Raw genomic sequence first — 57,671 nt, forward strand, 5'->3', positions numbered from 1 at the left:
CCACCCTGGGTCACGTGTCGAACTTCTTCGCCACGCCTGCGCAGGTCGCGTTGGCCGAGCGCCTCACCGCCATGGTCGCGGATCCGGGTGAGGCGCGGGTCTTCTTCACCAACTCCGGCACCGAGGCCAACGAGGCCGCCTTCAAGATCACCCGGGCCACCGGGCGGACCAAGATCATCTCCACCGAGGGCGCCTTCCACGGCCGGTCCCTGGGTGCGCTGGCCATCACCCACAACCCGAAGTACCGCGACCCGTTCGCCCCGCTGCCCGGCGAGGTGGAGTTCGTCCCGTACGGCGACGCCGATGCGCTGGCCGCAGCCGTGGACGCCGAGACCGCGGCCGTGGTGCTGGAGCCGATCCAAGGTGAGAACGGTGTCGTGGTCCCGCCGGCGGGCTACCTCGCCCGGGCCCGGCAGATCTGCGACCAGCACGGGGCCCTGCTCTGGATGGACGAGGTGCAGACCGGCATGGGCCGCACCGGCAGCTGGCTGGTCCACGTCGACGAGGGCGTCCGCGCCGATGTGGTCACCCTGGCCAAGGGTCTGGGCAACGGCTTCCCGATCGGGGCCTGCCTGGCCGTGGGTCGGGCCGCGCAGCTGCTCGGCCCGGGCAGTCACGGCAGCACCTTCGGCGGCAACCCGGTGGCGGCGATCGCCGGCCTGGCCGTCATCGCGGTGATCGAGCGGGACGGGCTGCTGGACCGGGCGACCGAGCTCGGCGAGCACCTGGTCGGTGCCGTCACCGCGCTCGGGCACCCGATGATCACCGGAGTCCGGGGCCGGGGCCTGCTGCGTGGGGTGACGCTCGCGGCACCGGTGGCCGCGCAGGTCGCCGACGCCGCGCTGGACGCCGGCTTCATCATCAACGCCCCCCGGCCGGACGTGCTGCGGCTGGCCCCGCCGTTGATCATCACCACCGAGCAGCTGGACGGCTTCGTCGCTCGGCTCCCCGAGCTGGTGGACGGCGCGACGAAAGCGACCCGAGGATGAGGCACTTCCTGGCGGACGACGACTTCAGCCCGGCGGAGCAGGACACCGTGCTGGCGCTGGCGGCCCGGCTGAAGAAGGATCCGTACAGCCACCAGCCGTACGCCGGTCCCCGTTCGGTGGCGGTCCTGTTCGACAAGCCGACCCTGCGCACGCAGAGCTCGTTCGCCGCCGGGATCGCCGAGCTGGGCGGCTATCCGATGATCGTCGACGGTCGTCTGGCCGGGATCGGTGATCGCGAGTCGGTGGCCGACACGGCCCGGGTGCTCGGTCGGCAGGCGGCGGCGATCGTGTGGCGCACCTTCGCCCAGTCCGCGCTGACCGAGATGGCGGACAACTCCGGTGTGCCGACGGTGAACGCCTTGACCGACAGCTACCACCCGTGTCAGATCCTGGCCGACCTGCTCACGGTGCGGGAGCGGTTCGGTCGGCTGGCCGGGCTGCGCTTCGCCTACGTCGGCGACGGGGCGAACAACATGGCCCACTCCTACCTGCTCGGTGGGGCGACAGCCGGTCTGCACGTGCGGATCGGCGCTCCCGACGGTTTCCAGCCCGATCCGGCCGTCGTCGAGCGGGCGGCCGCGATCGCGGCACGGACCGGCGGCAGCGTGGCGGTCACCTCGTCGGCCCACGACGCGGTGGCCGGCTGCGAGGTGGTGGCCACCGACACCTGGGTGTCGATGGGTCAGCAGAGCACTGGTCGCGAGGCGGTCTTCGTGCCGTACGCCGTCACCGCTGACCTGGTTGCGCGGGCCGGCCGCGACGCGATCGTGCTGCACTGCCTACCGGCGTACCGGGGCAAGGAGATCGCCGCCGACGTGATCGACGGGCCGCGATCAGCGGTCTGGGACGAGGCGGAGAACCGGCGCCACGTCCAGAAGGCGGTGCTGGTGTTCCTCGACGCCGCCGCCCGGGGTGAGGTGGTCACCGGCGTCGACGCACGCCAGGGCGACGGCTCCCAGAAACAGGGGTGATGACGATGACCGCGGCCGAGCGCGCCCCGCTGGACAAGACCGTCCCGACGGCCAAGAACGGGCCGATCACCAAGACCGCCCGGCAGGCCCGCATCATCGCGATCCTCGAGCAGCACCCCGTCCGCTCACAGTCCGAGCTGGCGGAGCTGCTGATCACCGAGCAGGTGCAGGTCACCCAGGGCACCCTGTCGCGCGACCTGGTCGAGATCGGAGCGCTGCGGGTGCGGGGCCAGGACGGGCACCTCGTGTACGCGGTGCCCGCCGACGGCGGTGACCGGACGCCCCAGGTGGGGGAGTTCGCCACCTTCGAGAGCCGTCTCACCCGCCTCTGCAGCGAGGTGCTGGTGTCGGCCGAGGCGTCCGCCAACCTGGTGGTGCTGCGGACGCCACCGGGCGCGGCCCAGTACTTCGCCTCCGCCATCGACCGGGTCGCCTGGGACAGCATCCTGGGCACGATCGCCGGCGATGACACGATCCTGCTGATCACCCGTGACCCGGCCGGAGGCGACGCCATCGCCGACCGCTTCCTGCAGATGAGCCGCGGCAGCCGGCGCACCGACGCCTGACCAGCTGCCAACCGGCCCGGCTCCTGCGCCGCTCTCCACACCCCTAGTGTGGTTCGGCGCACGAGCGCGGTACAGAACCCACCCACAGCAAGGACGAGGACCGTGACGGAGACCACGCTGCCCGACGGCGAGCACGAGGGACGGCTGTGGGGTGGCCGGTTCGCGGGTGGACCGGCCGACGCCATGTTCGCCCTCAGCCAGTCGACCCAGTTCGACTGGCGGCTGGCCCGCTTCGACCTCGCCGGATCCCGCGCCCACGCCCGGGCGCTGCACCGGGCCGGGCTGCTGACCGAGGACGAGCTGACCGGCATGCTCGCGGGTCTCGACCGGTTGGAAGCCGATGTCGTCTCGGGCGCGTTCGGGCCCGCGCCGACAGACGAGGACGTGCACGGAGCCCTCGAGCGCGGACTGGTCGAGCGGGTCGGGGCTGAGCTCGGCGGTCGGCTGCGCGCCGGTCGGTCCCGCAACGACCAGATCGCCACGCTGATCCGGCTCTACCTGCGCCGGGCGGTCCGTGACGTGGCGGCGGAGGTGCAGATGGTCGTCGCGGCTCTCCACGAGCAGGCGAGGACGCACCTCGGGGTGCCCATGCCCGGCCGGACCCATCTGCAGCACGCTCAGCCGGTGCTGCTCAGCCACCACCTGCTGGCGCACGCCTGGGCGCTGCTCCGGGACACGGATCGGTTGCGCGACCTGGATCGACGGCTCGCCGTGAGCCCGTACGGTTCCGCGGCCCTGGCCGGCACCTCGCTCGGTCTGGACCCGACCTACGTGGCCCGGCTGCTGGGCTTCGACTCAGCGGTGGCCAACTCGATCGACGGCACAGCCGCACGGGATCTGGTGGCCGAGGCCTGCTTCGTGCTCGCCCAGATCGGCGTCGACCTGTCCCGCATCGGTGAGGAGGTGATCCTCTGGTCGACCCACGAGTTCGGATTCGTCCGGTTGGCCGACGCCTGGTCCACCGGGTCGTCGATCATGCCGCAGAAGAAGAACCCGGACGTGGCGGAGCTGGCGCGGGGCAAGGCCGGTCGGCTGATCGGCAACCTCACGGGTCTGCTCGCCACCCTGAAGGGCCTGCCGCTGGCGTACAACCGGGATCTCCAGGAGGACAAGGAGCCGGTGTTCGACTCCGTCGACCAGCTGCTCGTCCTCACGCCGGCAGTAGCCGGGTTGGTCGCCACGCTCACCTTCGACACCGAGCGGCTGGCGAGCCTGGCACCGCGGGGCTTCTCCCTGGCCACCGACGTGGCCGACTGGCTGGTCCGGCAGCGGGTGCCGTTCGCCGAGGCCCACCACATCGCGGGCGCCGCGGTGCAGTTCTGCGAGCAGCGGGGGCTGGAGCTGTCGGACCTGACCCCCGAGCAGCTGGGGGAGGTCTCGCCACGCCTGGGACCTGCGGTGCTCGAGGTGCTCTCGGTCGCCGGATCGATCGACAGCCGGGACGGCCGGGGCGGGACCGCGACCCCACGCGTGGGGGAGCAGCTGGCCGAGGTGCTCGACGAGATCGACGACCTGAGCGCGTGGCTGTCGATGCCGGTGGGGCCGGCAGCGGACCTCCCGGCCGGGGGCGGCTCCGGATCCTGACAGGGCCCGCAATCCGGTGGGTGTCGGACGAGACGGCCAGTAGGGTCGTCCGGGAACCCACACGATCACAAGGACGGCAGGACAGCGTGAGCGCAGTCTTCGACGAGCTGACATGGCGAGGCCTGGTGGCGAACTCCACCGACGGGGCCGCGTTGGCCCAACATCTCGAGGCGGGCCCCGTCACCTTCTACGTCGGGTTCGACCCCACGGCTCCCAGCCTGCACATGGGGAACCTGGTCCAGTTGATGGTCGCCCGTGCCCTCCAGCGGGCAGGGCATCGACCACTGCTGCTGGTCGGCGGTTCGACCGGGCTGATCGGTGATCCCAAGGCGGCCGGCGAGCGGGTGCTGAACAGCAAGGAGACGGTCGCCGGGTGGGTGGGCACCATCCAGCGCCAGGTGGAACGGTTCCTCGACTTCGACGGGCCGAGCGCCGCGCGCCTGGTCAACAACCTCGACTGGACCTCGGGGATGTCGGTGCTGGACTTCCTGCGTGACATCGGCAAGCACTTCCCGGTCAACCGGATGCTGGCACGCGAGGTGGTCAAGGCGCGGTTGGAGGAGGGAATCTCCTACACCGAGTTCTCCTACGTCCTGCTGCAGTCCATGGACTACCTCCAGCTGCACCGCACCTACGGCTGCACGTTGCAGTTCGGTGGCAGCGACCAGTGGGGCAACATCACCGCCGGAGTCGAGCTGCTGCGACGCTCCGACGGCCAGCACGTGCATGCGTTGGCCACCCCGCTCCTGACCAAGGCCGACGGAACCAAGTTCGGCAAGACGGAGTCCGGCACGGTGTGGCTCGATCCGGCCATGACCTCGCCCTATGCGTTCCACCAGTTCTTCCTGCACGCCGAGGACACGAAGGTGATCGAGTACCTCAAGGTGTTCAGCGAGCGGTCGCGCGCCGACATCGACGAGCTGGAGCACCAGGTCGTCGAGGCCCCGCACCTGCGGGCCGCGCAACGGGCCCTGGCCGATGACATCACTGCGCTGGTCCACTCTCCCGCCGAGCGCGATGCCGCGGTCGCGGCGGCGGCCGCGCTCTTCGGACGCTCGGACCTCGATCAGCTTCCCGAGTCGACGCTGGCCAGCGTGGTGGCTGAGCTCGCTGCCCCGGTGCTCCCGGTCGGCGGGGAGCTGCCCGGAGTGGTGGAGGTGCTGGAAGCGAGCGGTGTGGTGCCGAGTCGCTCTGCGGCCCGGCGCTCGATCGCCGAGGGCGGCGCCTACCTGAACAACAACCGGGTGGTCGACCCCGACGCACGGCTGGTTCAGGGGGACCTGCTCCATGGGCGCTTCGTCATCACTCGGCGGGGCAAGCGGACTGTGGGCGCAGTGTCGTTCGAGCGCGGATGAGTCGTGACCACGGTCACACCGGCCCCGGTTTGACTCTTCTGACAACCGCGCGTAACGTTCTCTGAGCCTTGAGGGGTGCGGGACGCGGCAAGGGAAAGACTCCTGGCAGCGGCCGAGACCGAGGGGCAAACCAACCACACCAAGTAAGCCTTGGTCCTGCGCGCTCTGAGACACGACGACAGGAAAACGAGGCCGGGCACGGCGTGCGCGGGCCGGGACTGAATCGGGAGCTTGACACCGAGACTGAGCCTGGTAAGGTAGGGCAGGTTGCCTCGAAGCGAAGTTCCAAGGAATTGGAATCAGTTTCAGCGGTAATCAGAGTGCGAAAGCGGATTTGACTCCGGTGAAGCGCTCAAATAAAGTCAGGCGGGTTGTGAGAATCAAGATCCGGGTCACCGGAAATGGTTCAAAACAATTCACCAGGTCCGAAACCGGGATTTGACTCGGCAGAAAGACTGGAATAAAGTAAGTCGGGTTGTGAGAATCAGTCTCGGGTCACCGAGAATGGTTCAAAACAACTCACAAGGTCTGGAACCGGGATTTGACTCCGGTGAGAGACTAGAATAAAGTAAGACGAGTTGCCCCAAGCGAGAGTCTGCAAGACGAACGCGCGGTGTGCACCCGAAACTTGAGAACTCAACAGCGTGCTTAAAAGTCAATGCCAAATAATGCACTAACCCCGTGCTCAGGCATCAACGACTGCGATCCTGCCGGCGCCTCACGGTGCCGGGTGGTGACAGTTGGTCTGGGTTCGGTTTTCCTTTGATTGATTGATACAGACCCAGCTTGGGTCTGCGTCAGCGATCGAACTAGTTGAGACGGTTAACCGGCTGTTCGCAGCCGATACCAATAGATTTCAACGGAGAGTTTGATCCTGGCTCAGGACGAACGCTGGCGGCGTGCTTAACACATGCAAGTCGAACGGTGACGAGCAGCTTGCTGCTCTGATCAGTGGCGAACGGGTGAGTAACACGTGAGCAACCTACCCTTGACTCCGGGATAACAGCTGGAAACAGCTGCTAATACCGGATACGACCTCGACCGACATCTGTTGAGGTGGAAAGTTCTGGCGGTCAAGGATGGGCTCGCGGCCTATCAGCTAGTTGGTGAGGTAACGGCTCACCAAGGCTTCGACGGGTAGCCGGCCTGAGAGGGCGACCGGCCACACTGGGACTGAGATACGGCCCAGACTCCTACGGGAGGCAGCAGTGGGGAATATTGCACAATGGGCGAAAGCCTGATGCAGCAACGCCGCGTGCGGGATGACGGCCTTCGGGTTGTAAACCGCTTTCAGCTCCGACGAAGCGCAAGTGACGGTAGGAGCAGAAGAAGGACCGGCCAACTACGTGCCAGCAGCCGCGGTGATACGTAGGGTCCGAGCGTTGTCCGGAATTATTGGGCGTAAAGGGCTTGTAGGCGGTTTGTCGCGTCGGAAGTGAAAACTCAGGGCTTAACCCTGAGCCTGCTTCCGATACGGGCAAACTAGAGGAATGCAGGGGAGAATGGAATTCCTGGTGGAGCGGTGGAATGCGCAGATATCAGGAGGAACACCAGTGGCGAAGGCGGTTCTCTGGGCATTTCCGGACGCTGAGAAGCGAAAGCGTGGGGAGCAAACAGGCTTAGATACCCTGGTAGTCCACGCCGTAAACGGTGGGCACTAGGTGTGGGACTCATTCCACGAGTTCCGTGCCGTAGCTAACGCATTAAGTGCCCCGCCTGGGGAGTACGGCCGCAAGGCTAAAACTCAAAGGAATTGACGGGGGCCCGCACAAGCGGCGGAGCATGCGGATTAATTCGATGCAACGCGAAGAACCTTACCTAGGTTTGACATATACCGGAAAGCTGCAGAGATGTAGCCCCCGCAAGGTCGGTATACAGGTGGTGCATGGCTGTCGTCAGCTCGTGTCGTGAGATGTTGGGTTAAGTCCCGCAACGAGCGCAACCCTCGTCCTATGTTGCCAGCGGATAATGCCGGGGACTCATAGGAGACTGCCGGGGTCAACTCGGAGGAAGGTGGGGATGACGTCAAGTCATCATGCCCCTTAAGTCTAGGGCTTCACGCATGCTACAATGGCTGGTACAAAGGGCTGCAATACCGCAAGGTGGAGCGAATCCCAAAAAGCCAGTCTCAGTTCGGATTGGGGTCTGCAACTCGACCCCATGAAGTCGGAGTCGCTAGTAATCGCAGATCAGCAACGCTGCGGTGAATACGTTCCCGGGCCTTGTACACACCGCCCGTCAAGTCATGAAAGTCGGTAACACCCGAAGCCGGTGGCCCAACTCGCAAGAGAGGGAGCCGTCGAAGGTGGGACTGGCGATTAGGACTAAGTCGTAACAAGGTAGCCGTACCGGAAGGTGCGGCTGGATCACCTCCTTTCTAAGGAGCAGCAACGACAGGTTCGCCTGTCCAGCTCGGTTTGTCAGGCACACGTCCTGGCGCTGAGTAGCTCTGGAATGTGGAACATTGACCATTAAGCCGTAGACCTGCCGATCTCGTCAGTACAACCCGCAAGGGAGTGGAAACTCGAGAACGGTGGAGATGCGGCCCAAGCACGCTGTTGGGTCCTGAAGCTTCGGTGGCAACACTGGGGTCTTCACGCGGACCGATGCTGGCTCTTCATCACGAAGAGCTGGCTCGAGATACCGCCCGTATGTTGAGAACTTCACAGTGGACGCGAGCATCTTTGTAGTAATAACAAGCTACTAAGGGCAATCGGTGGATGCCTAGGCACCAAGAGCCGATGAAGGACGTTGTAACCTGCGATAAGCCCCGGGGAGCTGGTAAACGAGCTTCGATCCGGGGATCTCCGAATAGGGAAACCTCGAAAGAAACCGGAGTAATGTCCGGCGACCTCTGCCTGAACACATAGGGCAGTTGGAGGGAACGTGGGGAAGTGAAACATCTCAGTACCCACAGGAACAGAAAACAACCGTGATTCCGTAAGTAGTGGCGAGCGAACGCGGAAGAGGCCAAACCGTACTTGTGTGATAGCTGACAGGCGTTGCAAGTGCGGTGTTGAGGGGCCGATCTGATCGAACTGTCAATCGATCAAACAGTAAGAAATGATTGATGAAGTCGAAGCACTTTGGGAAAGTGCGGCATAGAAGGTAATACCCCTGTAGACGTAAGTCAATCACTGTTGATCGTCACCCCAAGTAGCACCCAACCCCTGAAATTGGGTGTGAATCTGGCGGGACCACCCGCTAAGCCTAAATACTCCTTGGTGACCGATAGCGGACAAGTACCGTGAGGGAAAGGTGAAAAGTACCCCGGGAGGGGAGTGAAATAGTACCTGAAACCGATTGCCTACAATCCGTCGGAGCTGAGCACACTTGTGTGCGAGGTGACGGCGTGCCTTTTGAAGAATGAGCCTGCGAGTTAGTGGTATGTGGCGAGGTTAACCCGTGTGGGGAAGCCGTAGCGAAAGCAAGTCCGAATAGGGCGATCCAGTCGCATGCTCTAGACCCGAAGCGGAGTGATCTATCCATGGCCAGGGTGAAGCGACGGTAAGACGTCGTGGAGGCCCGAACCCACCAGGGTTGAAAACCTGGGGGATGAGCTGTGGATAGGGGTGAAAGGCCAATCAAACTCCGTTATAGCTGGTTCTCCCCGAAATGCATATAGGTGCAGCGTCGCGTGTTTCTTGCCGGAGGTAGAGCACTGGATAGTCTAGGGGGCCCACAAGCTTACCGAAATTAGCCAAACTCCGAATGCCGGTAAGTGAGAGCGCGGCAGTGAGACTGCGGGCGATAAGGTTCGTAGTCGAGAGGGAAACAGCCCAGAACACCAGCTAAGGCCCCTAAGCGATTGCTAAGTGGAAAAGGATGTGAAGTTGCGGAGACAACCAGGAGGTTGGCTTGGAAGCAGCCACCCTTGAAAGAGTGCGTAATAGCTCACTGGTCAAGTGATTTTGCGCCGACAATTTAGCGGGGCTCAAGCGATCCGCCGAAGCTGTGTCATTCACGTGTTTACCAGGTTTCGACCCAGGTGCGTGGATGGGTAGGGGAGCGTCGTGTGCGCGATGAAGCGGCGGGGTGACCCAGTCGTGGAGAGCACACGAGTGAGAATGCAGGCATGAGTAGCGAATGAGGAGTGAGAAACTCCTCCACCGAAAGACCAAGGGTTCCAGGGTCAAGCTAATCTGCCCTGGGTAAGTCGGGACCTAAGGCGAGGCCGACAGGCGTAGTCGATGGACAACGGGTTGATATTCCCGTACCGGCGCTAGCACGTCCATGCCGAGGCGAGCGATGCTAAGCACGCAAGCTTGTCTGCGACCTTCGGGTCAACGACGAGTGAGTCTGCGATCCAGACTTGTATTAGGCAAGCTGCGGAGTGACGCAGGAAGGTAGCCCATCCCGGGCGATGGTAGTCCCGGGCTAAATGCGTAGGGAGAGTCGTAGGCAAATCCGCGACTCACATATCCTGAGACATGACGGCTGGTTCGAATACGTTCGAACGAGTGGGTGATCCTATGCTGCCTAGAAAACCTTCGTGAGCGAGTTCTAGAGCCGCCCGTACCCTAAACCGACACAGGTGGTCAGGTAGAGAATACCAAGGTGATCGAGATAATCGTGGTTAAGGAACTCGGCAAAATGCCCCCGTAACTTCGGGAGAAGGGGGGCCGAACCTGTCTAGAGATTTACTCTCGACGGCGGGTGAGGCCGCAGAGACCAGGCCCAAGCGACTGTTTACTAAAAACACAGGTCCGTGCTAAGTCGTAAGACGCTGTATACGGACTGACGCCTGCCCGGTGCTGGAACGTTAAGGGGAAGTGTTAGGGCAACCGAAGCACTGAACTTAAGCGCCAGTAAACGGCGGTGGTAACTATAACCATCCTAAGGTAGCGAAATTCCTTGTCGGGTAAGTTCCGACCTGCACGAATGGCGTAACGACTTGGGCGCTGTCTCGACCACGAACTCGGCGAAATTGCATTACGAGTAAAGATGCTCGTTACGCGCAGCAGGACGGAAAGACCCCGGGACCTTTACTATAGTTTGGTATTGGTGTTCGGTACAGCTTGTGTAGGATAGGTGGGAGACTTTGAAGCGGCCACGCCAGTGGTTGTGGAGTCAACGTTGAAATACCACTCTGGCTGTTCTGGATATCTAACCTAGATCCGTTATCCGGATCAGGGACAGTGCCTGATGGGTAGTTTGACTGGGGCGGTCGCCTCCCAAAAGGTAACGGAGGCGCCCAAAGGTTCCCTCAGCCTGGTTGGCAATCAGGTTTCGAGTGTAAGTGCACAAGGGAGCTTGACTGTGAGAGGGACACCTCAAGCAGGGACGAAAGTCGGGACTAGTGATCTGACGGTGGCACGTGGAAGCGCCGTCACTCAACGGATAAAAGGTACCCCGGGGATAACAGGCTGATCTTGCCCGAGCGTCCATAGCGACGGCATGGTTTGGCACCTCGATGTCGGCTCGTCGCATCCTGGGGCTGGAGTCGGTCCCAAGGGTTGGGCTGTTCGCCCATTAAAGCGGCACGCGAGCTGGGTTTAGAACGTCGTGAGACAGTTCGGTCCCTATCCGCTGCGCGCGTAGGAGTCTTGAGGAGGGCTGTCCTTAGTACGAGAGGACCGGGACGGACGAACCTCTGGTGTGCCAGTTGTCCTGCCAAGGGCACGGCTGGTTGGCTACGTTCGGAAGTGATAACCGCTGAAAGCATCTAAGCGGGAAGCACGCTCCAAGATGATGGCTCCCACAGGATAACCTGGTAAGGCCCCCAGCAGATCACTGGGTGATAGGTCGGATGTGGAAGTGCAGTAATGCACGGAGCTGACCGATACTAATAGGCCGAGGGCTTGTTCCTACAAAGATGCTACGCGTCCACTGTGCAGTTCCCGAGATACGGTCGGGAACTCAAGATTCGATTGATCGAATCGCTCTGCGATCTACATCTCCATAGATGTTTCGGTGATCATGGCGAGAGGGAAACACCCGGCTCCATTCCGAACCCGGAAGTTAAGCTTCTCAGCGCCGATGGTACTGCACGGGGGACCGTGTGGGAGACTAGGACGTCGCCGGACAACACACTTCAAGGTCGACCACTTCGGTGGTCGGCCTTGAAGTACGTTCAGGGCCCTTTTCGCCGGCCTCGGTGTTCTCGGCCAGCTGGTCGAGAATGGTGTCACGCAGCTGGTTGTCGAGACCTTGTGGCAATGTCGAATCTTCAGCCCAGGACCAACGGTCCTGGGCTTTTCTGCGTTCACGTGCCGCTCGTTGGCGCAGAGGCTCGGCGGCTGTGGTCACAGCAGCACGCTGGAGACCTTCGCCTGCGGTCGAATCTGCAGCTTGCGTCCCGATCCGGCGCGGAAGGTGTCGAGAGCGTCGCCGTAGTCGTCGAGCGTGAAGGCGTGACTGACCATGCGATCCGCACGCAGGGCACCGGCAGCGAACATCTCGACGGCGCGTCCGTAGCTGTGGAGGACCGCCATCGAGCCCACCACGCTGATCTCGTCGTTGTAGATCGCGAACGGGGAGAAGCGGGCGCTCGCGTCGGCAGGCGCGACCCCGAACTGCTGGAAGACCCCACCGCGGCGGACGCGGCGGAGTCCGTCTTCGATCGCAGCCACAGCGCCGGTGCAGTCGATCACCACGTCCCAGCCGCCGATCTGATCGGCGTCGTCCGCGCTGGTCAGCACGCGCTCGATCCCGACCTCGCGGGCCGCGGCGAGTCTCGTCGGGTTGCGATCCACCACGGTGACGCTGGCGGCCCCCGCCCGGGGAGCGAGCTGAGCCATCATCAACCCCATCGTCCCGGCGCCGTACACCAGAACGTGCTCACCCATACGACGAGGAAGCAGGTCGTAGCCGTGGATGGCACACGACAGCGGTTCGATGAGGGCAGCCAGCGGAAGGTCGACCTCGTCGGGCAACCGGTGGACGTTGCGGACCGGGGCAACGGTCAGCTCGGCGGTCGAGCCGTTCGTCCGAGCGACCCCAGAGCCGTCCCACTCCTCACACAGATTGGAACGTCCGACCGCACAGAAGCGGCACTCGCCGCAGGTGAGAGTCGGATCGACGGAGACCCGGTCGCCGGGAGCGATGTCACCGACCTGGTCGCCGACGGCCTCGACGACACCCGACGTCTCATGACCGGGGATGATCGGATAGCGGGTGGGCGCGAACTCACCGTCGAGCACGTGCACGTCGGTGCCGCACAGTCCGACCGCCTCGACCCGAACGAGAACCTCGCGTGGGCCTGGGGCAGGGTCGGGCACCTCTTCCAGCGACCAGGATCCCGGACCGGCGAAGACGATGGCGCGCACTACGCCACCACCAGATCGCGGGGGCGCGTTGTGTGATCGGTCATGAGTCGCCTTTCGGGTTCGCGGGCCGATCTCCGTCGGTCCGAGGGGATCACCTCGAGAAACGGTAACTCCGGCTCCGGCCGGGCTCCCGGGTGGTCGGGCTCTCGGCCACCGGCGCTCTGCCCATGCGGGCAACGAGCGCCCTGCTTTGCGCGTGGGAACGTGTGCGGCGAAGATGAGGCGGTGACGGACAGCAGGGAACAGCGACCGGGTGGCGGACAGTCGGGCGGAGCCGGCCGATCCGGCGGTTCGGGAGGATCCCGGGGTGGCGGCGGACGGACCGGGGGTTCCGGAGGCGCGGGAGGGGCTGGCCGATCCGGAGGGGCTGGCCGATCCGGAGGTGGAGGCCGATCCGGAGGTGGAGGCCGATCCGGAGGCGGTGGCCGATCGGGTGGCTATGGCAGCCGGAGTGGCGCCGGCGGCCCTGGTGGTGGGAGCTCAGGACGGTCCGGTGGTGCTGGTGGTCGTGGGGGTGACGGCTATCGCGGAGGCGATGCCGGCGATCGGGGCGACCGCGGCGCCGACCGAGGAGGAGACAGGCGCAGCCGGGACGAGCAGGCCGGTGGCTACCGCGGGAGAGACGACCGGGGTGGTGACAACCGAGGCGGTGGCTACCGCGGGAGAGACGACCGGGGTGGGGACGACCGGGGTGGTGACAACCGAGGCGGTGGCTACCGCGGGAGAGACGACCGGGGTGGGGACAACCGAGGTGACGGTTACCGGGGTGGCGACACCCGAGGGGGCGGGCGAGGCGCCGGTGGCTATGGCGGCGGCGACAACCGCAGGGCCGACTCGCGCGGTGAGGACGGGCGCGGTGCGGACGACCGACGCACCGGCGGAGCCGAGCGTCGCCCCCCGGCCGGTGGACGTGGTGGGTCGGGCAGCCGCGGCGGCGGTCCGGGTGCGTCGGGTCAGTCCCGCAGCTCAGCGGCTCGCCGGCCGCAGAACCGGACGCCTGGTCGCCCGGCCGGCCAGCAGCGTTCCGGTGACCGCTCCCGGAGCGGGTACGAGCGTGAATCCGAGAACGCCGACGGGCGCCTGCCCGATGGGCGGCTCCCGGACAGGCGAATCCCCGACTCGCGCAGGGACCCGCGCGGCGACAGCTCTCGCGGCGGCAGCCCTCGAGGTGGCGACCGAAGCGGCGATGACCGAAGCGGTGACAACCGGCGCGCCGACGACCGCCGTTCGTTCGACCGGGGGGACCGGCCACCCCCTCCGCCCGGCCTGCAGAAGCGGGCCGACGAGCCGCGGCTCCCGGATGTCGTCGACACCCGGGGACTGCCGCGCGGCGTGAAGGCCGAGCTCCGAGGCCTGCCGAAGGACCTCGCCGAGGTCGTGGCCGGACACCTGGTGACCGCCGGGATGCTGATCGACGACGATCCCGAGCTGGCCTACCGGCATGCCGAGGCCGCCCGTCGGCGCGCGGCGCGGCTCCCCGTGGTGCGCGAGGCGGCGGCCGAGACGGCGTACGCCGCCGGTCACTGGGACATCGCGCTGTCGGAGTTCCGCGCCCTGCGGCGGATGACCGGAACCGATGACTTCCTGCCGGTGATGGCCGACTGCGAGCGGGCGCTCGGACGGCCGCAGGCGGCCATCAAGATCGCCAAGGAGGCCCGGCACAAGCAGCTGGAACCGGCCCTGGCGATCGAGATGCTCATCGTCGAGGCCGGCGCTCGCGCCGATCTCGGTCAGCAGCCGGAGGCGCGTCGCCTCCTGCACCAGGCCATCCTCGACCTCGACGATCGTCGCGCGGCGCAGCTCGGGCTGCCGGCGGCTCGGCTCTACTACGCGTACGCCGACGTGCTCGAGCAGACGGACAGGCCGGCGGACGCGCGGCAGTGGTTCGACCGAGCCGCGCGGCTCGACGCCGAGGGCGACACCGACGCCGACGAGCGCCGTGACCTGCTCGACGGGATGTCGATCACCTTCGACGACTCCGACGAGGACGGCTCTGATGAGGACGGCTCTGACGGGAGTGACTCCGTCGAGGGTGAGTCCGGCGAGGACGAGTCCGACGAGGGTGAGTCCGACGAGGCCGACGAGGACGAGGCCGACGAGGGTGAGTCCGACGAGAGCGGATCGGGGCAGACGCGCGGATGAGTGTGCTGGCTGACGCGTACGACGCCGCGCTGTTCGATCTCGATGGCGTGGTCTACATGGGACCGGTGGCCGTCGACGGAGCCCCGGAGGGCCTGCGGGCGCTGCGGGACCGCGGGACCCGGGTCGGTTTCGTGACCAACAACGCCGCCCGGCCACCGGCCGCCGTGGCCGACCACCTCACCGAGCTCGGCATCGAGGCGAGCGCCGATGACGTCGTGACCTCGGCGCAGGCGGGCGCGCAGCTGGTGGCCGATCGGTTCGGTGCCGGGGCGCGGGTGCTGGCCGTGGGCGGCGCCGGTGTCTGGGACGCCCTGGCCGAGGTCGGCCTCGTCGGTGTCCGCTCGGCCGACGACGACCCGGTGGCGGTCCTGCAGGGCTTCGGGTTCGACCTGACCTGGGACCAGCTGAACGAGGCCGCCATCGCCATCCACCGCGGCGCGCACTGGGTGGCCACCAACATCGACCCCACCCGCCCGACCGACCGCGGGCTGGTCCCCGGGAACGGGGCCGCGGTGGACGCCGTACGTCAGGCGGTGGACGTCGAGCCGGAGGTGGCGGGGAAGCCGTTCCGACCGCTGGTCGACGCCACCGTCGCCCGGCTCGGTGCGGGCAACCCGATCTTCGTCGGAGACCGCCTGGACACCGACATCGCCGGCGCGGTGGCCGCCGGGTTGGACAGCATGCTGGTGCTGACGGGGTCCCACGGCCCCGGCGACCTGGTGGCCGCCGGAGCCGACAGCCGTCCCACCCACCTGGGCTACGACCTGCGGGACCTGCTCCAGCCGGCCCGGGTGTGCCAGGAGCGACCCGGGGAGGTCAGCTGCGGCGAGCAGACCGCGGTCGTCGACGCGGGCCGGATCGAGCTCGTCGGTAGTCCCGACGACCGCTCGTCGGCCGTCGACGCGTTGTGGGCGACGGCCACGCTGGCCTGGCGGGTGGCCGACCTGGGCCGAGCGGTCGATGCCGCCCCCGCCCTCTCGGTCATCAGCTCGCTGCTGGCTCGTCGCTGACCACCCAGGCGGTCGCGTCGCGGGGCAGCAGCCCGTCGACGAGCGCGACGCTGCTGACCACCACCGTGCCGTCCGGCAGCGGGATCGGGTCAACGCCGAAGTTGGTCACGCAGTGCCAGCTCCCACCCCGCCGGAAGCGGAGGTCGTCGGGGGCCGGCTCCGCGAGCGTGAGGGCCGGCTCGCTGGTCGCCAGCCCGCGCAGCAGGTCGCGCCGGGCGGCGATCGCCCGGCGGTAGAGGCTGAGGGTCGAGTCGGCCGCCGAGGCCTGCACGTCGGCCGCGACGTCGGCGAACCAGGCGGGCTGTGGCAGCTCGGTGGGCTCGCCGCCGAAGCCGTACGAGGTCCCGGTCGCGGTCCACGGCAGTGGCACCCGGCAGCCGTCGCGGCCCTTCTCCCTGCCGTGGGAGCGGAACGCCATCGGGTCGAGCAGGGCGTCACGGGGGAGGTCGGCGACCTCGGCCAGGCCGAGCTCGTCGCCCTGGTAGACGTAGACCGAGCCGGGTAGGGCGAGCAGGACCAAGATCGCCGCGCGCGCCCGCCGCAGGCCCAGATCGCTGTCACAGCGAGGATCCGTGCCATCGGTGAGCAGCCACCGACGGGCGATCTCGATCGGGGTCTCGTCCGCCGGCACAGGCAGCCCGTAGCGGGACGCGACCCGTACGGTGTCGTGGCAGCCCAGCAGCCAGGTGGTGGTGGAACCGGACTCGACCATGTCCGCGATCCCCGCCTCGATCACGGCCCGGTAGCTGTCGGGTCTCCAAGCGGCCTCCTGCATCGCGAAGTTGAAGGCCTGGCCGAGGCTGGTCGTCGCGGCGTAGCGAGCCCGCCGGCTGGGATGCACGGAGGCCTCCGCGACCGCGAACCGGGGCGGGTCGTAGGAGTCGAAGACCGTGCGCCAGTCCTGGTAGACCAGCTGCAGGTCGTCGCGGTCCCACAGCGGGTGGCTGCCGTCGTCCCGCTGCATCATCTCGATCTCGGGCCATGGCACGTACGGGGTCGTGAGGTCCTTCACCAGCCCGTGGGCCACGTCGACCCGGAAGCCGTCCACGCCCCGATCGGCCCAGAAGCGCAGCGTCGTACGGAAGTCCTCGCGCACCTCCTCGTCGTCCCAGTTGAGATCGGGCTGCTCGGGGGCGAACAGGTGGAAGTACCACTGACCGTCGCCGACGGGCTCCCAGACCGAACCGCCGAACAGCGACTGCCAGTCGTTCGGCGGCTGGCTGCCGTCGGGCCCCTCGCCGTCCCGGAAGATGTAGCGCTGGCGGGCCGGTGAGCCCGGCGGCGAGGCCAGTGCCTCGACGAACCAGGCGTGCCGGTTCGAGCTGTGGTTGGGCACGATGTCGACCAGCACCTTGATGTCGACCCCGTGCAGCGCGGTGATCATGGCGTCGAAGTCGGCCAGCGTGCCGATGCGGGGATCCACGTCGCGGTAGTCGTCGACGTCGTAGCCCCCGTCGGCCAGAGCCGAGGGATAGAAGGGTGAGAGCCAGACCGCGTCGACACCCAGGGCGGCCAGGTAGTCGACCCGGGACACGACGCCCAGCAGATCGCCCATCCCGTCGCCGTTCGCGTCGGCGAACGCGCGCGGGTAGATCTGGTAGATGACGGCCGTCTGCCACCAGTCGGCGTCGTGCGCGGGCTGGGACGGCGAGGTCGGTTCGGTCACGGCGCGATTGTCCCAGCCCACCGTCGTTCTCGGTGAGAGGTTCCGCGGGCTACGGTTGCCGGGACGACCCGCGTCACGAGGAGGACCACGAGATGGTGCGAGAGCAGATCCAGAACTACGTGAACCTGATGACCGGTCTGCGCCGGGCCACCAAGGCGAAGGCGGTCGAGGCCGCCCAGGGGTTGCTGTCGGCCACGGGCCTCGACGACGTGGCCGCCGACGCGGGTGACCGGGTCTCCAGCCTGGCCGAGGAGATCCTCGCCGCGAGCCGCGCGAACCGCGAGCTGTTGGTGACGATGATCAACACGGAGATCGACAAGGCCGCGGCGCGAACGGGGTTCGCGCGGTCCGAGGACGTCGACTCCCTGCGCGCCGAGCTCGCCGAGCTGCGCGCCGCGGTCGCCGACCAGGTGACCCGGGCCGCCACGGCCCAGGCCGCCGCCACCGAGGCGACCGTGGTGGCCGCCGCTGCCGCAGCGGCGGCCGAGGAGGCGGCCAGCTCGGCGGAGGAGGCGGCGGTGTCGGCCGAGGAGGCGGCCGCAGCTCCCGCACCGGAGCCCGTCGTGACGCCCGCGACGAAGAGGGCGCCGGCACGCACGACGCCCGCCGCGAAGAAGTCCCCCGCCGCGAGGAAGTCCCCCGCCGCGAAGAGCGCGCCCGCCGCGAAGAGCGCGCCCGCCGCGAAGAAGGCGCCCACGCCGAGGACGTCGGCGGCCGCCGCGAAGAAGAGCCTGGCGGCGCCCACGACGTCGGCCGACGACGCGCCGGCCCGGAGGAGCGCCGCTCGGAAGACCAGCGCTCAGAAGACCAGCGCTCAGAAGACCGCCTCGAAGGCGCCCGCCAAGCGGGCCGCGGCCACGAAGGCACCGGTGACGCGGGCGGCGACCGAGTGAGCGCGCCCGCCGCTGACGACGGTCTGGAGGCCCCCAGGCCGACCGTCGACGACCGACCCACCACCGGGTTACCGGCGGTCGACGATGCCCTGGGTCGGCTGGCCGATCTCGGGCAGCGGCCGGTGAGCGAGCACCATGGCGAGCTCGCCGCCGCGCACGAGACCCTGCACGCCGAGCTCGAGTCGCCGTCCGGGTCCCCCGAAGGCCACTGAGTGCCGGCTGACGCCGGTCGCCGACCTCCTGGAAGCGCCGGCGTCTCCGGGGTGCGTGGCCAGACCCGGCTCGACCGGGCGGTCGCCGACCGCGGCCTGGCCCGGTCGCGGGCCGCCGCCGTGGCCTTGATCCGCGCCGGCCGGGTGCGGGTCGGCGACCGGGTGGTGGATCGCCCGTCCGCCCCCGTGACGGCCGACGACGCGATCGACGTCGAGCCGGACCCGTACGTGTCCCGGGCCGCCCACAAGCTCGTCGGCGCCCTCGACGAGCTGGCGCTCGACGTCTCGGGACTGCGGGCCCTGGACGCTGGTGCGTCCACCGGAGGCTTCACCCAGGTGCTGCTGCGGGCCGGCTGCCGGCAGGTGGTGGCCGTCGACGTCGGCCACGACCAGCTCGCCGAGGAGGTCCGGGTGGACCCGCGGGTCCGCAGCCACGAGCACCTCAACGTCCGTGATCTCGGGCTGGAGCACGTCGACCACCAGCTGGTCGACCTGGTCGTGGGCGACCTGTCGTTCATCTCGCTCACCGTCGTGCTGCCCGCCCTGACGGGGGTGGTCGATCCCGCGGGATCACTGCTGCTGATGGTGAAACCGCAGTTCGAGGTGGGGCGGGAGCGCCTCGGTGACGGTGGCGTGGTCCGTTCCCCGGCCTTGCACGTCGACGCCGTGTCGGGGGTGCTCTCGGCCGCGGCCGCGCTCGGGTGGTCGTGCCGAGCCGTCGTGCCGAGCCGGCTGCCGGGACCGGCCGGCAACCGCGAGTTCTTCGTCCACCTGTCCCGACAGCCGCCGGACGAGCCCGTCGACGTCGCCGCGTCCGTCGGCTCCGGCTGACCCGCGCCTATGCTGAGCCGGGTGACGCTCCCGCCCGACCCACCCACCGATCCGGAGCGCCGGGTCGCGGTGCTGACGCACCTGGGGCGCCGTGAGGCGGTCGAGACAGCGGCCGTGCTGATCGAGCGCCTGGCCGCCGCCGGCATCACCGCCGTGGTGCCCGAGGCCGACGTCGCCACCCTGAACGCCGAGCTGCGGACGGCGACCGTCGTGGGCGCCAGCCCCGAGCAGCTCGCCGCGCCGACCAGTGACGTCGAGCTGATGCTCGTGCTCGGCGGCGACGGCACGATCCTGCGCGGCGCGGAGAAGGTGATCACCTCCGACACTCCGCTGCTGGGAGTCAACCTCGGGCACGTCGGCTTCCTGGCCGAGGCGGAAGCGGCCGACATCGACAGCATCGTGGACCACGTCGCCCACCGCACGTACACCGTCGAGGAGCGCTTCACCATCGACGTCACGCTGCGCGACCGGGGCGAGGTCATCTGGAGCTCCTTCGCGGTCAACGAGGTGTCGATCGAGAAGGCCGCCCGCGAGCGGATGCTGGAGGTCGCCGTCGAGATCGACGACCGACCGCTGTCCCGCTGGGCCTGCGACGGCGTGCTCGTGGCCACCCCGACCGGTTCGACGGCGTACGCGTTCTCGGCCGGTGGACCGGTGCTGTGGCCCGAGCTGGACGCGCTGCTGCTGGTCCCGCTCAGTGCGCACGCGCTGTTCGCCCGGCCGCTGGTCCTCGGTCCGAACTCGGTGATCACCGTCGAGCTCATCCACGCGTCCCCGGTGCACGGGGTGGTGTGGTGCGACGGGAGCCGTTCGGCGGAGCTGCTGACGGGAATGGAGATCGAGATCGGCCGCGGACGTCACCGGCTGCGGCTGGCCCGGCTGTCCCAGTCGCCGTTCACCAACCGGCTGGTCAACAAGTTCCAGCTGCCGGTGGACGGCTGGCGGGGCAGCGCCGAGCGCGAGCGTCGCCGTACGCTGACCGACGCCTCCCCCGAGCCGGAGACGAACGGGCCGTGATCACCGAGCTGCGGATCACCGATCTCGGGGTGATCAACGACGCCGTCCTGGCGCTGCACCCGGGTCTCACGGTGGTCACCGGCGAGACCGGGGCCGGCAAGACGATGATCGTCACCAGCATCGACCTGCTGCTGGGCGGGCGGGGCGATCCCAAGGCGGTGCGCTCCGGGGCGCGACGCGCCGTCGTCGAGGGCCGCTTCGCCCAGATCTCGGCGGACACGGTCCGACGGGTGCAGGAGGCCGGCGGCGAGCTCGACGACGACGGACCCGACGAGCACGGTCCGGAGCTGCTGGTGGGCCGACAGGTCACCCCGAGCGGCCGGACCCGTGCCTTCGTCGGCGGGGCGCAGGTGCCGGTCGGTCGGATCGACGAGCTGATCGGCGACCTGGTCACCGTGCACGGCCAGTCCGAGCAGATCCGGTTGGCCGGACGCGATCGGCAGCGGGAGCTCCTCGACCGGTTCGCCGGGGACGAGCAGCACCAGCGGCTGGTCCGCTACCGACACTGCTACGACGAGCACCGGGCCGCCCGGTCCGAGCGGGAGCGGCTGCAGGCCGAGGCCCAGGAGCGGGCCCGGGAGATCGACGTCCTCCGCTTCGGCCGGGACGAGATCGCCCGGGTGCAACCACAGCCCGGCGAGGACGTGGCCCTGGCCGCCGAGGCCCTGAGGCTGCAGACCAGCGGCGACCTGCGCGCCGACGCGAACACCGCGATCGAGGCGATCGCCGGCTCCGACGACGAGGCCGGGGGAGCGCTGGCGGCCCTCGCGGTGGCCCGGCACGCCGCCGACCGGCTGGCCGAGGCCGATCCCGGGGCGGCCGGGCTGTCCGAACGCGTCCGCGAGGTGGGCTACCTGCTGAACGACCTGACCGGTGACCTGTCCCGTTACCTCGACGGCCTGGAGGCCCAGCCCGGGCGGCTGGAGCAGATCGCCGAGCGGCGGTTCGAGCTGGCCGGTCTGCTCCGCAAGTACGGCTCGAGCTGCGACGAGGTGCTCGCCTGGGCCGACCATGCCGGGGAGCGGCTCGAGGTGCTGGAGCTGGCCGACGACCGGATCGGGGAGCTGTCGACCCGGATCGAGGACCTGGAGGACGAGCTCGGCTGGTTGGCCACCGAGCTGCACGATGCCCGGGTGGCGGCGGCGATGGTGTTCGTGGACCGGGTGCGGGGTGAGCTGGCCGCGTTGGCCATGCCGCACGCGCGGATGGAGTTCGAGGTGACCTCCGTCGAGCTCGGTCCCAGCGGTGCCGACCAGGTCGATCTGCTGTTCTCGGCCAACCCCGGCAGCGCGCCCCGCAGCCTCGGCAAGGTCGCCTCCGGCGGTGAGATGTCTCGGGTCCGGCTGGCCATCGAGGTGGTGCTGGCCGCCGGCGGGGGGTCGGTCACGTTCGTGTTCGACGAGGTGGACGCCGGTGTCGGTGGAGCCGTGGCGGTGGAGATCGGGCGGCGGCTGGCGCTGCTGGCCCGACACCGTCAGGTCATCGTGGTCACTCACCTGGCCCAGGTCGCCGCCTTCGCCGACCGTCACTTCGCGGTGGTCAAGTCCGACGACGGTCAGGTGACCACCAGCGGCGTACGGGAGGTCGCCGAGCGGGACCGGGCGGTCGAGCTGGCCCGGATGATGGCGGGCATCGAGACCACCGACTCGGCGCTGGCCCACGCCGGCGAGCTGCTCGACCTCGCGTCCCGCTGACCCTCGCCAAGGCCGTTCCCGGCGCGGCGGGACACCGGCGGAGCCGGGGACCGTGTCCGACGCGCCGGGGGATGCAGGCGGCGGGGCGGACACCGGGTAGCCTGGAGTTCCGTGGGAGCCCGTGATCGACAGACCAAGCACCTCTTCGTCACCGGCGGGGTCGCATCCTCGCTCGGGAAGGGCCTGACGGCCTCGAGTCTGGGCAGCCTGCTGGTCGCCCGGGGACTCCGGGTGACGATGCAGAAGCTGGACCCGTACCTGAACGTGGATCCCGGCACCATGAACCCGTTCCAGCACGGCGAGGTCTTCGTCACCGAGGACGGCGCGGAGACCGACCTCGACATCGGCCACTACGAGCGCTTCCTGAACGTCAACCTGGCGGCGCACGCCAACGTGACCACGGGCAAGGTCTACTCGACGGTGATCGCCAAGGAACGCCGCGGCGACTACCTGGGCGATACGGTCCAGGTGATCCCGCACATCACCAACGAGATCAAGGACCTGATGCTCGGCATGGGCGGTCCGGACATCGACGTGGTGATCCACGAGATCGGCGGCACCGTCGGTGACATCGAGTCGCTGCCCTTCCTGGAGGCCGCCCGCCAGGTGCGGCACGACGTCGGCCGGGACAACTGCTTCTTCCTGCACGTCTCGCTGGTGCCCTACATCGGGCCGAGCGGCGAGCTGAAGACCAAGCCGACGCAGCACTCGGTGGCGGCCCTGCGTCAGGTCGGCATCCAGCCCGACGCCATCGTCTGCCGCTGCGACCGGGAGATCCCGGAGTCGGTGAAGCGCAAGATCTCCCTGATGTGCGACGTCGACGTCGAGGCCGTGGTGGAGAACACCGACGTGCCGAGCATCTACGACCTGCCGAAGGTGCTGCACGCCGAGGGCCTGGACGCGTACGTCATCCGGCGGTTGGACCTGCGCTTCCGCGACGTCGACTGGACCCTGTGGAACGACCTCCTCGACCGGGTGCACAACCCGAAGGAGGAGGTGGTGATCGCCCTCGTCGGCAAGTACGTCGACCTGCCCGACGCGTACCTGTCGGTGTGCGAGGCGCTGCGTGCCGGCGGCTTCGCCAACCGCGCCAAGGTCGTGGTGCGTTGGGTCGCCTCGGACACGTGCGAGACGGCGGAGGGGGCTGCCCGAGCGCTCCAGGACGTCGACGGCGTCTGCGTGCCGGGCGGCTTCGGCATCCGCGGTGTGGAGGGCAAGGTCGGCGCCATCCGCTACGCGCGCGAGCACCAGGTGCCGATCCTCGGTCTCTGCCTCGGTCTGCAGTGCATGGTGATCGAGGTCGCCCGGCACCTGGCCGGCTTGGAGGGAGCCGACTCCTCCGAGTTCAGCCCGGAGGCCCCGCACCACGTGATCGCCACCATGGCCGAGCAGATCGCCATCGTCGACGGTCACGGCGACCTCGGCGGGTCGATGCGACTGGGGTCCTACCCCGCCGAGCTGCAGCCCGGTTCCGTGGTGGCCAAGCAGTACGGCCAGACCGAGGTGGAGGAGCGCCACCGGCACCGCTACGAGGTGAACAACGCCTACCGTGGCCAGCTCGAGGAGGCCGGCCTGGTGATCAGCGGCACCTCACCGGACTCGCTGCTGGTGGAGTTCGTGGAGCTGCCGACCCGGGTGCACCCGTACTTCGTGGCCACCCAGGCGCATCCGGAGCTCAAGTCGCGCCCGACGGTGCCGCACCCGCTCTTCGTCGGGCTGGTCGAAGCCGCCCTGGAACGACGGCTGGCCACCCGGCTGCCCGTCGACGCCACCTCGTGAACGCTCGGGTCGACGACGGTCTGGGCGGACACACCCTGAGTCGGGTGGACCTGGTCGACCAGCCGGTCAGCTGGCCGGTCACGGCCGAGCGGGTGATCGGCGCCGGGAGCTTCACCGCCCTGCTCCAGGACGACATCACCGCCCCGGACGGGACTACGCTGAAGCGCGAGTACCTCCGGCACCCGGGGGCTGTCGGCATCATCGCCCTGGACGCGAGGGGCCGGGTGGCCCTGGTCCGTCAGTACCGGCACGCCGTCCGCCACCGGCTGATCGAGCCGCCCGCCGGTCTGCTGGACGTGGCGGGCGAGGAGTACGTGCTCGCCGCTCAGCGCGAGCTGGCCGAGGAGGTCGGGCTGGCCGCCGACACCTGGCACGTCCTGGTCGACCTCTTCACCACCCCGGGGATCATCGCCGAGGGGCTGCGGGTCTACCTGGCCCGCGACCTGCACCCGGCGGCCGCCCCCGACGGTTTCGTCAAGGAGGGGGAGGAGGCGGAGATGGAGCTGTCCTGGGCCCCGCTGAGCGACCTGGTCGACGCCGTCCTGACCGGCGCCCTGCACAACCCGACCCTGGTCAGCGGCGTCCTGGCCGCGGCGCTGGCCGAGGCCAGGAACGACGACTTCGCGTCGCTGCGCCCCGCCGATGCTCCCTGGCCTGCCCGGGACGGACTCCGTACGTCCTGAGCCGTGTGTCGGGGACCCTACGCGATCCGGCGGACCGCTGAGTCGTGTCGCCCCGGTCTGGATCAGCCGACCAGCGCGACCTCGAGCTCGGTGAGCACCCGGCGGGCGGCGGCCGGGCCGGCGTTCAGGAACCAGGTGTCGTAGTCCACCGCGATGGCTCGTCCGGCGGCCACGGCCGGCAGCGAGGTCCAGACCGACGAGCCGACCACGTCCGAGCTCGTCCCCTGGACACCGTAGAAGATCCACTCGGCCCCAGCACGGTCGAGCGTCTCCAGGGAGACGTCGATGGAGGTGTCGTCGAACGTCTGCCCGTCCGGACGTCGCAGGCCGGTGTCCGCCAGGATGCTGCCCCCGAACGAGGCGACGCCGAAGACCCGCACCCGGTCCGGCGCCGCGCTGGTCAACGAGACGGTCGGGTCGTCGGGCACCCGGTCGCCGAGGGCTGCCGCGTCGGTCGCGAACGAGCTCAACCAGGTCTGGGCCGCCTGACGCCTGCCGACTGCGTCGGCCAGCAGCAGGAAGTCCTGCTTCCAGTTGACACCGGTGCCCTCGGTGACCACCACCGGCGCGATCTGGGCGAACTGGGTCCGGACCGCCCCGTCGACGGTGCTGTTGGCCACGATGAGATCCGGGTCCGCGGCCGCGACGGCCTCGACGTCGGGCTCGGTCCGGGTGCCGAGTCTGGTCATCGCCGCCAGCGCGGCGCGATGCTGGGGGAAGGCAGCGGTCAGGTAGGCGGGGACCGTGCCGGCACCGCGAGCCGCGGTCGCGCCGACCGGGACCACGTCCACCGACAACAGGCCGTCGAGCTGCCCGGTGCTGATGGCCGCCACTCGAACCGGGGCGGCCACGATCGTGGTCGACCCGCCGAAGTGCGTCACCGTCCGAGGGAACACGCCGTCGTCGGCTCCCGAGCCCATGCCCTCGGGAAGCGTGCTCGGAGCGCCAGCTGCTGGTGCAGACGGCTCCGGGGAGTTGCCGGCCCCGCCGACGCAGGAGCACAGCAGCACGAGGAGGAGCACGGTGGCCAGACCGAGAGAAGCACGCACCGCATCATCTTAGGGTTCCCTAAGTTGGATGATCGGGCCTGCCCGCGGTTCGGGATGACCATCACCCCCCCCGACGTCCGGTCGGCGGTGTGCGAGCGATGATGCGTCGGTGAACGAGGAGACCAGGGACTTCCTCCAGGGCCCCCGCCCGACGTCGGAGGGCGCTGGGGTGCGGCCGCGAGCGGTGGAACTGCCCGAGGTGCGGGACGCCGTCACCCCGACGGTGATCGACGCGCACCAGCACCTCTGGGACCCCTCGACCGGCTGGTACGGCTGGCTGAGCCGGGAGCCTCGGGTGCTGCAGCGCGCCTTCGTCTTCGACGACGCGCTCCAGGCCCTGAACGCCCTCGGGGTGACAGGCACCGTCCTGGTGCAGGCCGCCGACCACGACGGGGACACCGACGCGATGCTGGCCGAGGCCGCCGGGAACCCCCGGGTGCTCGGTGTGGTCGGCTACGTCCCCCTCGAGCAACCGGAACGGGCCGCTCGCCGGCTCGCCGAGCTGCGCCGGAACCCCGCCTTCGTCGGGGTGCGCAACCTCATCCACGACCAGCCCGATCCGGACTGGCTGCTGCGGTCGGACGTGGCCGAGGGCCTGGCCCTGCTCGAGGCCGCCGGACTGCCCTTCGACCTCGTCGCGGTGCTCCCGCGGCACCTGGAGCACGTGGGCTACCTGTCCGAGCGGTTTCCCGCGCTCAGCATCGTGATCGACCACCTCGCCAAACCCCCGGTCGGGACCGACCGCCGGCAGCCTTGGTTCGGGCTGATGTCCGCCGCGGCGAGCAATCCCCGGGTGTCGGCCAAGGTGTCCGGGCTCTACCGCACCGGCGGGGATCCGCGCGCCACCGACGACGACCTGCGACCGTGGATCGCCGACGCCCTCGAGCTGTTCGGTCCGGAGCGGCTGCTGCTGGGCAGTGACTGGCCGGTCGCCGAGGCAGCTGGTGGCTACCTCCCGGTCGCCGGCTCGGTGATCCGGGTGGTCCGCGACCTCCTCGACGAGTCGGACGCGGCCCGGGTGCTGGGCGGCACTGCTTCGGCTGTCTACGGTCTCCGGTCACCCGGCGGCGTCGAAACCCCGGGCGGCCTCCGATGATCATCTCTAGGATCTGCTCCATGATCACCGCACCGACCGTCCCGCCAGCACCCGCGACGCGCGGGACGTGGGCGTGGCAGCCGCGACCTGGGAAAGGCGTCTCCGGGCCGGTGTCATGATCACGGCCGTCCTGGCCGGGCTGGTCGCCGGCTACGGGATCGCCATCCCGGTCGGTGCGGTGGCCGCCTACCTGATCACCCTCGGCGCCGCGCACGGCTTCCCGACCGCTGCGGCCGGCGGTCTGGGAGCGGCGACGGTGGATGCCCTGTACGCCCTGGTGGCCGTCGTCCTCGGGGCCGCGCTGGCCCCGTTGATCATGACCGTCGCGACACCGCTGCGCTGGCTGTCGGCGCTGGTCCTCGTCGGCGTGGCCGTATGGATGATCATGGCCGGTCTGAGACCCGACGTCGACGGGGGGCAGCCTCCCGATGCGCCGTCCCCCCGTCGGGCCTTCACCACCGTCTTCCTGATCACGCTGGTGAACCCGGCGACGGTGGTCTACTTCGCTGCCCTGGTGGGAGGTTCCACCGTCGGTTTCGACCGGGTGCCGGAGGCGACGGCCTTCGTCGTCGCCGCGGGAGCTGCTTCGGCGAGCTGGCAGCTGGTGCTCGCCGGGGCCGGGGCGGGTCTGTCGCGCGTCCTGACCGGCCAGGTCGCGCGGCGCTGGACGGGGGTCGTCGGTGCGCTGGCGGTGCTGACGCTCGCGGGGTGGACGCTGCTGGCCGCCTGAGCCGTTCGGGCCGGCCTCGGGTCTACGGTGTGGGGATGGACGCGTTGCTGGTGCTGACGAACGCCGCAGCCGGATCAGCCGACCGCGACCACCTCGACCGAGCGCTGGCGGTGCTCCGGGGGTCCGCCGAGGTCGAGGTCGTCCGCACCGGCGAGGACGGTGCCCTCGACGCCGCACTGGACGGTCGGGACGGTCGCACGCTGGTCGTGGCCGGCGGCGACGGGAGCCTGCACCTGACCGTCGCCCGGCTGCACGAGCGCCGGGAGCTCGACGACACCGTCCTCGGTCTGCTGCCGATGGGCACCGGCAACGACTTCGCCCGGAGCAACCGGATCCCGCTCGACGTCGAGGACGCCGCCCGGGTGGTCGCGGCTCGGCACGTGCGCGACGTCGACCTGATCTGCGACGACGGGGACCGGGTGGTGGTGAACAACGTGCACCTCGGTATCGGTGCCGACGCGTCCCGCTACGGCGCCCGCTGGAAGAAGCGGGTCGGCCGGGTCGGCTACCCGATCGGTCTCCTGCAGGCCGCCTTCTCCGACCCGTACCGGCTCCGGGTGACCGTGGACGACGAGGTCGTGGCGGACGGGGAGCACGGGTTGCTGGAGGTGTCGATCGGCAACGGCGCCACTGTCGGCGGTGGGCTGGCGCTCAACCCGGACGCCGACCCGGACGACGGTCGGCTCGACGTGCTGGTCGCGCGCGCCACCGGGGCCTGGCGTCGGGTCACCTACGGCGTCGACCTGGCCCGGGCACGCCACCCCCGGCACCGGGACGTGGAGCACCGGTTGGCCTCCCGGGTGGAGGTCAGTGGGCAGCCGGTGCACCTCAGCGCCGACGGGGAGATCGAGGGACCGATCACCAGGCGGGAGTGGCGGTTGCTGCGCAACGCCATGAACGTGATCCTGCCGTCCTGACCGCGGGAGAGACCAGGGGACGCCCCGGGTCCTCGCCGGACGCGTCCCGGATGCCGCGCACGGTCGGTGGGACGAGCATCCGCTGCATGAGCATCATCGCCACCCCCGCCGCCCGGCCCGAGCCGACCCGACCCCACGCGAAGGCCCGCCGGGTCGGCTGGGTGATCATGACCCTGTTCGCCGTGGCTGTCGGCGGCTACGCCGTCGCCCTGGTGGCCAGCGGCTTCCGTCTGGTCCCGGTGGAGATCGCCGCCAACCGCTTCCCGACCCCGCTCGGGCTACGGGTGCACATCGTCGCCTCCGGTCTCGCCCTGCTGATCGGTCCGTGGCAGTTCGCCCGGGAGCTGCGTCTCCGAGCCCCACGCGTGCATCGCTGGTCCGGTCGGCTCTACCTGGTCGCCTGCGCGGTCGGCGGCCTGTCCGGCGGGGCGCTCGCGCTGTTCACCACCAGCAGCCCGGTCGCCGGGGCCGGTTTCCTCGGTCTGGCCCTCGGCTGGCTCCTCACCGGGTTCCTCGGCTACCGGGCCGTCCGAGCCGGTGACATCACCCGGCACCGCCGCTGGATGACGAGATCGTTCGCCCTCACGTACGCCGCGGTGATGCTACGGATCTACCTACCGGTCTCGATGGTCCTCGGGCTCGAGCTCGACCGCGTCTACCCGGCCGTCGCCTGGCTGTGCTGGGTGCCCAACCTCGTGGTCGCCCAGCTGCTGATCGATCGGGCCGCCGCCCGGCCCTCCCCGGAGGTGCCGGCGCAGCACTAGGATCCGGCCATGAGGGTTGGCGTGCCGTCGGAGGTCAAGAACCACGAGTACCGGGTGGCCATCACCCCGGCCGGTGTGCACGAGCTGGTCCGGCACGGTCACCACGTGACGGTGGAGGCGGGCGCCGGTCTGGGGTCCTCGATCCCCGATGCCGAGTTCGGGGCCGCCGGAGCGACCATCGTCACCGGACCGGACGCCGTGTGGTCGTCGGCGGAGATGATCTTGAAGGTGAAGGAGCCGATCGCCGTCGAGTACGACCGGATGCAACCCGGTCAGGTGCTCTTCACCTACCTGCACCTGGCCGCCGGCCGGGACTGCACCCACGCCCTGCTCGACCGCCGGGTGACCGGCATCGCGTACGAGACGGTCCAGCTGCCGTCCGGACAGCTGCCGCTGCTCGCGCCGATGAGCGAGGTCGCCGGCCGGCTCGCACCGCAGGTCGGCGCCTACCACCTGATGCGCCAGGGCGGCGGTCGCGGCACCTTGATGGGTGGCGTCTCGGGCGTCTACGCGGCCAAGGTGGTGGTGATCGGGGCGGGGGTCTCCGGCATGAACGCCGCGGCCATCGCCCTGGGCATGCAGGCCGAGGTCCTCCTGCTCGACAACAACATCGACCGGCTGCGCGAGGTCGACCGGATCTACCAGGGCCACCTGCAGACGGTCGCGTCCAGTTCGTACGAGATCGAGCGGGCCGTGGTCGACGCGGACCTGGTGATCGGGGCCGTGCTGGTGCCGGGCGCCAAGGCGCCGACCTTGATCAGCAACGAGCTGGTGGCCCGGATGCGCTCGGGCAGCGTGCTCGTCGACATCGCCATCGACCAGGGCGGCTGCTTCGCCGACAGCCGGCCCACCACCCACGCGGAGCCGACCTACATGGTCCACGGCTCGGTCTTCTACTGCGTGGCCAACATGCCCGGCGCCGTCCCGCACACCTCGACGTACGCGCTGACCAACGTGACGCTGCCGTACGTGGTGAGTCTGGCCGACCGTGGCTGGCAGGCCGCGTGCCGGGCCGATCAGGCGCTGGCCCTGGGTGTCAACACCCACGACGGCGACCTGGTGAACGGCCCCGTCGCCCAGGCTCACGGGATGCCCCACCGCCCGCTCGCCGACGTGCTCGGCTGACCGGCGGCGGCGGGGCGGTGTCCGCCGAGCTGACCGCGGCGCAGGCGGTCGAGGGCTATCTGGACCACCTCAGGGTCGAGCGAGGAGTGTCGCCGCACACCTCGTCGGCGTACCGTCGTGATCTTCGCCGCTACGTGGAGTTCCTGACCAGCAAGGGAATCCGCGACCTCGAGCAGGTGAGCGCCCCCGTGGTGGCGGAGTTCGCCGGCGACCTCCGGGAGAGCACGCTGGCGCCGGCGAGCACGGCGCGGATCGTGGTCGCCGTCCGCAGCCTGCACCGGTTCGCCGCCGACGACGGACTCACCACCACCGACCCGGCCCGTGAGGTCGCGCCGCCCCGGGCGGGCCGCCGGCTGCCCAAGGGACTGAGCCTGGCCGAGGTGCAGGCGCTGCTGGAGACACCGCTGGTGGAGACCCCGCTCGGGCTGCGGGACGTCACCCTGCTGGAGCTGCTCTACGGCACCGGTGCGCGCATCTCGGAGGTGGTCGGTCTGGACGTCGACGACGTGGCCCGGCTCGCCGATGCGCCCGCGGAGGAACCTGTCGGGCTCCGGCTGTTCGGGAAGGGCAGCAAGGAGCGCTGGGTGCCGGTCGGCTCGTACGCCCGCGAAGCGGTCCGGGCCTACCTGACCCGTGCCCGCCCGGGTCTGGTGGCGGGCGGGCGGGGGACCCCGGCGCTGCTGGTCAACCGCCGAGGTGGTCGGCTGTCACGGCAGAGCGCCTGGACGATCCTGAAGACCGCCGCCGAACGCGCCGGCATCACCGCCGACGTGTCGCCGCACACGCTGCGGCACAGCTACGCCACCCACTTGCTCGAGGGCGGCGCCGACGTCCGCGTCGTGCAGGAGCTGCTGGGGCACGCGTCGGTGACCACCACCCAGATCTACACCCAGGTCACCGTCGACCACCTGCGCGAGGTGTACCGCTCGTCGCACCCGCGGGCCATGGGCTGAGGGGCGAGCCGGGACGGCCGTGGGGGTCAAGGCGGTGGCGGACCTCGTGGTCGGCGTGTCGGCCCGTTGAGCCCCGAGTTTGTCCCGCCGGGCGGCACGCTCCGCAGTCCAAGTCGACAAAGCGCCACGGCCAGGCACTAGGCTGCCCGAGGCAACGGAGGGAGATCCGCGAGTGGAGCACGACGGCGAGATCCGGCACGAGGATCAGCAGCACGAACCGGCCGGCGTGGCGGTGCCGGCGGCGGAGGAACCGACGGACGGCCTGTTCGCGGCCCCGGAGACCGACCCCGGACCCGCGCTCGGTCCGACCGGGCGTCCCTGGCCCGAGCTCCCCGAGCCGGAGCCGCTGTCCGGTCACGGCCCGGCCGTGGTGATCGCGATGTGCAACCAGAAGGGCGGGGTCGGCAAGACGACCACCACCATCAACTTGGGGGCCTCGCTGGCCGAGCTGGGGCGCAAGGTGCTCCTGGTCGACTTCGACCCGCAGGGCTCGCTGTCGGTCGGGCTGGGGATCAACCCGCACACGCTGGACCTGAGCATCTACAACCTGCTGCTCGGCCGGGACGCGACCGCCGACGAGGTGATCCGACCCAGCGTGGTCGACGGGATGGACATCCTGCCGGCCAACATCGACCTGTCCGCCGCCGAGATCCAGCTGGTCTCGGAGGTGGCCCGGGAGCAGACCCTGCAGCGTCTGCTGCGGCCGCTCCGCGCGGTCTACGACGTCATCCTGATCGACTGCGCCCCGTCGCTGGGTCTGCTCACGATCAACGCGCTGACCGCGGCGGACAAGGTGATCATGCCGATGGAGTGCGAGTTCTTCGCCCTCCGGGGCATCGCCCTGCTGACCGACACCATCACCAAGGTCCAGGACCGGTTGAACCCGGACCTGGAGGTGCTCGGCATCCTCGGCACGATGTACGACCCCCGCACGCTGCACACCCGCGAGGTGATGGAGCGGGTCGTGGACGCCTTCGGCGAGGTCGTCTTCCACTCCGTCATCCGGCGGACCATCAAGTTCCCCGAGACCACGGTGGCGGGCGAGCCGATCACCACGTACGCGTCCTCGTCCGCGGGGGCGGCGTCCTACCGGAGCCTGGCACGAGAGGTCCTGCAGCGGTGTCGCGTCGCGTGAAGCTGCCCGGTGCGTCGGAGCTCTTCCGATCCACCGGTCCCGAGACGGCGGCCGACCGCCGCTCGGGCGAGCCCCCGACCGGTCCGCGCGCCGTCGACGACCCCGACCGGACGCTCCGGGCGGCGTCGCCCCCGACGCCCACCCGTCCCGAGGTGGCTCCGCCGGCTGACGGGCCTGGCGCGGTCACCGGCGGCTCCGGTCGGGTCCGGCACGAGGAGAAGATCACCGTCTACGTCAGCCGTGAGGAGCTGCTCGCCATCGAGCAGGCCCGGCTGCGGCTGCGCGGTGAGCTGGGGCTGGCCGTCGACCGGGGCCGCCTGGTCCGGGCAGCGATGGCGCTGGCGCTGGCCGACCTGGACTCCGCCGGCGGCGACGGCGAGCTGGTCCGCCGGTTGACGGCGTCTTGATCACGGTGCCGACCGATCGGGCGAGCACGGCCGGGGTGCCGGACGGACTCCCGGCGTCCGCCGCGGACGAGGGGGTCTTCTCGGTCCACCTGACCAACTTCACCGGTCCGTTCGACCTGCTGCTGCAGCTGATCTCCAAGCACAAGCTCGACGTCACCGAGGTCGCCCTCTCCAAGGTGACCGACGAGTTCATCGGCTTCATCAAGGCCAGCGGGGACGCGTGGGACCTGGAGCAGACCAGCCAGTTCATCGTCGTGGCGGCGACCCTGCTCGACCTCAAGGCCGCCCGGTTGCTGCCGTCGGGGGAGATGACCGACACCGAGGACCTGGCGCTGCTGGAAGCGCGGGACCTGCTCTTCGCGCGGTTGCTGCAGTACAAGGCGTACAAGCAGATCGCCGCCCTGCTCGTCCAGCGTCTGTCGGTGGAGGACCGCCGGCATCCGCGGCAGGTGGGACCGGACCCCCGGTTCGCCAGCCTGCTCCCGGAGGTGCGACTGACCATCACCCCGGTCGAGCTGGCCGCCCTGGCGGCCAAGGCGATGGCGCCGAAACAGGCCGACGTGATCTCGCTGGCCCACCTGCACCTGTCCACGGTCAGCGTCCGCGAGCAGGCCGCCCTGGTGGTCGACCGGCTGCGTCGGACCGGCACCATGACGTTCCGGGCGCTGTCGGCCGACGCACCCGACCGGGTGACCACGGTGGCCCGCTTCCTGGCCCTGCTCGAGCTGTTCCGGGAGCAGGCGGTGGCCTTCGAGCAGCTCACCCCGCTCGGTGAGCTGACCATCCGCTGGACCGGCAGCGAGTCCGGCGACCTGGACATCTCCGACGAGTTCGACGGGGACGCTCCGACCGTCCCGTCCGAGTCGAGCACCACCGAGGTGTCAGACGGAGTGGTCGCCCGGCCGACCGCCGGCGCTGACGACTCCGCAGACAACCCAGCCGAGAGGGGGCCGGCATGACCGACCTGAGCGGAAGAGGTCCCGAGCCGTCGGAGTCGATGGCCGACGGCCTTCCCGAGACCGGGACCACCGAGACCGGGACCACCGAGACCGGGACCACCGAGACCGGGACCACCGAGACCGGCACCGGCGAGCAGGCGGCGGCGACGACGGCCGAGGAGATCAGCGGTGCGCTGGAGGCGCTGCTGCTGATCGCCGACGAGCCGATGCCGGAGACCGAGCTGGCGGCGGCCCTCGGGGCGCCGACGGGTCTGGTCGCCGAGGCGCTGGCCGAGCTCGTCGCCTTCTACGAGGAGACCGGGCGCGGCTTCGAGCTGCGGCAGATCGGTGGCGGCTGGCGCTACTACACCCGCGACGAGCACGCCGACCTGGTCTCGGCCTACCTGCTCGACGGGCAGCAGGCCAAGCTCTCGCAGGCCGCGCTCGAGACGCTGGCCGTGGTCGCCTACCAGCAGCCGATCTCCCGGGCCAGGATCTCCGCCGTCCGCGGGGTCAGCGTCGACGGGGTGATGCGGACGCTGCTGACCCGGGGGCTGGTCGCGGAGTCCGGGCACGACCCGGAGTCCGGGGCGATCCTGTTCCGCACCACGGGCTACTTCCTGGAGCGGATGGGGCTGCGTAGCCTGGACGACCTGCCGGCCCTGGCGCCGCACCTGCCCGAGGTCGACGAGCTGGAGGCCGAGCTGAGCCAGCTGGCCCGACCACAGGCCGTACCCGATGAACCCACCGCCGAGCTGTCAGATGCCGTGGTCGCCCCGGCGACCACCGACGCTGACGGCTCCGACGATCGTTACCACGAGAGAGAAGACAGCCATGGCTGAGGAGTCGACCGAAGGCGTACGCCTGCAGAAGGTGCTGGCCGCGGCCGGTGTCGCGTCGCGACGGGTCGCCGAGAACATGATCAACGAGGGCCGGGTCGAGGTGAACGGACGGCTGGTCACCGAGCAGGGCATGCGGGTGGATCCCGAGCGCGACACCGTACGGGTCGACGGCTCCCGCATCCCACCGCCCCGTCGACACCTCTATCTCGTGCTGAACAAGCCCCGCGGCGTGGTGTCGACCATGGACGACCCCGAGGGTCGGCGCACGCTCGCCGACCTGCTGGTCGGCAAGGTGCCGGGGCGCCGCTCGGCCAACGACCGCCTGTTCCACGTCGGACGCCTGGACACCGAGACCGAGGGCCTGTTGATCTTGACCAACGACGGCGACTTCGGCCACCGGCTGGCGCACCCCTCGTTCGAGGTCCCGAAGACGTACCTGGCGGAGGTCGAGGGGGTGCTCAGCCCGCACACCATCAAGCGCCTCCGGCAGGGCGTCACCCTCGAGGACGGTCCGGTCCGGCCGACGTCGGTGAAGGTGGTGTCGTCGGCGCCCGACAAGACACTGGTCCGGATCACCCTGACCGAAGGTCGGAACCGGATCGTGCGCCGTACGATGGACTCGGTCGGTCATCCCGTGCGCCGGCTGTCGCGGACCGGCATCGGCCCGGTCCGGCTGGGCAACCTGAAGGTCGGGGAGTTCCGCGAGCTGACCCGCGACGAGCTCGGCGAGCTGCTGGATCTCACCGGCGGCTGACCGGACCCCGAGCGGGACGAGGAGGATCAGTGGACCGGCGCATCTACGGGCTGGAGACCGAGTACGGGGTCGCCTGCACCTCCGGTGGAACGCGTCGGCTGACCCCCGACGAGGTGGCCCGCTACCTGTTCCGGCGCGTCGTCACCTGGGGTCGGTCGTCGAACGTCTTCCTGCGCAACGGATCCCGGATCTACCTCGACGTCGGCTCGCACCCCGAGTACGCCACCGCGGAGTGCGACGACCTGGTCCAGCTGATCAACCACGACCGGGCCGGCGAGCGGATCCTCGAGGACCTCATCGTCGACGCGGAGCAGCGGCTGGCCAGCGAGGGGATCAGCGGCGACATCTACCTGTTCAAGAACAACACCGACAGCCACGGCAACTCCTACGGCTGCCACGAGAACTACCTGATCTCCCGGGTCGGTGACTTCGCCAAGATCACCGACGTGCTCGTCCCCTTCCTGGTGTCGCGGCAGCTGATCTGCGGCTCCGGCAAGGTGCTGCACACGGCCCGGGGTGCGGAGTTCAGCGTCAGCCAGCGGGCCGAGCACATCTGGGAGTCGGTCTCGTCGGCCACCACCAGGAGCCGGCCGATCATCAACACCCGCGACGAGCCGCACGCCGACCCGGAGCGCTACCGGCGGCTGCACGTGATCGTCGGGGACTCCAACATGAGCGAGACGACCACCCTGCTCAAGGTCGGGAGCGCCGAGCTGGTGCTGCGGCTGATCGAGGCCGGGGTGCCGATGCGCGACCTCACCCTGGAGAACCCGATCCGGGCCATCCGCGACCTCAGCCGCGACCCCACCGGGCGCACCACGGTGGCCCTGTCCAACGGCCGCCGCGCCTCGGCGCTGGACCTGCAGACGGAGTACTACGAGAAGGTGAGCGAGTTCGTCCGCCGCGAGGGCCTGGGCACCCAGACCGTCGACCGGGTGCTGGACCTGTGGGAGCGGACGCTGCGCGCCGTCGCGGAGGACAAGCTCGGGCTGGTCGACACCGAGATCGACTGGGTGATCAAGCAGAAGCTGCTGGACCGGTACGCGGCGAAGCACGAGCTGGGTCTGGCCGACCCCCGGATCGCCCAGCTCGACCTGGCCTACCACGACATCCGTCGCGGTCGGGGGCTGTTCGACCTGCTGCAGTCGCGCGGGATGGCCGCCCGGGTCACCGGTGAGCTGGACATCTTCCGGGCCAAGTCCGTGCCCCCGCAGACCACCAGGGCCAAGCTCCGTGGTGACTTCATCCGGGCCGCCCAGGAGGGACGCAACGACTACACGGTCGACTGGGTGCACCTGAAGCTGAACGACCAGGCCCAGCGCACCGTCCTCTGCAAGGACCCGTTCCTGGCCACCGACGACCGGGTCGACCGGCTGATCGCGTCGATGCGGCGACCGTCGTTGGCCTGAACCCGGCGCCTGCACACCACCGGCCGGCGGTCCCAGATCCGCGGTGAGTTGGTTCGGTCCGGGTAGGGTGCACCGGTGCCTGCTGACCGACCTGTACGTTCCCGACGTACGAGCCGTGCCCTGAAGACCCTGCTGGTGACCGTCGTGGCGGGGTCCCTGATGGGACTCGCCGCCTGCGGTGACGAGGGCGATCCCGCGTCCAGCGCCTCCCCGAGCGCGCCGACCTCCGGCTCCCCGTCGGCGAGCGCGAGCCCGTCGGCGTCCAAGGCTGCGGTGCCGGTGTCGAAGAACACCGACGCCGTCAAGGTCACCGGCGCCTTCGGCAAGGAGCCGAAGGTCAGCGTCAAGGCCCCGTTCGCCGTCGACAAGACCCAGACCCGGGTGCTCAGCGAAGGCAACGGCCCGAAGCTGGCCGAGGGGACCACCGTCACCGTCGACTACTACGGCGTGAACGGACGGACCGGCAAGAAGTTCGACGACTCCTTCAGCCGGGGCGAGCCGGCCACCTTCAACCTGGCGCAGGTGGTCCCCGGCTTCAGCAAGGGTCTGACCGGTCAGCAGCAGGGCAGCAGGGTGCTCATCGCCATGCCCGGCGCCGACGGCTACGACGCCAGCGGCGGCAGCCCGCAGGCGGGCATCGAGGTCGGCGACACCCTGCTCTTCGTGGTGGACATCGTGGCCGCTCCGTTGACCGGGCCGGAGGGCGAGAAGGTCGATCCCAAGGCCGGTCTGCCTACGGTGACCGACAAGAACGGCGTGCCCGAGGTCACCATGCCGAAGACCGAGCCGCCGACCGCGCTGACGGTGCAGCCGATCATCAAGGGCGCCGGGGCGAAGGTCACCCAGGCCGACACGATCACCTTCAACTACCGCTGGTACACGTGGGACGGTCAGCTGCTCGAGGACTCGTACAAGTCCGGGGCCCAGCAGTACCAGCTGTCCGGTCTGCTCCCCGGCATGGCCAAGGGACTGGTCGGTCAGACCGTCGGCAGCCGGGTGCTGCTGATCGTGCCGCCGGCCGACGGCTATCCCGACGGCAACGCCACCCCCAAGATCGAGAAGAACACCACGCTGGTGCTGGTGGTCGACCTGCTGTTCGCCGCTCCCAGCCAGTAGCACCAGCCGGGTCGCCGGACCAGCACCGGCCGTATCAGTCGGCCGCTGCTGGGGCTCCTCTGTGCCATGAGCCACGGATCTGCCGACAACGGCGTCACCACCCCCAGTTCCACGTTCTACGACCGCGGCCGCTTCGGGCGGCTGTTCCCGACGCTGCCGCCCTTCTCGGCCGACACCCCGACCATCCGCGCCGCGCTGACCGAGATCGGGCGGCCCGGCGGGGTGATGGACGCCGCGGACGATCTCACCGACCCGATCGCCCTGATCGCCGATCCGACGAAGAGCGCGCACAACCCGAACAACCCGGACCTCACCGCCGGGTTCACGTTCCTCGGCCAGTTCCTCGACCACGACATGACGTTCGACCCGACGTCGAGCCTGGCCCGCCGACAGGACCCGGAGTCCATCCGCAACTTCCGGATCCCGGCGCTCGACCTGGACAGCCTGTACGGCGGCGGTCCCGGCGTCAGCCCCGCCCTCTACGACCAGCACGTCGACCATGGTCAGACCACGCTGCTCATCGAGGAGATCCCGGGCTCGGCGGCGGTCACGGTGGACGGCCAGCCGCGCTACGACCTGCCGCGCAACAGCCAGAACGTCGCCATCCTCGGCGACCCGCGCAACGACGAGAACCTGATCGTGGCCCAGCTGCACCTCGCCATGCTGCGCTTCCACAACGCCGTGGTCGCCGACGTGAAGGACGGGCTGGGGACCGTGCTGACGGTCGAGGAGGTGTTCGCCGAGGCCCAGCGCATCGTGCGGTGGCACTACCAGTGGATGATCGTGCACGAGTTCCTGCCGAAGACGGTCGGAGCCGCCACCATGACCGACATCGTCACCCACGGCCGGAAGTTCTACGCCTGGCGGCACGACCCGTACATCCCGGTCGAGTTCTCGGTGGCGGCCTACCGCTTCGGGCACTCGCAGGTGCGACCCAGCTACCGGGCCAACTTCGGCACCAGCGCCAGCGACGTCGGCCAGCAGTTCTTCGCCATGATCTTCGACCACACCCACGCCGTCGCCGACGACCCGGCCGACCTGCGAGGCGGTTGCCGCGCACCGCGACGGTTCGTGGACTGGCAGACGTTCTTCGACTTCGGTGACGGTCGGGTCCGGCCCAACAAGCTGATCGACACCACGCTGTCGAGCGCGCTGTTCCACCTCCTCGGGCAGGCGAGCGGCACGCCCGACTCGCTGGCCATCCGCAACCTGGTGCGCAGCCTGACCATGCGGGTCCCGTCGGGTCAGTCGGTGGCCAGGGCCATGCAGCTGCCGGTGCTCAAGCCGACCGACCTGGCCGACCTGTCCTCCAGCCACCTCGACGAGCGGACCCCGCTGTGGTTCTACATCCTGCGCGAGGCCGAGGTGGAGGCCGGCGGGCGCCATCTCGGTCCGGTCGGCGGCCGGATCGTGGGCGAGGTGCTCTACGGCCTGATCGAGGGGGACAGCCAGAGCTACCTGGCCCAGGACCCGGAGTGGACGCCCACCTACGGGGTGGGACACACCTTCGAGATGACCCACCTGCTGACCAAGGCCGGGGTGGTCGGCGCGCTGTAGGGGCGGACCGTCGCATCAGGCTCGGCAGGTGACGGAAACCTGCGACGCGTGGGCGACACGCCGCGCGACACGCCGGCGGCCGGACCGTGAGAGGCAGATCTCCGTCGCTTTTCTCGTCACTCTGCGGTGGTGAGCCGATCGGGTCGCACGACCCAGGGCTCCCGCGGCAGCCGGGACGGGTCGAAGCGGGCCAGCAGGTCCGTCGCGCTGACCTGCTCGCCGGGCTCTGTCAGCCCCAGGGAGGCGGCCAGCAGGCCGAGCACCCGTTCCGGTGTCCAGCCGAGGGGGGCGAGGTCGGCGAGGGTGACCGCGCCGTCCCGCTTGGCCAGTCGGCGTCCGCCCGCGTTCAGGGCCAGCGGCACGTGCGCGTAGGTCGGCACCGGCAACCCCAGGCGGGTGGCCAGCCAGGCCTGGGTGGGGGCCGAGGCGAGCAGATCGTCGCCGCGCACGACCTGGTCGACCCCGCTGGCGCCGTCGTCCACCACCACCGCGAGCTGGTAGGCCGCCACCTGGTCACCGTGCTGCGGGGTCAGCGGCCGGCGGACGACCACGTCGTCGACCACGCCGGTCACCGGGCCGTGCAGGAGGTCGGTGATGGTGACCACGGCACCGTTCCCGCGCAGGCGCAGCGCCGGCGATCGTCCCGACCGGCGGCGCTCGGTCCGCTCGGCCCCGGTCAGGTCCCGGCAGGTGCCGGGGTAGCGGCCGGGATCACCGTGCGGGGCGGAAGCGGCGTCGGCGATCTCCCGGCGGGTGCAGAAGCACTCGTAGGTCTGCCCGGACAGCGCCGCCAGCGCCTCGCCGTAGACCGTTGACCGGTCCGACTGCACCAGGAGCGGCGGGTCGAAGGAGAGCCCGAGCGCCTCCAGGTCGGCGCGTTGTCGCTCCGCGACCCCGGGACGGACCCGTCCGGCGTCGAGATCCTCGAACCGGAGCAGGAACCGGCGACCGCTCGACCGCGCGAACAGCCAGGCCAGCAGGGCCGTGCGCAGGTTGCCCAGGTGCAGATCGCCGGTGGGACTCGGGGCGTAGCGACCGGAGGGCCCGGACGCGGTTCCGGCGCCGGCCGTCTCGACCCCGGAGGAGTGACCGCGACCGGCGGCACCCGGGGGTCGACCCGCGCCGGAGCTCATCGGAAACCCTTTCGAATGCTGGTAGCGTGACGCGTCGGCACGGAGCCCTCGGAGTGACGACCTGCGGTCGTACGGGAGTTGAGCATGACATCACGTAAGACCGAGAGAATCCTCAACCTCACGATCTGTCTGTTGGTGTCAGGTCGGTACCTACCCAAGAGCCAGATCCGCGAGGCGGTCGAGGGCTACCACGATCTCTCCGACAGCGCCTTCGAGCGCACCTTCGAACGGGACAAGGACGAGCTGCGGGCGCTGGGCGTCCCCATCGAGGTCGGCTCGTTCGACGCCTTCTTCGACGACGAGCCCGGCTACCGGATCAAGGCCTCGGAGTTCGAGCTGCCGCCGGTGGAGCTGGATGCCGACGAGGCGGCCGTGGTCGGCGTCGCGGCCCGGGTGTGGCAGCACGCGAGCGTGGCGGAGTCGACCCAGAGCGCCCTGGCCAAGCTCCGGGCGGCCGGGGTCGAGCCGGACACCTCCCAGCTGGCCACGCTGGAGCCGTCGGTGCAGGCGCGCGAAGAGGCGTTCGAGCCGCTCTGGACGGCGGTGCTCGACCGCGTCCGGGTCTCCTTCACCTACCGCGGCACCGAGAAGCGCACCCTCGAGCCCTGGGGGATGACCGCCTCCAAGGGCCGCTGGTACGTGATCGGCTTCGACACCGACCGGCAGGCCACCCGGATGTTCAAGCTGACCCGGATCACCGACAAGCCCCGACGGCTCTCCAAGGTCGGTGCCTACGAGGTGCCCGAGGACCTGGACCTGCGGGCCCTGGCCCGGTCCCTGGACCCGAGGGAGCCCCACCGGACCGCCACCATCGCGGTCCGGGCGGGCAAGGGCCCCACGCTGCGGAGACAGAGCCGTCCGGCCGAGGACCCCGGTGCCGGTGGCGCCGGGAACAGCCTGACCGGGACCGCCCAGACCGGGACCACCCAGACCGGTGACAGCCAGACCGGTGACAGCCAGACCGGTGACAGCCAGACCGGTGACGGCCAGGCCGTCGGCACCGAGGTCTCGGGCGTACGGTTGCCGGTCGGGTTCGAGGTGCTGCGGGTGGCGTACTCGGATCGGCACTCCCTGGCCGAGGAGGTCGTCCGCTACGGGGCCGACGCGATCGTGCTCGACCCGCCCGAGCTGCGGGAGCGGGTGCTGGACATGCTCGGCCGGGTGGCCGCCGGCTCGCTCCCCGCCGTCGACGGGTCCCCCGACCGGGAGCTGGAGAACGAGCGGGTGTCGGCGTGATGACCTCGCGCGCCCAGGTGCGGCGGCTGCTGGCCCTGGTGCCCTACCTGCGTGAGCACGACGGGGTGTCCCTGACCGAGGTGGCGGCGTCCTTCGGCATCAGCCCGGTCACGCTCCGGGCCGACCTGGACGTGCTGTGGATGTGCGGCATGCCCGGGCTGACCCCGGGCGACCTGATCGACATCGACATGGACGCGGTGGACGGCGAGGGGGTCATCCACCTGTCCAACGCCGACTACCTCACCCGACCACTCCGGTTGTCGGCGGACGAGGCGCTGGCTCTGGTGCTGGCCCTGCGGACGCTGCGCGGGATCGCCGGTCCGGGCAAGCGCGCGGCGATCGACTCGGCGCTGGCCAAGCTCGAGTCGGTGGCGGGCAGCCAGGCGCACTCGGGTCAGGCGGCGGTGCTGGTGCAGGGTGCGCGGGACGAGATCCAGGCCCAGGTGAGCGACGGTCTGCAGCGAGGTCTCCGGCTGGACCTCACCTACGACGTGGCCACCCGGGCCGAGACGACGCGGCGACAGGTCGACCCGCTGCGCGTCTTCGTGCTCGACGGTTACGGCTACCTCGAGGCCTGGTGCTACCTGGCCGGTGGTCTGCGCACCTTCCGGCTGGACCGGATCGCGGCCGTCGCCGTCACCGACGTCCCCGTGGCGGCGCACGACGTGGTGCTCCGCGACCTGACCGGCGGGTGGTTCGACGCGCTGGCCGACGCCCCGCTGGTCACCCTGGAGCTCGATCCGCAGGCTTCCTGGATCGCGGAGTACTACCCGACCGAGCAGGTCACCCAGCGACCCGGCGGGGGGTCGGTGGTGACCCTGCGGGTCACCCACCCGTCCTGGCTGGAGGGCATGCTGCTCCGGCTGGGTGGGCACGCCCGGGTGCTCTCACCCGCCGGGGCGGGGGACTCCGCCGTCGAGGTGGCCCGGGAGGCGCTGGACCAGTACGCCGCGCTCGGGCTGGCGTAGGCTCCCCGGGTGATCTGGGTCATCGTGTTCGGCGCGATAGCGCTGGGCGGTCTCGTGATGGTGGTCTGCTTCGGCGTGTCGCTGTGGCGCAAGAGCCAGGCGCTGCTGGACGAGGTCGGTGGGCTGCTCGCGCAGGCCGATCAGGTGCTCGGGCTGCTGGACCAGGTCGGGGCACCGGGGGAGACCGGGACCGGTCGATCCGACCGACAGAGCGCCGCCGCCGGGACCGAGATCCACGTGGCCACGACGGACCTGTCCCGCCGGGCTGCGACGTAGGATGACCGATGATCCCGTGATCGGATCGGTTCACCGCTGAAGCAGAATCCGTCGGAAAGAAGGAAAAGATGAATCCACTGGCCATGTTCGGACTCGGCGTTCCTGAGCTGCTGATCATCCTGGCGGTGGTGCTGCTGCTCTTCGGCGGTTCCCGCCTCGCCGGCCTCGGCAAGAGCACCGGTCGGGCGCTCAAGGAGTTCAAGGAGGAGACCAAGGGTCTCAAGTCCGAGAACGCCGAGAACGACCAGATCGCCGGACCGACCACCCAGCCGCCGGTCAGCCAGCCCGCTCCGCAGACCCCCGTCCAGGATCCGGCGCCCAACGACCTGCGCAAGGACCTCTGAGCTCTGTCCGCTCAGTAGACTCCCGTGGCACTCACCGTTCTGGGCCGTCCGGTCCGCTTGAGCTTCGCCTGGCTGAAGCCCCCGCCGACCCCACCGGACGGGTCGATGACCCTGTTCGAGCACCTGCGGGAGCTGCGCTACCGACTGGTCATCGCCGTCGGCGCGATCCTCCTCGGGATGATCCTCTCGGCCGTCTTCTACGGCCAGCTGTTCGACATCCTGCGCCACCCGTACGACGTGGCCATCGCGCAGCTCAAGGAGAAGAACCCGGACCAGATCACCGACCTGGTCAACATCGGGCTGGCCTCCCCGTTCACCCTGTTGCTGAAGGTCTGCCTCGTGTCCGGGCTGGTGCTCACCTCCCCGGTCTGGCTCTACCAGCTCTGGTCGTTCATCGTCCCGGGGCTGCTGGCCAAGGAGAAGAAGTGGGCGATGATCTTCATCGGCACCGCCACGCCGCTCTTCCTGGCCGGCGTCGTGACCGGCTACCTGATCATGCCGAAGGGCATCGCGGTGCTGCTGGGGTTCACCCAGGACGGTGTGGCCAACCTGCAGAACATCAACGACTTCCTCTCGTTCATGCTCCGGTTGATGGTCGTCTTCGGGATCGCCTTCCTCATCCCGCTGATCGTGCTCATGCTCAACATCGTGGGTGTGGTCAAGGCGTCGCAGCTGTCCAAGGCGCGGATCTACGTCATCTTCGGCACCTTCGTCTTCGGGGCCGTGGCGACCCCGTCCACCGACCCCTTCTCGATGCTGGCGCTGGCCATCCCGATGGCCCTGCTCTTCCTGGTGGCCGAGGCGCTGGCACACGTCCTGGACCGGCGCAAGGCCAAGCGGGCCCTGGAGGGTGACGGGGCGGTCGTGCTGCACGACAAGGCCCTGGACGACCTCGACACGACCAGCGACTGAGCAGTGGCCCCCCGCACCCCCGGTACCGACGACGCCGGGTCGGGCCGGTCCCGGACCGGGGACAGCATCGCCCTGGTGGTCAACCCGACGTCCGGCAAGGGTCGGGCCCAGCAGCTGCTGCCGGAGGTCGCCGGGCTGTTCCGCGACACCGGCCACCGGGTCGACGTGCTGCTCAGCCGCAGCGTCGAGGAGGCCGAGGCGATGGCGGTGGACGCCGTCGAGTCCGGCGTCGGCACCCTGGTGGTGATGGGCGGCGACGGCATGATGCACCTCGGCATCAACGTGGTCGCCGCACACCCGGGGGTCAGTGACCTCGGTCTGATCCCGGCCGGGACCGGGAACGACCTGTGTCGCGGTCTCGGCATGGACGTCCGCGACCCGGTGTCGGCGGCCCGCGCGATCGCGTCCGGACCGGCCCGCCCGATCGACGTCCTGCAGGTCAACGACACCTTCGTCGGCGGCGTCGTGGCGACCGGCTTCGATGCGCTGGTCAACGCCCGGGCCAACGCGATGGCGCGGCCCAAGGGCTCGCTGCGGTACGCGGTCGCGGCGCTGGCCGAGATCGCCGCGTTCGACCCGCTGCCGTACCGGCTGACCGTCGACGGCGAGGTCCGTGAGCTCGACGCGATGCTGCTGGCCGTCGGGAACAGCCCCTACTACGGCGGCGGGATGAAGATCTGCCCGGACGCCGACCCGGGCGACGGGCTGCTGGACCTGACCATCGTGCACGCGGCCAGCCGGGGGAAGCTGCTGCGGCTGCTGCCCCAGACCTTCTCCGGGCGGTTCGTCCGCGATCCCTGCGTGGAGCGGCTGCGGGCACGGACGGTCCGGGTGGAGCGGGCCGACCTGGCCGGCTACGGCGACGGCGAGCCGCTGCCGACCGGGCCGCTGGACATCGAAGTCCGCCCCGGCCTGCTCTGCGTCTACGCCCCCTGACGGCGGAGCGACGGTCCCGGTCCCCGAAGACCATGCCCCGGTCCCCGAAGACCATGCCCCGGTCCCCGGAGTCCGAGCCTCCGGGACAACGGCACGGCGGTCGGATCGGCGCGGCCGGCGGCGGCGCCTTCGCCGTCTGGGTAGCGTGGCGGTCATGATCGAACGTCCAGACCCCACCGGCGGACCGCTCGATCAGGAGCCGGCGGACGCCAGTCCCGCGGCGGCCTACCGGCGGTTCCGGTCCGCCCAGGCCACGCCCGAGCTGACGGCGTTCGCCGACGGCTACGGGTTCGCCTTCGACGATTACCAGCGCGAGGCCTGCGCCCATCTGGAGGGCGGGTCCGGCGTCCTGGTCGCGGCGCCGACCGGTGCCGGCAAGACGATCGTGGGCGAGTTCGCCATCTGGCTGGCCCTCCAGCGGGGCCGTAAGGCGTTCTACACGACCCCGATCAAGGCACTGTCGAACCAGAAGTACGCCGATCTCGTCCGCCGCCACGGGTCGGCCAACGTCGGCCTGCTGACCGGCGACTCCAGCATCAACTCCGAGGCGCCGGTGGTGGTGATGACCACCGAGGTGCTGCGCAACATGATCTACGCGAACTCCGCGACGCTGACCAACCTCGGCTTCGTGGTGATGGACGAAGTGCACTACCTGGCCGACCGGTTCCGCGGTGCGGTCTGGGAAGAGGTCATCATCGGCCTGGCCGAGTCGATCCAGCTGGTGGCCCTGTCGGCCACGGTCAGCAACGCCGAGGAGTTCGGCGACTGGCTGTCGGAGGTCCGCGGCGAGATGGCCGTGGTCGTCTCCGAGCGACGCCCGGTGCCGCTGTTCCAGCACGTGCTGGTCGGCAAGCGCCTCTACGACCTGTTCGCCGACGAGGCGCCCACAGCGGTCCCGCTGCCCAGCCAGGCCGACGCCGAGGTCAACCCCGCCCTGGTCCGGGTCAGCAAGGAGGAGGCCCGGCACGTCCGGGACGACTCGCGGCGACCGCGCGGACGCAGCGGCAAGGGCAAGCGCACCCATGCGTACGGCAGCGGGGCCTACGGCGGGGCGGCACACCACTCCCGCACCGAGGGGCCCGGTCGGCCGCGCTCGCTGGCCGTCGCCTCCCGGGCGGACCTGGTCAGCGCGCTGGACGCCGAGGGGCTGCTGCCCGGGATCGTCTTCATCTTCTCCCGGGCCGGCTGCGACGCCGCCGTCGGGCAGCTGCTCGGCTCCGGGCTGCGCCTCACGTCCGCCGACGAGCGCGTGGTGCTGGCCGGGATCGCCGACCGCCACGTCGCCGGTCTGACCGCGGCGGATCTGCGGGCGCTGGACTACGACCGGTTCGTCGAGGCGCTGCAGCGCGGCATCGCCGCCCACCACGCCGGGATGCTGCCCGCCTTCAAGGAGGCGGTCGAGGAGGCGTACGTGAAGGGGCTGGTCAAGGTGGTGTTCGCCACCGAGACCCTGGCGCTGGGCATCAACATGCCGGCCCGCAGCGTGGTGCTGGAGAAGCTGGTGAAGTACAACGGCGAGACCCACGCCGACATCACGCCGGGGGAGTACACCCAGCTGACCGGCCGGGCCGGGCGCCGCGGCATCGACGTCGAGGGACATGCAGTGGTGGTCTGGCAGCCGGGGCTGGACCCCCGGGCCGTCGCCGGTCTGGCCTCGCGCCGGACGTACCCCTTGAAGAGCTCGTTCTCGCCCACCTACAACATGGCCGTCAACCTGGTCGGCGCCGTCGGTCGGGACCGCGCCCGCTCGTTGCTGGAGCAGTCGTTCGCCCAGTTCCAGACGGACCGGTCAGTGGTCGGGCTGTCCCGCTCGCTGACCCGCAACACCGAGGCGCTGGCCGAGCTGTGGGGGCGGGCGGCGTGCGACCGCGGCGACTACCAGGCGTACGCGCGGCTGCGGGCCGAGATCGGGGCCACCGAGGCCGAAGCCAGCCGGGAGCGGAGTGCGGACCGTCGGGCCGAGGCGACCCAGCTGCTGCTGACGCTGATGCCGGGCGACATCATCCGGGTGCCGAGCGGCAAGAACCAGGGTTGGGCGGTGGTCATCGACCCCGACACGCGGACCGGCGACCGGGACAACCCGCGTCCCCTGGTCCTGACCGAGGACCGGCACGTCCGCCGGCTGTCCCTGGTCGACTTCCCGACCCCCCCGGCGGTGGCCGGCCGGATGCGGGTGCCCAAGCAGTTCAACCCGAAGGAGCCGGCCTCCCGCCGGAACCTCGGGGCCGCCTTCCGGTCCAAGCTCGGCGAGATCGACCTCAACCCGCAGAAGTACAGACCGGGGCAGATCAGCGAGGAGATGGCCGAGCAGATCGACGACCTGCGCGACCGCCTGCGGCGGCACCCCTGTCACACCTGCCCGGACCGGGAGGCCCACGCCCGCTACGCCGAGCGGGCGCTGCGCCTGGAGCGGGAGAACGAACGTGCCCAGGCGCGGGTGTCGTCGCGGACCAACACCATCGCCACCCACTTCGACAAGATCTGCACCGTGCTCGGCTCGCTGGGCTACCTCGGCGGCGAGACCGGCGACGACGTCACCCGGGAGGGGCGGATGCTGGCGCGCATCTACGCCGAGCTGGACCTGGTGGCGGCCGAGTGCATCCGCTCGGGGGTGTTCGACGACCTGACCCCGCCGCAGCTGGCCGCCGTGCTGGCCTCGCTGGTCTACGAGTCCCGCCGCAGCGACGACCAGTGGCGCAAGCCGCGGATGCCGGACGGCGTCAGCGAGGAGGCGATGACCCGGGTGCGCCGGATCTGGCGCGAGGTGTCGCTGGTGGAGCGGGACAACCGGCTGCCCCGTGGACCGGAGCCCGACATCGGCTTCAGCCAGTGCGCGTACGGCTGGGCGTCGGGCCGCCCCCTCGCCGCCGTCCTGTCCGACGGGCACCTGACGGCCGGCGACTTCGTCCGGTGGGTGCGCCAGGTGCTCGATTTCGCCGGTCAGGTCGCCGACGCCGCCGGGCCGGGCGAGGTGCGCGAGACCGCCCGGGCCGTGGTGCGGGCGATGCGGCGCGGCGTGGTGGCGTACGCGCCGGACGACCCGGCCGATGACGAGCTCGACGGCCTCGGGGGGCTCGCCGACGAGGCCGCCGGCGCCTGAGTCCCGCCTCGACGCGGCACCGACCGCCTCGACGCCGGCACCGACCGGCTCGGCGCGGGCCACCGCACCGCCCGGTCGGAGTGATAACGATTCACTCACGCTGGACAACGATGTCTGCCGAGGTGTTGTCTACGGCGGGAAAGCGGTTCACGATCGTCCCTATCGCTGTCGATCCCCCGGAGTCCGCCATGCCCTCAGCCCGCCCGCCGCGTTCGCGGCGACCGGTGGTGCTGGTCATGGCGCTCCTGCTCGGACTGCTGGGTCTGCTCGCCGGCGCCTCCGGCGCCGTCGCCGCCCCCTACGCCTCGGCGCCGGGCGATCCCACGCTGACGCTGCCCGAGGCGGCGGACTTCGTGCTCGGCCGCGGCGGCACCACGTACCTGATCGAGGCCGACGGCGATCCGGTGCCGGCCGTCGGTGTCGACCGGCTGCCCGCGGGTCTGCGGTTGGTCGTGCACGGTGACGGCAGCGCCAGCATCGAGGGGACCCCGACCGGCCCGGCCGGCAGCACCGCGGTCGCGGTGACGGCGCAGAACGGTGAGGGGTCGACCACGGAGGCCCTGGTGGTGACCGTCCAGCAGGGACCGGCGTTCCTCCACCGCGGTCCGCTGACCTTCGTGGCGGGCGCGTTCGCGAGCCTGCCCATCCGCGCTGCCGGCTTCCCGGCGCCCGGAATCGCCCTGGAGGGTGATCTGCCGGCCGGACTCAGCTTCACCGACAACGGTGACGGGTCGGCGACCATCGCCGGTACGCCGGAGGAGGGACCGGCCGAGTCGCCGGTCACGCTCACCGCGGTGAACGTGGTGTCCGACGTCGCGCTGACCACGACCGTCCGGGTGGTCGTCCGACCGGACGTGACCGGCGGACCGGTCACCGTCGCGCGCCCGACCGGACCCCGTCGCGCTCCCTGAGCCTGCTGCGGCCGCTCGGCTCGGTCTTCCTGGTCCGCGTCTCAACGGCGAGACGCGGATCAGGGCTCGGCGTAGGGTCGATTCCATGACCCGTTCCGTCGCCACCAACACAGCTGTCGAGCTGGCCGAGCTGCTGGACTTCGTCCGCCCACGCCACCACTTCCTGCTCGGCACCACTCGCCGTGACGGCCGCCCCCAGCTGTCACCGGTGTCCGGCGGCGTCGATCCGGACGGTCGCCTGGTGGTGTCCAGCTATCCCGGACGGGCCAAGGCAGTCAACGCGGAGCGCGACTCCCGGGTGTCGGTCTGTGTGCTCTCCGACGAGTGGGACGGGCCGTGGGTGCAGGTCGACGGCGACGCCGAGGTGCTGCACATGCCCGAGGCCGAGGACGCCCTGGTCGACTACTTCCGGTGCATCGCCGGCGAGCACTCCGACTGGGACGAGTACCGCGCCGCGATGCGCCTGCAGGACAAGTCGCTGATCCGGATCACCCCGACCCGGTGGAGCCCCATCGCCACCGGTGGCTTCCCCGCCGACGTCGCCGCCCGGTTGGACGCCCGCGACTGACGACGAGGTCGCGGGCTACGCCTTCCTGCTCTTCTTCTTCCCGCCCTTCTTGCCGAGCTCGGCCTGGGCGGAGGAGGACTTCCGCGGGTTCTTCTTGCCCTCCTTCGCTGCCTTGGCGTTCGCCTTCTTGGCAGTCGAGCTGCCCTTGCCCTTCTTCTCAGCCATGGTCGACACCCTAGAGAGGGCCGCTGACACGGGCCGGGTCGCTCGCCGTCGTCACCTGCCGATGCCGCCCGTGGTCGGACAGTGCACGGGTGGGGACCGGAGCCGGCGGTGGCGCCGCCCCGTCAGCTGGCCTGGGAGACCGTCGACATGTTGAAGTCGGGCACCCGGATCGGCGGCATCTCGGTGCGGTTGAAGAAGTCGTTCCACTCCCGGCACAGCACCTTCTCGGTCCGCCCGACCTCACTGATCCGACCGAGCAGCTCCAGCGGCGACTCGTTGAAGCGGAAGTTGTTCACCGCTCCGCTCACCTGGCCGTTCTCGATCAGGTACACCCCGTCCCGGGTCAGACCGGTGAGCAGCAGCCGCTCCGGATCGACCTCCCGGATGTACCACAGGCAGGTCAGCAGCAGACCCCGCTCGGTGCCGGCGACCATCTCCTCCAGCGAGGCCTCACCGCCTCCGTCGAGGATGAGGTTGTCGGCCGGCGGGGTGGCCGGACGGTCCGTCTTCGCTCCCCAGGCGCGGTTGCGGATCAGCTCGTTCCAGACGCCGTCGCGCATCCAGTCCACCGCGGCGATCGGGTGGCCGGCGTCCGCGGTGAAGGAGGTGCCGTCGGGGCCGGACCCGAAGTCGACGAACGGCATCGACTCCAGGCCGGGGCGGGCCGGGTCGGAGAACAACCGCAGCGGCAGGTCGGACATCCGGCTGCCGATCCTGGTCCCACCGCCGGGGGTGGCGTACGCGTTCTGGCCCTCCTCGGCGTCGCGGGCGCTGGCCGACCAGTACGCGTAGATCATCAGGTCGGCCACCGGACCGGGCGGCAGGATCGTCTCGTAGCGTCCAGGGGGCAGGTCGAGACGACGCTCGGCCCAGCCCAACCGGGTGGTCAGCTCCGCGGTCAGGGCCGTCACGTCGACGTCGGTGAAGTCCCGGCTGGCGGCGCCGACCCAGGCGGACCGGGCACCGTCGGCGGACTTGCCGTTGAGCTCGAGCCGACCGGTCGGCTGGACGCCGCGCAGGCGCAGACCGGTGGTGCTGCCCAGGTAGGTGGTGGTCACGATGTGCTCGGCGAACCCGTACAGCCGCTGGTCCCGGCCGGCGGCCTCCTGGAACGCCTGCCCGAGACCGCGGGCGACCTCGTCCAGGACGTCGATCGTGGTGCCGGCCGGCGCCAGGTCGAAGTCGTCCGCGGCCCCCCACGGCTGCACCAACGGGGCGGCGTCGGGGGAGGGCGGGGACGCCTGCGCGGCGGCCTCGGCGGCGGCCACCAGGGCGGCCACCTGATCGGCGTCGGTCACCTGCTGGCTCACGGTCCCGACCGCGGTGCCGCCGTCCACCTCGGCGGTGGCCACGACGGTCAGCTCGGTGCTGGTCATCTCCCCGTTGGTGGTGAGGGCGCTGCCCGCCCAGCGGAGGTTGGCCTCGGCCCGCTCGGTCACGTAGGCGATCGTCGGCCGCTTCGCCGCGGTCAGCGCCTGCTCGACCAGCCCGGCCGCTTCGGTCACTCTCGCCCTGCTCACGACTGACCTCCCTCGGTCTGGGTGTTGAGGATGTTGACTCCGCGGAACAGGGCGGACGGGCAGCCGTGGGACACCGGGGCGACCTGCCCGGGTTGGCCCTTACCGCAGTTCAGGGCGCCACCGAGGTGGTAGGTCTCGGGCCCCCCGACCGCCTCCATCGACCCCCAGAAGTCCGTGGTGGTCGCCTGGTAGGCCACGTCCTTGAGCTGACCCGCGAGCCGACCGTTCTCGATCCGGAAGAAGCGCTGCCCGGTGAACTGGAAGTTGTAGCGCTGCATGTCGATCGACCAGGACTTGTCGCCGACCACGTAGATGCCCCGCTCGACGCCGGAGATCAGCTCGGTGGTGGACGGACCGTCGGGGTCCGGCTGCAGCGACACGTTGGGCATCCGCTGCATCGGGATGTGGCCCGCGGAGTCGGCGTACGCGCAGCCGTTCGAGCGGTCCAGCCCGCGGAGGGCCGCCATCTGCCGGTCCAGCTGGTAGCCGACCAGCACCCCGTCGCGGATGATGTCGAACTGCTGGGCGGCGACGCCCTCGTCGTCGTAGCCGACCGAGGCCAGTCCGTGCTCGGTGACCCGGTCACCGGTCACGTTCATCACCGGGCTGCCGTACGCCAGCGTGCCGAGCTGGTCGACGGTGGCGAAGGACGTCCCCGCGTACGCCGCCTCGTAGCCCAGCGCGCGGTCGAGCTCGGTGGCGTGGCCGATCGACTCGTGGATGGTGAGCCACAGGTTGGTCGGGTCGACCACCAGGTCGTACGCGCCCGCCTCGACCGACGGCGCCGCCACGTGCGCGGCCAGCAGCGAGGGCAGCTCGTCGACCTCGGCGTCGAAGTCCCAGCCGGTGCCCGTCAGGTACTCCCAGCCGCGCCCCACCGGCGGGGCGATGGTGGACATGGTCGCGAACCCCGCGTCGGACACGCTGATCGCGGTGAGGCTCGGCATCAGCCGGATCCGCTGCTGCAGCGTGCTGGTGCCGGCCAGGTCGGCGAAGAAGGTGTTCTCCTGCACCAGCGTGAGGCTCGCGCTGGTGTGGCTGACCCCGTCCGCGTCCAGCAACCGCCCGCCCAGCTCCAGCATCCGGGCGCTGCGGTCGGCGTCGGGGACGTCGAACGGATTGACCTCGTAGGCCGACACCCACTCCGCGTCCGCGTACACCGGCTCGTCGGCCAGCTCCACGCGGTGCGGGGTCAGCGGCCGGGACACCTTCGCGGTGGCCACCGCCCGGTCGACGAGCGTGGCGGCGGCGTCCGCGGTCAGGGTGATGCCGGCCGCGAAGCCCCAGACACCGTCGTGCACCACCCGCACCGACAAGCCGAGCTCCTGGGTGTCGGCGCTGGACTCGAGGTCGCGGTCGCGGAAGCTCCGACGCGACAGCACCGCCCGGACGATTCTGACGTCGGCGTGCCGACAGCCGAGGTCAGCGGCCCGGGACAGCGCGGCGTCGGCCAGCGCGCGCAGCGGCAGCGCCGCGAAGGTCTCGTCGATCCTGCTCACCCGGTTGACCCTAGCCGGGCGGACCGACGGATCGTCGAAGCCGGTCGGCCCGTCAGACGGGTGGCTCGTGGGCGCGCACGCAGACCTGGGTGCTCCACCCGAGCAGGGCACTGACTCGGCTGGGAGCACCAGGACGGGACGGGGATCGGTCCGGCCTCGATAGGGTTGCCCGCATGAGTGTGGCCGTCCGTGTGATCCCCTGTCTGGACGTCCACGGTGGGCGGGTGGTCAAGGGCGTCAACTTCGTCGACCTGCGGGACGCGGGCGATCCCGTGGAGCTCGGGGCGGTCTACGACGCCGAGGGGGCCGACGAGCTGACCTTCCTGGACATCTCGGCCTCGGTCGAGGGTCGGGAGACCACCCTGGAGGTGGTCCGCCGAACGGCGGAGACGGTGTTCATCCCGCTCACGGTCGGTGGGGGCGTGGGCAGTGTCTCCGACGTCGACCAGCTGCTCCGGGCCGGCGCCGACAAGGTGGCGATCAACACCGGGGCCATCCACCGGCCGCAGGTGATCGCCGAGATCACCCGTCGCTTCGGCAACCAGGTGCTCGTGCTCTCCGTCGACGCCCGTCGCAGCCCGGACCAGCCGTCCGGGTTCGAGGTGACCACCCACGGTGGACGCAAGAGCGCCGGGGTGGACGCGATCGCCTGGGCCCGCCGCGGCGTCGACCTCGGCGTGGGGGAGATCCTGCTCAACTCGATGGACGCCGACGGCACCACCGCCGGCTTCGACCTGGAGATGATCGCCGCCGTGCGCGCGGTGGTCGACGTCCCGCTGATCGCGTCCGGCGGGGCGGGCCGGGCCGAGGACTTCCCGCCGGCCGTGGCCGCGGGCGCCGACGCCGTGCTGGCCGCCAGCGTGTTCCACTTCGGCACGCTCCGTGTCGCCGACGTCAAGCGGGCGCTGGCCGCCGCCGGTCATCCCGTACGCCTGACCCCCGGTGCCGACACCGAGCGCGAACCCGACCTCCACACCCCCGAGCGCCAGCTCGACCCCGAGACCTCAGGACAGGAGCAGTAGCCGTGGGCGACATCGTGGCCTGGTTGCCGTACGCCTCGCCCGAGGAGGCCGCCGAGCGTCTGGGCGGACTGCCCGACAACGTGCGGGTGGACTGCTACCGGGCCGACGGGGACGACTACCCGGACTCGGTGGCCGAGGCGCAGTTCTACGTCATCCCCTACATGCGTGGGGAGGAGACCCTGTCCTGCGCCGCCGAGATGACGGACCTGCGGGTGGTGCAGACGCTGACCGCGGGCTACGAGAACTTCCTGCCGCACGTGCCGGAGACGGCCACCCTGTGCAACGCCGCCGGTGTGCACGACGCCAGCACCGCCGAGCTGGCGCTCGCCCTGACCCTGGCGAGTGGTCGGCATCTCGACACCTTCGCCCGGCAGCAGCCCGAGGGTCGCTGGGCGCCGGTGTTCGGCAGCGCGCTGGCCGACAAGCGGGTCCTGATCATCGGCTACGGCCGGATCGGCGAGGCAATCGAGGCACGGCTGGCCGGGTTCGAGGTGGCCTCGATCACCCGGGTGGCCCGCCGCGCCCGCGACGGCGAACCCCGGGTGCACGCCACCACCGAGCTGCCCGACCTGATGGGCGAGGCGGACGTGGCCATCGTCATCGCCCCGCTGACGCCCGAGACCGACGGACTGGTCGACGCCGATCTCCTGGGCCGGCTGCCCGACGACGCCCTGCTGGTCAACGTCGCCCGCGGCAAGCTGGTGGACACCGACGCCCTGGTCGCGGAGACCGGGACCGGACGGATCCGCGCCGCACTCGATGTCACCGACCCCGAGCCGTTGCCGCCCGAGCACCCGTTGTGGCAGATCCCGAACGTGCTCATCTCCCCGCACGTCGGTGGGGCCAGCTCCGCGTTCTGGCCCCGGGCCGACCGGTTGGTCGCCGCCCAGCTGCGCCGGTTCGCCGCTGGGGAACCGCTCGAGAACGTGATCCGGGGGGCCCGATGAGCCCCACGACCCTGGCCGGCACCGATCCGGACTGCCTGTTCTGTCGGATCGTGGCCGGGGCGCTCCCGTCCCGCCAGGTGTACGCCGACCACACAGCTGTGGCCTTCCTCGATGTCGCTCCGTGGCAGCGGGGCCACACCCTGGTGGTGCCCCGGGCGCACGTCCCGGACCTGCTCACCGGACCGCCCCAGCTGGCGGCCATCGGGCCGGCGGTCGACGCCACCGCGCGACTGCTGGTCGACCGGCTGGGCGCCGACGGCCTCAACCTGGTCTCCTCGGCCAAGCCGGTGGCCGGCCAGGAGGTCTTCCACCTGCACGTGCACCTGGTCCCGCGCTACGCCGACCGTCCCGGTCTGTCCCAGCTGATCGGACCCGATCGCGGCGACGACAGCGACCTCGACGCCGTCTGGGCCGAGATCACGGCGTGAGCGGGTCCTCCTCCGCCACCGGCCGGCGGTTCGTCGACCCGGGGCCGCGGCAGCCGGTCCTGCGCTGGGTGGTCGAGCTCGCCCCGGCGTACGTGGTGGCGCTGCTGATCCTGCCCTGGGTGATCGCCCACGGTGTCGCGTGGCCGTGGCAGCCGTCGACGATCGACCTGCAGGTCTACGTGTACGCGGTGAACGACATGCTGGCCGGGAAGGACATCTACGCCACCTCCACCCCCGGCTGGAACCTGCCCTTCATCTACCCGCCGATCGCGGCGGTGCTGATGGTGCCGCTGGCGTTCGGGCCCTACTGGCTGTGGCAGCTGCTCTGGACGTTGGTGCTCATCTGGGCCCAGCAGTCGGTGCTGAGGCGCTGCGGGGTGCCGCGCGGGTGGGTGCTCGGGGTGATCGGAGTCGTGGTGGTGCTGGCCGTCGAGCCGATCCGCACGACCCTGGGCTACGGGCAGGTCAACACGGTGCTGATGGCGCTGGTCGTGGCCGACCTGCTGCCGTACCGACCGCCGGGACGTGGTCCCGGTCGATCAGGCGGCGGGGAGCGCCGCCGGATCCCGCAGGGCACCCTGCTCGGTCTGGCGGCGGCGATCAAGCTGACCCCGGCGCTCTTCGTGGTGTTCGCCTACCTGGCCGGTCGGCGGCGGGCGGCGATCACCGGCGTGGTCAGCTTCCTCGGCTTCACCCTGGTCGGGGCCGTCGTCCAGTGGTCGCCCTCGCTGGTGTTCTGGTCCAGCATCGCCGTGGGCGACACCCGGGCCCCCAACTCCCCGTTCTACGTCGGCAACCAGTCGCTGCTGAGCACCGTGACCAGGATCGCCGGGGCGAACGACGTGGCCACCACGCTCCTCGGCCTCGGTCTGTCGGCGATCGTGGCGGTGCTCGGGGCCGTCGTCGCGGCGCACTGGTGGCAGAAGGGCGAGCAGGTGTTCGCGGTGGCGCTCGTCGGCCTGTGCACCTGCCTGGCGTCGCCGGTCACCTGGACGCACCACTACGTCTGGGTGCTGCCGCTGGGTGCGGCGGTCCTGCTGCGCCGGACGCTGCCGCGCTGGGTGCGGCTGGTCGGCGGCTGCTGGGTGGTCTGGGTGAGTCTGTGCCTCCCGCTCGCCGTGCTCCCGTACGGCTACGACGCCGAGCTGGCGTACACGTTCCTGCAGCAGCTGGTCGCCAACCTCGGTCCGCTGCTGGGCCTGGCGCTGGTCGGCGGCCTCGGCTGGCAGATGGTGAACGCCCAGCGGAAGCGTGCGGTCGCGGCGGTACATTGACGCCCATGGCCCCCCACACGATCACCGAGGACACCACTGCGCCCAGCCCCGCCACCGGCTCCGGCGTCGACATCAAGCCCCGCTCCCGGGTGGTGACCGACGGGCTGGAGGCCACCGCGGCCCGCGGCATGCTCCGGGCGGTCGGCATGGGCGACGACGACTTCGCCAAGCCGCAGGTCGGTGTCGCGTCCTCGTGGAACGAGATCACCCCCTGCAACCTGTCCCTCGACCGGTTGGCCAAGGCGGTCAAGGACGGCGTGCACGCGGCCGGTGGGTACCCGCTCGAGTTCGGCACCATCTCCGTCTCCGACGGCATCTCGATGGGCCACGAGGGGATGCACTACTCCCTGGTCAGCCGGGAGATCATCGCCGACTCCGTCGAGACCGTCATGTCGGCCGAGCGGCTGGACGGCTCCGTGCTGCTGGCCGGCTGCGACAAGTCGCTGCCCGGCATGCTGATGGCCGCCGCCCGGCTCGATCTCGCCTCCGTGTTCCTGTACGCCGGCTCGATCATGCCCGGCAAGGTGGGCGACAAGGACGTCACCATCATCGACGCCTTCGAGGCCGTCGGCGCCTGCCTGAAGGGCTTGATCACCCGCGAGCAGGTGACCGAGATCGAGAAGGCCATCTGCCCGGGCGAGGGCGCCTGCGGTGGTATGTACACGGCCAACACGATGGCCTCGGCGGCCGAGGCGCTGGGCATGTCGCTGCCCGGCTCGGCCGCCCCGCCCGCCGTGGACCGTCGCCGCGACGGCTTCGCCCGCCGCAGCGGGATGGCCGCGGTGGAGATGCTGCGGCAGGGCATCACCGCCCGCCAGATCCTCACCAAGGAGGCGTTCGAGAACGCCATCGCCGTGGTGATGGCCTTCGGCGGCTCCACCAACGCCGTGCTGCACCTGCTGGCCATCGCCAACGAGGCCGAGGTCGATCTCACCCTGGACGACTTCGTCCGGGTCGGCAAGAAGGTGCCGCACCTGGGC

The 57,671-nt window shown here is 70.3% G+C and carries 48 protein-coding genes, 3 rRNA genes and 1 pseudogene (2 of these 52 cut by a window edge); 45 read left to right on the forward strand and 7 right to left on the reverse strand.

Annotated features, from left to right (window positions below):
- The 8 genes from ABD714_RS17635 to rrf form a co-directional block, all read left to right on the forward strand.
- Positions 1-989 carry the 3' portion of an acetylornithine transaminase gene (locus tag ABD714_RS17635; protein ID WP_425562416.1) on the forward strand. 163 nt of this gene lie to the left of the window's left edge, so 989 of the gene's 1,152 nt are visible here — the last part of the coding sequence; its start codon lies off the left edge, out of view; it ends in the stop codon at positions 987-989.
- Positions 986-1,960: an ornithine carbamoyltransferase gene (gene argF, locus ABD714_RS17640; RefSeq protein WP_344813753.1), complete on the forward strand. Its 975-nt coding sequence runs from the start codon at positions 986-988 to the stop codon at positions 1,958-1,960. Before ABD714_RS17635 ends, argF begins: the two co-directional genes overlap by 4 nt.
- 5 nt (positions 1,961-1,965) lie before the next feature.
- Positions 1,966-2,526 (forward strand): arginine repressor, encoded by a 561-nt coding sequence (locus tag ABD714_RS17645; RefSeq protein ID WP_344813831.1) that lies wholly within the window; start codon positions 1,966-1,968, stop codon positions 2,524-2,526.
- Between the two features lie 102 nt (positions 2,527-2,628).
- The gene (gene argH / locus ABD714_RS17650; protein WP_344813754.1) at positions 2,629-4,110 is read left to right on the forward strand and encodes an argininosuccinate lyase; all 1,482 of its coding nucleotides are present in this window, start codon (positions 2,629-2,631) and stop codon (positions 4,108-4,110) included.
- Between the two features lie 86 nt (positions 4,111-4,196).
- The gene (tyrS, locus tag ABD714_RS17655) at positions 4,197-5,465 is read left to right on the forward strand and encodes a tyrosine--tRNA ligase (protein WP_344813755.1); all 1,269 of its coding nucleotides are present in this window, start codon (positions 4,197-4,199) and stop codon (positions 5,463-5,465) included.
- 856 nt (positions 5,466-6,321) lie between these two features.
- Positions 6,322-7,842, forward strand: a 16S ribosomal RNA gene (locus ABD714_RS17660).
- 316 nt (positions 7,843-8,158) lie between these two features.
- Positions 8,159-11,274 (forward strand): 23S ribosomal RNA (locus tag ABD714_RS17665).
- A 100-nt stretch (positions 11,275-11,374) separates the two neighbouring features.
- Positions 11,375-11,491 (forward strand): 5S ribosomal RNA (gene rrf / locus ABD714_RS17670).
- The 16S, 23S and 5S rRNA genes sit together here, the layout of an rRNA operon.
- A 219-nt stretch (positions 11,492-11,710) precedes the next feature.
- Here rrf and ABD714_RS17675 read toward each other — a convergent pair.
- Positions 11,711-12,733, reverse strand: a complete 1,023-nt coding sequence (locus ABD714_RS17675; RefSeq protein ID WP_344813756.1) for a zinc-dependent alcohol dehydrogenase family protein — start codon at positions 12,731-12,733, stop codon at positions 11,711-11,713.
- 1,332 nt (positions 12,734-14,065) lie between these two features.
- Here ABD714_RS17675 and ABD714_RS17680 point away from each other — a divergent pair.
- Both ABD714_RS17680 and ABD714_RS17685 read left to right on the forward strand, forming a co-directional pair.
- A complete protein-coding gene (locus ABD714_RS17680; protein WP_344813757.1) occupies positions 14,066-14,875 on the forward strand; it encodes a hypothetical protein in 810 nt (269 codons plus the stop codon).
- Positions 14,872-15,885, forward strand: coding sequence for an HAD-IIA family hydrolase (locus tag ABD714_RS17685; protein WP_344813758.1), 1,014 nt, complete (start codon positions 14,872-14,874; stop codon positions 15,883-15,885). The genes ABD714_RS17680 and ABD714_RS17685 overlap by 4 nt, the downstream gene beginning before the upstream one ends.
- Here the strand turns inward: ABD714_RS17685 and ABD714_RS17690 are convergent.
- On the reverse strand, positions 15,860-17,551 hold the full coding sequence (locus ABD714_RS17690; protein WP_344813759.1) for a glycoside hydrolase family 13 protein: 1,692 nt from the start codon (positions 17,549-17,551) through the stop codon (positions 15,860-15,862). The genes ABD714_RS17685 and ABD714_RS17690 overlap by 26 nt on opposite strands.
- 92 nt (positions 17,552-17,643) lie before the next feature.
- Between ABD714_RS17690 and ABD714_RS17695 the strand changes: the two genes are divergently transcribed.
- From ABD714_RS17695 to ABD714_RS17725, 7 genes are all read left to right on the forward strand, one after another.
- A complete protein-coding gene (locus tag ABD714_RS17695) occupies positions 17,644-18,444 on the forward strand; it encodes a hypothetical protein (protein WP_344813760.1) in 801 nt (266 codons plus the stop codon).
- Positions 18,441-18,656, forward strand: a complete 216-nt coding sequence (locus ABD714_RS17700; protein ID WP_344813761.1) for a hypothetical protein — start codon at positions 18,441-18,443, stop codon at positions 18,654-18,656. The genes ABD714_RS17695 and ABD714_RS17700 overlap by 4 nt, the downstream gene beginning before the upstream one ends.
- Positions 18,657-18,707: 51 nt before the next feature.
- Positions 18,708-19,487: a TlyA family RNA methyltransferase gene (locus ABD714_RS17705; RefSeq protein ID WP_344813762.1), complete on the forward strand. Its 780-nt coding sequence runs from the start codon at positions 18,708-18,710 to the stop codon at positions 19,485-19,487.
- A gap of 9 nt (positions 19,488-19,496) precedes the next feature.
- A complete protein-coding gene (locus tag ABD714_RS17710) occupies positions 19,497-20,504 on the forward strand; it encodes an NAD kinase (protein ID WP_344813763.1) in 1,008 nt (335 codons plus the stop codon).
- Positions 20,501-22,198: a DNA repair protein RecN gene (gene recN / locus ABD714_RS17715; protein WP_344813764.1), complete on the forward strand. Its 1,698-nt coding sequence runs from the start codon at positions 20,501-20,503 to the stop codon at positions 22,196-22,198. The genes ABD714_RS17710 and recN overlap by 4 nt, the downstream gene beginning before the upstream one ends.
- Before the next feature lie 111 nt (positions 22,199-22,309).
- A complete protein-coding gene (gene pyrG / locus ABD714_RS17720) occupies positions 22,310-23,977 on the forward strand; it encodes a CTP synthase (protein ID WP_344813765.1) in 1,668 nt (555 codons plus the stop codon).
- A complete protein-coding gene (locus ABD714_RS17725) occupies positions 23,974-24,660 on the forward strand; it encodes an NUDIX domain-containing protein (protein WP_344813766.1) in 687 nt (228 codons plus the stop codon). Before pyrG ends, ABD714_RS17725 begins: the two co-directional genes overlap by 4 nt.
- A 62-nt stretch (positions 24,661-24,722) precedes the next feature.
- Here the strand turns inward: ABD714_RS17725 and ABD714_RS17730 are convergent, their stop codons facing one another.
- On the reverse strand, positions 24,723-25,709 hold the full coding sequence (locus tag ABD714_RS17730; protein ID WP_344813767.1) for an ABC transporter substrate-binding protein: 987 nt from the start codon (positions 25,707-25,709) through the stop codon (positions 24,723-24,725).
- Between the two features lie 109 nt (positions 25,710-25,818).
- Between ABD714_RS17730 and ABD714_RS17735 the strand changes: the two genes are divergently transcribed.
- The 14 genes from ABD714_RS17735 to ABD714_RS17800 all read left to right on the forward strand — a co-directional run bounded on the left by ABD714_RS17735 (position 25,819) and on the right by ABD714_RS17800 (position 39,452).
- Positions 25,819-26,805, forward strand: a complete 987-nt coding sequence (locus ABD714_RS17735) for an amidohydrolase family protein (protein ID WP_344813768.1) — start codon at positions 25,819-25,821, stop codon at positions 26,803-26,805.
- Positions 26,806-26,920: 115 nt separating this feature from the next.
- Positions 26,921-27,535 carry a LysE family transporter gene (locus tag ABD714_RS17740; protein ID WP_344813769.1) on the forward strand — a complete coding sequence of 205 codons (615 nt, stop codon included), beginning with the start codon at positions 26,921-26,923 and terminating at the stop codon, positions 27,533-27,535.
- A gap of 35 nt (positions 27,536-27,570) precedes the next feature.
- Positions 27,571-28,452: a diacylglycerol/lipid kinase family protein gene (locus ABD714_RS17745; RefSeq protein ID WP_344813770.1), complete on the forward strand. Its 882-nt coding sequence runs from the start codon at positions 27,571-27,573 to the stop codon at positions 28,450-28,452.
- 86 nt (positions 28,453-28,538) lie between these two features.
- A complete protein-coding gene (locus ABD714_RS17750) occupies positions 28,539-29,216 on the forward strand; it encodes a DUF2306 domain-containing protein (RefSeq protein WP_344813771.1) in 678 nt (225 codons plus the stop codon).
- A 9-nt stretch (positions 29,217-29,225) separates the two neighbouring features.
- Entirely contained in the window at positions 29,226-30,341 is a 1,116-nt protein-coding gene (gene ald / locus ABD714_RS17755; RefSeq protein WP_344813772.1) for an alanine dehydrogenase, read from the forward strand.
- 17 nt (positions 30,342-30,358) lie between these two features.
- On the forward strand, positions 30,359-31,294 hold the full coding sequence (xerD, locus tag ABD714_RS17760; RefSeq protein WP_344813773.1) for a site-specific tyrosine recombinase XerD: 936 nt from the start codon (positions 30,359-30,361) through the stop codon (positions 31,292-31,294).
- 262 nt (positions 31,295-31,556) lie between these two features.
- Positions 31,557-32,429, forward strand: a complete 873-nt coding sequence (locus ABD714_RS17765; protein ID WP_344813832.1) for a ParA family protein — start codon at positions 31,557-31,559, stop codon at positions 32,427-32,429.
- Positions 32,414-32,836 (forward strand): cobyrinic acid a,c-diamide synthase, encoded by a 423-nt coding sequence (locus ABD714_RS17770; RefSeq protein ID WP_344813774.1) that lies wholly within the window; start codon positions 32,414-32,416, stop codon positions 32,834-32,836. The genes ABD714_RS17765 and ABD714_RS17770 overlap by 16 nt, the downstream gene beginning before the upstream one ends.
- Positions 32,837-32,841: 5 nt before the next feature.
- Positions 32,842-33,795 (forward strand): segregation and condensation protein A, encoded by a 954-nt coding sequence (locus tag ABD714_RS17775; RefSeq protein ID WP_425562409.1) that lies wholly within the window; start codon positions 32,842-32,844, stop codon positions 33,793-33,795.
- Entirely contained in the window at positions 33,792-34,616 is an 825-nt protein-coding gene (scpB, locus tag ABD714_RS17780; RefSeq protein WP_344813775.1) for an SMC-Scp complex subunit ScpB, read from the forward strand. The genes ABD714_RS17775 and scpB overlap by 4 nt, the downstream gene beginning before the upstream one ends.
- Positions 34,609-35,370, forward strand: coding sequence for a pseudouridine synthase (locus ABD714_RS17785; RefSeq protein WP_344813776.1), 762 nt, complete (start codon positions 34,609-34,611; stop codon positions 35,368-35,370). The genes scpB and ABD714_RS17785 overlap by 8 nt, the downstream gene beginning before the upstream one ends.
- Before the next feature lie 29 nt (positions 35,371-35,399).
- On the forward strand, positions 35,400-36,779 hold the full coding sequence (gene pafA / locus ABD714_RS17790) for a Pup--protein ligase (protein WP_344813777.1): 1,380 nt from the start codon (positions 35,400-35,402) through the stop codon (positions 36,777-36,779).
- Positions 36,780-36,854: 75 nt separating this feature from the next.
- Positions 36,855-37,895, forward strand: a complete 1,041-nt coding sequence (locus ABD714_RS17795) for an FKBP-type peptidyl-prolyl cis-trans isomerase (protein WP_344813778.1) — start codon at positions 36,855-36,857, stop codon at positions 37,893-37,895.
- A 66-nt stretch (positions 37,896-37,961) separates the two neighbouring features.
- Entirely contained in the window at positions 37,962-39,452 is a 1,491-nt protein-coding gene (locus ABD714_RS17800) for a peroxidase family protein (RefSeq protein ID WP_344813779.1), read from the forward strand.
- Between the two features lie 116 nt (positions 39,453-39,568).
- Here ABD714_RS17800 and gluQRS read toward each other — a convergent pair whose 3' ends face one another.
- The gene (gluQRS, locus tag ABD714_RS17805) at positions 39,569-40,585 is read right to left on the reverse strand and encodes a tRNA glutamyl-Q(34) synthetase GluQRS (protein ID WP_344813780.1); all 1,017 of its coding nucleotides are present in this window, start codon (positions 40,583-40,585) and stop codon (positions 39,569-39,571) included.
- A 135-nt stretch (positions 40,586-40,720) separates the two neighbouring features.
- On the opposite strand from gluQRS, the gene ABD714_RS17810 reads away from it, so the two are divergent.
- The 9 genes from ABD714_RS17810 to ABD714_RS17850 all read left to right on the forward strand — a co-directional run bounded on the left by ABD714_RS17810 (position 40,721) and on the right by ABD714_RS17850 (position 49,836).
- Positions 40,721-41,821, forward strand: a complete 1,101-nt coding sequence (locus ABD714_RS17810) for a helix-turn-helix transcriptional regulator (protein WP_344813781.1) — start codon at positions 40,721-40,723, stop codon at positions 41,819-41,821.
- Positions 41,821-42,789 carry a helix-turn-helix transcriptional regulator gene (locus ABD714_RS17815; RefSeq protein ID WP_344813782.1) on the forward strand — a complete coding sequence of 323 codons (969 nt, stop codon included), beginning with the start codon at positions 41,821-41,823 and terminating at the stop codon, positions 42,787-42,789. Before ABD714_RS17810 ends, ABD714_RS17815 begins: the two co-directional genes overlap by 1 nt.
- A gap of 9 nt (positions 42,790-42,798) precedes the next feature.
- On the forward strand, positions 42,799-43,065 hold the full coding sequence (locus tag ABD714_RS17820) for a hypothetical protein (protein WP_344813783.1): 267 nt from the start codon (positions 42,799-42,801) through the stop codon (positions 43,063-43,065).
- Positions 43,066-43,133: 68 nt separating this feature from the next.
- Complete coding sequence (gene tatA / locus ABD714_RS17825; RefSeq protein WP_425562410.1) at positions 43,134-43,409, forward strand: twin-arginine translocase TatA/TatE family subunit; 276 nt, start codon at positions 43,134-43,136, stop codon at positions 43,407-43,409.
- A 24-nt stretch (positions 43,410-43,433) separates the two neighbouring features.
- Entirely contained in the window at positions 43,434-44,321 is an 888-nt protein-coding gene (gene tatC, locus ABD714_RS17830) for a twin-arginine translocase subunit TatC (RefSeq protein WP_344813784.1), read from the forward strand.
- 3 nt (positions 44,322-44,324) lie between these two features.
- A complete protein-coding gene (locus tag ABD714_RS17835) occupies positions 44,325-45,257 on the forward strand; it encodes a diacylglycerol/lipid kinase family protein (RefSeq protein WP_344813785.1) in 933 nt (310 codons plus the stop codon).
- A 154-nt stretch (positions 45,258-45,411) separates the two neighbouring features.
- The gene (locus ABD714_RS17840) at positions 45,412-48,357 is read left to right on the forward strand and encodes a DEAD/DEAH box helicase (protein WP_344813786.1); all 2,946 of its coding nucleotides are present in this window, start codon (positions 45,412-45,414) and stop codon (positions 48,355-48,357) included.
- Positions 48,358-48,545: 188 nt separating this feature from the next.
- Positions 48,546-49,268, forward strand: a complete 723-nt coding sequence (locus ABD714_RS17845) for a hypothetical protein (protein ID WP_344813787.1) — start codon at positions 48,546-48,548, stop codon at positions 49,266-49,268.
- A gap of 85 nt (positions 49,269-49,353) precedes the next feature.
- Positions 49,354-49,836, forward strand: coding sequence for a PPOX class F420-dependent oxidoreductase (locus ABD714_RS17850; RefSeq protein ID WP_344813788.1), 483 nt, complete (start codon positions 49,354-49,356; stop codon positions 49,834-49,836).
- A 15-nt stretch (positions 49,837-49,851) separates the two neighbouring features.
- Here the strand turns inward: ABD714_RS17850 and ABD714_RS17855 are convergent, their stop codons facing one another.
- From ABD714_RS17855 to ABD714_RS17865, 3 genes are all read right to left on the reverse strand, one after another.
- Positions 49,852-50,001 carry a hypothetical protein gene (locus ABD714_RS17855; protein ID WP_344813789.1) on the reverse strand — a complete coding sequence of 50 codons (150 nt, stop codon included), beginning with the start codon at positions 49,999-50,001 and terminating at the stop codon, positions 49,852-49,854.
- Between the two features lie 122 nt (positions 50,002-50,123).
- Positions 50,124-51,521: a metallopeptidase TldD-related protein gene (locus tag ABD714_RS17860; RefSeq protein WP_344813790.1), complete on the reverse strand. Its 1,398-nt coding sequence runs from the start codon at positions 51,519-51,521 to the stop codon at positions 50,124-50,126.
- Complete coding sequence (locus tag ABD714_RS17865) at positions 51,518-53,020, reverse strand: TldD/PmbA family protein (RefSeq protein WP_344813791.1); 1,503 nt, start codon at positions 53,018-53,020, stop codon at positions 51,518-51,520. Before ABD714_RS17865 ends, ABD714_RS17860 begins: the two co-directional genes overlap by 4 nt.
- A gap of 173 nt (positions 53,021-53,193) precedes the next feature.
- Here ABD714_RS17865 and hisF point away from each other — a divergent pair.
- From hisF to ilvD, 5 genes and pseudogenes are all read left to right on the forward strand, one after another.
- A pseudogene (gene hisF / locus ABD714_RS17870) lies at positions 53,194-53,952 on the forward strand (imidazole glycerol phosphate synthase subunit HisF); the annotation flags it as partial.
- Between the two features lie 92 nt (positions 53,953-54,044).
- On the forward strand, positions 54,045-54,989 hold the full coding sequence (locus tag ABD714_RS17875; protein WP_344813792.1) for a 2-hydroxyacid dehydrogenase: 945 nt from the start codon (positions 54,045-54,047) through the stop codon (positions 54,987-54,989).
- Complete coding sequence (locus ABD714_RS17880) at positions 54,986-55,417, forward strand: HIT family protein (protein ID WP_344813793.1); 432 nt, start codon at positions 54,986-54,988, stop codon at positions 55,415-55,417. Before ABD714_RS17875 ends, ABD714_RS17880 begins: the two co-directional genes overlap by 4 nt.
- The gene (locus ABD714_RS17885) at positions 55,414-56,691 is read left to right on the forward strand and encodes a glycosyltransferase family 87 protein (protein ID WP_344813794.1); all 1,278 of its coding nucleotides are present in this window, start codon (positions 55,414-55,416) and stop codon (positions 56,689-56,691) included. The genes ABD714_RS17880 and ABD714_RS17885 overlap by 4 nt, the downstream gene beginning before the upstream one ends.
- Positions 56,692-56,696: 5 nt before the next feature.
- Positions 56,697-57,671 carry the 5' portion of a dihydroxy-acid dehydratase gene (ilvD, locus tag ABD714_RS17890; protein ID WP_344813795.1) on the forward strand. 756 nt of this gene lie beyond the right edge of the window, so 975 of the gene's 1,731 nt are visible here — the first part of the coding sequence; the start codon lies at positions 56,697-56,699; its stop codon lies beyond the right edge, outside the window.

The organism is Microlunatus aurantiacus, from assembly GCF_039536605.1.
GTDB lineage: Bacteria > Actinomycetota > Actinomycetes > Propionibacteriales > Propionibacteriaceae > Microlunatus > Microlunatus aurantiacus.

Bases quoted from the DNA above. Each gene is read 5' to 3' on its own strand.
- argF (WP_344813753.1), top strand. From the start codon at position 986: ATGAGGCACTTCCTGGCGGACGACGACTTCAGCCCGGCGGAGCAGGAC.
- ABD714_RS17645 (WP_344813831.1), top strand. From the start codon at position 1,966: ATGACCGCGGCCGAGCGCGCCCCGCTGGACAAGACCGTCCCGACGGCC.
- ABD714_RS17685 (WP_344813758.1), top strand. From the start codon at position 14,872: ATGAGTGTGCTGGCTGACGCGTACGACGCCGCGCTGTTCGATCTCGAT.
- ABD714_RS17695 (WP_344813760.1), top strand. From the start codon at position 17,644: ATGGTGCGAGAGCAGATCCAGAACTACGTGAACCTGATGACCGGTCTG.
- ABD714_RS17710 (WP_344813763.1), top strand. From the start codon at position 19,497: ATGCTGAGCCGGGTGACGCTCCCGCCCGACCCACCCACCGATCCGGAG.
- ABD714_RS17740 (WP_344813769.1), top strand. From the start codon at position 26,921: ATGATCACGGCCGTCCTGGCCGGGCTGGTCGCCGGCTACGGGATCGCC.
- ABD714_RS17745 (WP_344813770.1), top strand. From the start codon at position 27,571: ATGGACGCGTTGCTGGTGCTGACGAACGCCGCAGCCGGATCAGCCGAC.
- ABD714_RS17750 (WP_344813771.1), top strand. From the start codon at position 28,539: ATGAGCATCATCGCCACCCCCGCCGCCCGGCCCGAGCCGACCCGACCC.
- ald (WP_344813772.1), top strand. From the start codon at position 29,226: ATGAGGGTTGGCGTGCCGTCGGAGGTCAAGAACCACGAGTACCGGGTG.
- scpB (WP_344813775.1), top strand. From the start codon at position 33,792: ATGACCGACCTGAGCGGAAGAGGTCCCGAGCCGTCGGAGTCGATGGCC.
- ABD714_RS17785 (WP_344813776.1), top strand. From the start codon at position 34,609: ATGGCTGAGGAGTCGACCGAAGGCGTACGCCTGCAGAAGGTGCTGGCC.
- ABD714_RS17800 (WP_344813779.1), top strand. From the start codon at position 37,962: ATGAGCCACGGATCTGCCGACAACGGCGTCACCACCCCCAGTTCCACG.
- gluQRS (WP_344813780.1), bottom strand. From the start codon at position 40,585: ATGAGCTCCGGCGCGGGTCGACCCCCGGGTGCCGCCGGTCGCGGTCAC.
- ABD714_RS17815 (WP_344813782.1), top strand. From the start codon at position 41,821: ATGACCTCGCGCGCCCAGGTGCGGCGGCTGCTGGCCCTGGTGCCCTAC.
- tatA (WP_425562410.1), top strand. From the start codon at position 43,134: ATGAATCCACTGGCCATGTTCGGACTCGGCGTTCCTGAGCTGCTGATC.
- ABD714_RS17840 (WP_344813786.1), top strand. From the start codon at position 45,412: ATGATCGAACGTCCAGACCCCACCGGCGGACCGCTCGATCAGGAGCCG.
- ABD714_RS17845 (WP_344813787.1), top strand. From the start codon at position 48,546: ATGCCCTCAGCCCGCCCGCCGCGTTCGCGGCGACCGGTGGTGCTGGTC.
- ABD714_RS17850 (WP_344813788.1), top strand. From the start codon at position 49,354: ATGACCCGTTCCGTCGCCACCAACACAGCTGTCGAGCTGGCCGAGCTG.
- ABD714_RS17855 (WP_344813789.1), bottom strand. From the start codon at position 50,001: ATGGCTGAGAAGAAGGGCAAGGGCAGCTCGACTGCCAAGAAGGCGAAC.
- ABD714_RS17880 (WP_344813793.1), top strand. From the start codon at position 54,986: ATGAGCCCCACGACCCTGGCCGGCACCGATCCGGACTGCCTGTTCTGT.